The sequence below is a fragment of the Deltaproteobacteria bacterium genome, from assembly GCA_005879535.1.
Taxonomy (GTDB): Bacteria; Myxococcota; Myxococcia; order Myxococcales; family 40CM-4-68-19; genus 40CM-4-68-19.
Genome location: VBKI01000066.1, coordinates 93483 through 151153, shown reverse-complemented (window position 1 = coordinate 151153; position 57671 = coordinate 93483). Strand labels below are relative to the sequence as shown.

General features: G+C 69.0%; 51 protein-coding genes, 1 tRNA gene and 2 pseudogenes (3 of these 54 running past the window's edge). 36 read left to right on the top strand and 18 right to left on the bottom strand.

What is annotated here, in order from left to right; all coding sequences use genetic code 11:
• Window positions 1-94, top strand: the end of a protein-coding gene (locus E6J58_13835; GenBank protein TMB36791.1) for a pyridoxal phosphate-dependent aminotransferase. The gene continues 1094 nt to the left of window position 1, outside the view; only the last 94 of its 1188 coding nucleotides appear in the window; its start codon lies off the left edge, out of view; it ends in the stop codon at window positions 92-94.
• On the top strand, window positions 1-551 hold the 3' portion of the coding sequence (locus tag E6J58_13830) for a transcriptional repressor (GenBank protein ID TMB36790.1). It extends 22 nt beyond the left edge of the window; 551 of the gene's 573 nt are visible here — the last part of the coding sequence; its start codon lies beyond the left edge, outside the window; it ends in the stop codon at window positions 549-551. The genes E6J58_13835 and E6J58_13830 overlap by 116 nt, the downstream gene beginning before the upstream one ends.
• Window positions 548-2083 carry a hypothetical protein gene (locus E6J58_13825; protein ID TMB36789.1) on the top strand — a complete coding sequence of 512 codons (1536 nt, stop codon included), beginning with the start codon at window positions 548-550 and terminating at the stop codon, window positions 2081-2083. The genes E6J58_13830 and E6J58_13825 overlap by 4 nt, the downstream gene beginning before the upstream one ends.
• Entirely contained in the window at window positions 2044-2385 is a 342-nt protein-coding gene (locus E6J58_13820; protein ID TMB36788.1) for a heavy-metal-associated domain-containing protein, read from the top strand. The genes E6J58_13825 and E6J58_13820 overlap by 40 nt, the downstream gene beginning before the upstream one ends.
• Here the strand turns inward: E6J58_13820 and rpiA are convergent.
• Both rpiA and chrA read right to left on the bottom strand, forming a co-directional pair.
• Window positions 2372-3031 (bottom strand): ribose-5-phosphate isomerase RpiA, encoded by a 660-nt coding sequence (rpiA, locus tag E6J58_13815; protein ID TMB36787.1) that lies wholly within the window; start codon window positions 3029-3031, stop codon window positions 2372-2374. The genes E6J58_13820 and rpiA overlap by 14 nt on opposite strands.
• A gap of 9 nt (window positions 3032-3040) precedes the next feature.
• Entirely contained in the window at window positions 3041-4333 is a 1293-nt protein-coding gene (chrA, locus tag E6J58_13810; GenBank protein TMB36786.1) for a chromate efflux transporter, read from the bottom strand.
• Between chrA and E6J58_13805 the strand changes: the two genes are divergently transcribed.
• A complete protein-coding gene (locus E6J58_13805; GenBank protein TMB36785.1) occupies window positions 4332-7385 on the top strand; it encodes a helicase in 3054 nt (1017 codons plus the stop codon). The two genes, chrA and E6J58_13805, sit on opposite strands and share 2 nt — an antisense overlap.
• A gap of 2 nt (window positions 7386-7387) precedes the next feature.
• Here the strand turns inward: E6J58_13805 and E6J58_13800 are convergent, their stop codons facing one another.
• On the bottom strand, window positions 7388-8071 hold the full coding sequence (locus E6J58_13800) for a hypothetical protein (GenBank protein TMB36784.1): 684 nt from the start codon (window positions 8069-8071) through the stop codon (window positions 7388-7390).
• 135 nt (window positions 8072-8206) lie between these two features.
• Here E6J58_13800 and glk point away from each other — a divergent pair, with 135 nt between their 5' ends.
• From glk to E6J58_13760, 8 genes are read left to right on the top strand one after another with little or no spacing between them, the layout of a single operon-like run.
• Window positions 8207-9262 carry a glucokinase gene (glk, locus tag E6J58_13795; protein ID TMB36783.1) on the top strand — a complete coding sequence of 352 codons (1056 nt, stop codon included), beginning with the start codon at window positions 8207-8209 and terminating at the stop codon, window positions 9260-9262.
• Window positions 9259-11274, top strand: coding sequence for a transketolase (gene tkt / locus E6J58_13790; GenBank protein TMB36782.1), 2016 nt, complete (start codon window positions 9259-9261; stop codon window positions 11272-11274). Before glk ends, tkt begins: the two co-directional genes overlap by 4 nt.
• Window positions 11275-11283: 9 nt before the next feature.
• The gene (locus E6J58_13785) at window positions 11284-14076 is read left to right on the top strand and encodes a bifunctional transaldolase/phosoglucose isomerase (protein TMB36781.1); all 2793 of its coding nucleotides are present in this window, start codon (window positions 11284-11286) and stop codon (window positions 14074-14076) included.
• Between the two features lie 5 nt (window positions 14077-14081).
• Window positions 14082-14981 (top strand): decarboxylating 6-phosphogluconate dehydrogenase, encoded by a 900-nt coding sequence (gene gnd / locus E6J58_13780; protein ID TMB36780.1) that lies wholly within the window; start codon window positions 14082-14084, stop codon window positions 14979-14981.
• Window positions 14982-14984: 3 nt separating this feature from the next.
• Complete coding sequence (zwf, locus tag E6J58_13775) at window positions 14985-16535, top strand: glucose-6-phosphate dehydrogenase (GenBank protein TMB36779.1); 1551 nt, start codon at window positions 14985-14987, stop codon at window positions 16533-16535.
• Window positions 16532-17614, top strand: a complete 1083-nt coding sequence (locus E6J58_13770; protein TMB36778.1) for a hypothetical protein — start codon at window positions 16532-16534, stop codon at window positions 17612-17614. Before zwf ends, E6J58_13770 begins: the two co-directional genes overlap by 4 nt.
• Window positions 17254-18321, top strand: coding sequence for a 6-phosphogluconolactonase (gene pgl, locus E6J58_13765; protein TMB36777.1), 1068 nt, complete (start codon window positions 17254-17256; stop codon window positions 18319-18321). Before E6J58_13770 ends, pgl begins: the two co-directional genes overlap by 361 nt.
• A gap of 38 nt (window positions 18322-18359) precedes the next feature.
• Complete coding sequence (locus E6J58_13760) at window positions 18360-18869, top strand: hypothetical protein (GenBank protein TMB36776.1); 510 nt, start codon at window positions 18360-18362, stop codon at window positions 18867-18869.
• On the opposite strand, the gene E6J58_13755 is transcribed toward E6J58_13760, so the two are convergent.
• Together E6J58_13755 and E6J58_13750 are read right to left on the bottom strand one after the other, a co-directional pair.
• Window positions 18790-19320 (bottom strand): stringent starvation protein B, encoded by a 531-nt coding sequence (locus tag E6J58_13755; GenBank protein ID TMB36775.1) that lies wholly within the window; start codon window positions 19318-19320, stop codon window positions 18790-18792. The genes E6J58_13760 and E6J58_13755 overlap by 80 nt on opposite strands.
• 148 nt (window positions 19321-19468) lie before the next feature.
• Window positions 19469-21270, bottom strand: a pseudogene (locus E6J58_13750) (ATP-binding cassette domain-containing protein).
• Between the two features lie 30 nt (window positions 21271-21300).
• Here E6J58_13750 and E6J58_13745 point away from each other — a divergent pair.
• Window positions 21301-22017: a hypothetical protein gene (locus E6J58_13745; protein TMB36774.1), complete on the top strand. Its 717-nt coding sequence runs from the start codon at window positions 21301-21303 to the stop codon at window positions 22015-22017.
• A 2-nt stretch (window positions 22018-22019) separates the two neighbouring features.
• Here E6J58_13745 and E6J58_13740 read toward each other — a convergent pair whose 3' ends face one another.
• The gene (locus E6J58_13740; GenBank protein TMB36773.1) at window positions 22020-23063 is read right to left on the bottom strand and encodes a serine/threonine protein kinase; all 1044 of its coding nucleotides are present in this window, start codon (window positions 23061-23063) and stop codon (window positions 22020-22022) included.
• A gap of 61 nt (window positions 23064-23124) precedes the next feature.
• Between E6J58_13740 and uppS the strand changes: the two genes are divergently transcribed.
• The 6 genes from uppS (at window position 23125) to E6J58_13710 (ending at window position 29708) form a co-directional block, all read left to right on the top strand.
• On the top strand, window positions 23125-23886 hold the full coding sequence (gene uppS, locus E6J58_13735; protein ID TMB36772.1) for a di-trans,poly-cis-decaprenylcistransferase: 762 nt from the start codon (window positions 23125-23127) through the stop codon (window positions 23884-23886).
• A complete protein-coding gene (locus tag E6J58_13730; GenBank protein TMB36771.1) occupies window positions 23883-24695 on the top strand; it encodes a phosphatidate cytidylyltransferase in 813 nt (270 codons plus the stop codon). The genes uppS and E6J58_13730 overlap by 4 nt, the downstream gene beginning before the upstream one ends.
• Before the next feature lie 44 nt (window positions 24696-24739).
• Entirely contained in the window at window positions 24740-26386 is a 1647-nt protein-coding gene (rseP, locus tag E6J58_13725; protein TMB36770.1) for an RIP metalloprotease RseP, read from the top strand.
• Window positions 26383-26940: a tRNA (adenosine(37)-N6)-threonylcarbamoyltransferase complex dimerization subunit type 1 TsaB gene (tsaB, locus tag E6J58_13720; GenBank protein ID TMB36769.1), complete on the top strand. Its 558-nt coding sequence runs from the start codon at window positions 26383-26385 to the stop codon at window positions 26938-26940. Before rseP ends, tsaB begins: the two co-directional genes overlap by 4 nt.
• Complete coding sequence (locus E6J58_13715) at window positions 26937-27983, top strand: aspartate-semialdehyde dehydrogenase (protein TMB36768.1); 1047 nt, start codon at window positions 26937-26939, stop codon at window positions 27981-27983. Before tsaB ends, E6J58_13715 begins: the two co-directional genes overlap by 4 nt.
• Before the next feature lie 111 nt (window positions 27984-28094).
• Window positions 28095-29708 carry a fibronectin type III domain-containing protein gene (locus E6J58_13710; GenBank protein TMB36767.1) on the top strand — a complete coding sequence of 538 codons (1614 nt, stop codon included), beginning with the start codon at window positions 28095-28097 and terminating at the stop codon, window positions 29706-29708.
• Here the strand turns inward: E6J58_13710 and E6J58_13705 are convergent.
• The gene (locus E6J58_13705) at window positions 29705-30277 is read right to left on the bottom strand and encodes an ArsR family transcriptional regulator (GenBank protein ID TMB36766.1); all 573 of its coding nucleotides are present in this window, start codon (window positions 30275-30277) and stop codon (window positions 29705-29707) included. The two genes, E6J58_13710 and E6J58_13705, sit on opposite strands and share 4 nt — an antisense overlap.
• A 5-nt stretch (window positions 30278-30282) precedes the next feature.
• Entirely contained in the window at window positions 30283-31347 is a 1065-nt protein-coding gene (locus E6J58_13700) for a polyprenyl synthetase family protein (protein TMB36765.1), read from the bottom strand.
• A gap of 126 nt (window positions 31348-31473) precedes the next feature.
• Here E6J58_13700 and E6J58_13695 point away from each other — a divergent pair, with 126 nt between their 5' ends.
• From E6J58_13695 to E6J58_13670, 6 genes are all read left to right on the top strand, one after another.
• A complete protein-coding gene (locus E6J58_13695) occupies window positions 31474-33381 on the top strand; it encodes a hypothetical protein (protein ID TMB36764.1) in 1908 nt (635 codons plus the stop codon).
• Window positions 33382-33429: 48 nt separating this feature from the next.
• Entirely contained in the window at window positions 33430-34245 is an 816-nt protein-coding gene (locus tag E6J58_13690; protein ID TMB36763.1) for a uracil phosphoribosyltransferase, read from the top strand.
• Window positions 34246-34303: 58 nt separating this feature from the next.
• Window positions 34304-34834 carry a hypoxanthine phosphoribosyltransferase gene (gene hpt / locus E6J58_13685; GenBank protein ID TMB36762.1) on the top strand — a complete coding sequence of 177 codons (531 nt, stop codon included), beginning with the start codon at window positions 34304-34306 and terminating at the stop codon, window positions 34832-34834.
• Window positions 34827-35441 carry a hypothetical protein gene (locus tag E6J58_13680; GenBank protein TMB36761.1) on the top strand — a complete coding sequence of 205 codons (615 nt, stop codon included), beginning with the start codon at window positions 34827-34829 and terminating at the stop codon, window positions 35439-35441. Before hpt ends, E6J58_13680 begins: the two co-directional genes overlap by 8 nt.
• Before the next feature lie 56 nt (window positions 35442-35497).
• Window positions 35498-37210, top strand: coding sequence for a serine/threonine protein kinase (locus E6J58_13675; protein TMB36760.1), 1713 nt, complete (start codon window positions 35498-35500; stop codon window positions 37208-37210).
• Between the two features lie 76 nt (window positions 37211-37286).
• Complete coding sequence (locus E6J58_13670; protein ID TMB36759.1) at window positions 37287-38531, top strand: hypothetical protein; 1245 nt, start codon at window positions 37287-37289, stop codon at window positions 38529-38531.
• A 10-nt stretch (window positions 38532-38541) separates the two neighbouring features.
• Here E6J58_13670 and dapF read toward each other — a convergent pair whose 3' ends face one another.
• Window positions 38542-39306, bottom strand: coding sequence for a diaminopimelate epimerase (gene dapF / locus E6J58_13665; GenBank protein ID TMB36758.1), 765 nt, complete (start codon window positions 39304-39306; stop codon window positions 38542-38544).
• 82 nt (window positions 39307-39388) lie between these two features.
• On the opposite strand from dapF, the gene E6J58_13660 reads away from it, so the two are divergent.
• The 5 genes from E6J58_13660 to E6J58_13640 all read left to right on the top strand — a co-directional run bounded on the left by E6J58_13660 (window position 39389) and on the right by E6J58_13640 (window position 47207).
• Complete coding sequence (locus E6J58_13660; protein TMB36757.1) at window positions 39389-41074, top strand: serine/threonine protein kinase; 1686 nt, start codon at window positions 39389-39391, stop codon at window positions 41072-41074.
• A gap of 99 nt (window positions 41075-41173) precedes the next feature.
• A complete protein-coding gene (locus E6J58_13655) occupies window positions 41174-42835 on the top strand; it encodes a serine/threonine protein kinase (GenBank protein ID TMB36756.1) in 1662 nt (553 codons plus the stop codon).
• Window positions 42836-42845: 10 nt separating this feature from the next.
• Window positions 42846-43793 carry a hypothetical protein gene (locus E6J58_13650; protein TMB36755.1) on the top strand — a complete coding sequence of 316 codons (948 nt, stop codon included), beginning with the start codon at window positions 42846-42848 and terminating at the stop codon, window positions 43791-43793.
• A gap of 32 nt (window positions 43794-43825) precedes the next feature.
• Window positions 43826-46117, top strand: coding sequence for a hypothetical protein (locus E6J58_13645; GenBank protein ID TMB36754.1), 2292 nt, complete (start codon window positions 43826-43828; stop codon window positions 46115-46117).
• Window positions 46118-46139: 22 nt separating this feature from the next.
• Window positions 46140-47207 carry a radical SAM protein gene (locus E6J58_13640; GenBank protein ID TMB36753.1) on the top strand — a complete coding sequence of 356 codons (1068 nt, stop codon included), beginning with the start codon at window positions 46140-46142 and terminating at the stop codon, window positions 47205-47207.
• Between the two features lie 320 nt (window positions 47208-47527).
• Here E6J58_13640 and E6J58_13635 read toward each other — a convergent pair whose 3' ends face one another.
• From E6J58_13635 to E6J58_13610, 6 genes are all read right to left on the bottom strand, one after another.
• Window positions 47528-47749, bottom strand: a complete 222-nt coding sequence (locus E6J58_13635) for a hypothetical protein (GenBank protein ID TMB36752.1) — start codon at window positions 47747-47749, stop codon at window positions 47528-47530.
• Between the two features lie 245 nt (window positions 47750-47994).
• Complete coding sequence (locus tag E6J58_13630) at window positions 47995-48198, bottom strand: cold-shock protein (GenBank protein TMB36751.1); 204 nt, start codon at window positions 48196-48198, stop codon at window positions 47995-47997.
• Between the two features lie 167 nt (window positions 48199-48365).
• The gene (locus E6J58_13625; GenBank protein TMB36750.1) at window positions 48366-48731 is read right to left on the bottom strand and encodes a hypothetical protein; all 366 of its coding nucleotides are present in this window, start codon (window positions 48729-48731) and stop codon (window positions 48366-48368) included.
• 44 nt (window positions 48732-48775) lie between these two features.
• On the bottom strand, window positions 48776-49939 hold the full coding sequence (locus E6J58_13620) for a rhomboid family intramembrane serine protease (protein ID TMB36749.1): 1164 nt from the start codon (window positions 49937-49939) through the stop codon (window positions 48776-48778).
• Window positions 49873-51156: an insulinase family protein gene (locus E6J58_13615; protein TMB36748.1), complete on the bottom strand. Its 1284-nt coding sequence runs from the start codon at window positions 51154-51156 to the stop codon at window positions 49873-49875. The genes E6J58_13620 and E6J58_13615 overlap by 67 nt, the downstream gene beginning before the upstream one ends.
• 27 nt (window positions 51157-51183) lie before the next feature.
• Window positions 51184-52731: a HAMP domain-containing protein gene (locus E6J58_13610; protein ID TMB36747.1), complete on the bottom strand. Its 1548-nt coding sequence runs from the start codon at window positions 52729-52731 to the stop codon at window positions 51184-51186.
• A 20-nt stretch (window positions 52732-52751) separates the two neighbouring features.
• Between E6J58_13610 and E6J58_13605 the strand changes: the two genes are divergently transcribed.
• From E6J58_13605 to E6J58_13595, 3 genes are all read left to right on the top strand, one after another.
• Window positions 52752-53642: a hypothetical protein gene (locus E6J58_13605; protein ID TMB36746.1), complete on the top strand. Its 891-nt coding sequence runs from the start codon at window positions 52752-52754 to the stop codon at window positions 53640-53642.
• A gap of 14 nt (window positions 53643-53656) precedes the next feature.
• On the top strand, window positions 53657-54115 hold the full coding sequence (locus E6J58_13600; GenBank protein TMB36745.1) for a hypothetical protein: 459 nt from the start codon (window positions 53657-53659) through the stop codon (window positions 54113-54115).
• 75 nt (window positions 54116-54190) lie between these two features.
• Complete coding sequence (locus E6J58_13595) at window positions 54191-55171, top strand: hypothetical protein (protein TMB36744.1); 981 nt, start codon at window positions 54191-54193, stop codon at window positions 55169-55171.
• On the opposite strand, the gene E6J58_13590 is transcribed toward E6J58_13595, so the two are convergent.
• Complete coding sequence (locus E6J58_13590; GenBank protein TMB36743.1) at window positions 55172-55579, bottom strand: response regulator; 408 nt, start codon at window positions 55577-55579, stop codon at window positions 55172-55174.
• A gap of 105 nt (window positions 55580-55684) precedes the next feature.
• Between E6J58_13590 and E6J58_13585 the strand changes: the two genes are divergently transcribed.
• Window positions 55685-55771: transfer RNA gene (locus tag E6J58_13585), tRNA-Leu, on the top strand.
• Window positions 55772-55842: 71 nt separating this feature from the next.
• On the top strand, window positions 55843-57081 hold the full coding sequence (locus E6J58_13580) for a molybdopterin molybdotransferase MoeA (protein TMB36742.1): 1239 nt from the start codon (window positions 55843-55845) through the stop codon (window positions 57079-57081).
• A 136-nt stretch (window positions 57082-57217) separates the two neighbouring features.
• Here the strand turns inward: E6J58_13580 and E6J58_13575 are convergent, their stop codons facing one another.
• Both E6J58_13575 and E6J58_13570 read right to left on the bottom strand, forming a co-directional pair.
• Window positions 57218-57640 carry an MmcQ/YjbR family DNA-binding protein gene (locus E6J58_13575; GenBank protein ID TMB36741.1) on the bottom strand — a complete coding sequence of 141 codons (423 nt, stop codon included), beginning with the start codon at window positions 57638-57640 and terminating at the stop codon, window positions 57218-57220.
• Window positions 57619-57671 (bottom strand): annotated as a pseudogene (locus tag E6J58_13570) (Fe-S assembly protein IscX) (it continues 133 nt past the right edge of the window). Before E6J58_13570 ends, E6J58_13575 begins: the two are co-directional and overlap by 22 nt.

The window sequence follows — 57671 nt, the reverse complement described above, 5'->3', positions numbered from 1 at the left end:
CCCTTCCGGCGCCCACCTGGTGCTTTCGCTGCTCCCGGAGCCGGCGATCTTCAGCCAGGGCATCGTCATCCTCTCGCGAATCCTCTCCGCTTGATGCAACAAGGTTGCATCTGTGCTACGACCCCGGCGTGCGCTTTTCCACTCGCGCCGAGGCGGCGCTGCGGAGCCGCGGCGGCCGCATCACCCGCGCCCGGCACGCGCTCCACGAGCTGATCGAGGCGTCATCGCGTCCGCTCGGACCGCGCGAGCTGCAGAAGCTTCTCGCCAGGGCCGGCTTCCGGATGGACCGCGTCTCCGTCTACCGGAATCTCACCGCGCTGCTGGAGCTCGGCCTGCTCCACCGCGTCGTCGGGTCCTCCGCGGTGCGTCCCTGCTCGGAGAAGGAGCGGCGCTGCCATCACGCCATCGTCTGCACCGAGTGCGGCAGCGCGCGAGAATTCCATTCCGACGTCCTCGAGCGCGCGCTGGGCGAGGTCCGCCGCGCCACGCGGTATCGCGTGCAGGAGCACGTCCTCGAGCTGCGCGGCATCTGCGAGAGGTGCCGGCGATGATCCACGCCGCCATGCTCGCGGGGTTTTCCGCGATCCTCGGAGGCGCCATCGCGCTGGTCGCCCGGCGGCGCCCCGGTATCCTCGAGCGCATCCGGACGTTCGCATTCGCGGCCGCGGCAGGCGTCGTCGCGTTCCATCTCCTGCCGGAAGTGCTTCCCTCGCAGGGACTGGTCGCCCTGTTGTGGATGGCGGCGGGCTTCGCGCTGCCCTGGCTCCTCGAGTGGCTGGCGCGAACGTTCGGCCCCGGGCTCTTGCGCGGCCGCGGGCTCTCCGGCCTGCGCGTCTCCGCCGAGGTCGGCTTTGCGGCGCTCATCTTCCACTCGGTCGTGGAAGGGTTGGCCCTCGTCGCCGCGCTGGCGCAGCCGCGCGGGAACCTCGATCTGGAGGCGGCCATCGTCGCGCACCATGCGCCGCTCACCGCCGCGGTCGTGCTGCCGTTCCTCGATCTGGGCGGGCCGCGTGCCGCGACTCTGCGCGCCGCCCTGGTCGGCGCTGCGGGCATCGCAGGGGCGCTGCTCAGTTTCGCGCTGCCCGGGTTCGAGGAGGGCGCTTTTCTCAAGACGGCCACTGCGGTGACCGCCGGCGCGCTCTTGCACGTGGTCTCCGACGAGATCCGGGCGCAGCGCTTCGGTTCGCGCCTGGAACGCGCCCTCGATCTCGTTGCCTGTGCCGCTGGGCTCGCGGTTGCCGGCTTCGGGGCGGTCATGCACCTGCGCGAAGAGGCGCCTCCCTTGATCGAGCTGCTGCGCGTCATCGGCGGGATCTCGCTCGCTTGTGCTCCGGCGATCCTCGTCGGCTGCGCCGCCGGGGCGCTGCTGGCCGTGCGCACGCGCTTCTTCCGCTGGGACGCCTTCCTTCTCCTGCTGGTCCTGCTCGGCCCTGCCGCCGCGATGGGATGGGCGGCTCTGACCGTCCTGCTTGCGCTGCCCGCGGCGCACTCCTTCCGCTCGGAAGCGCCGGCCCGCCCCGTCGGCGCCGAGATGCTGGCCGCGGTGCGCGCGCGGGCCCCGGCGCTGCTCACGCTCTTGATGGCCGCGTCGGGCCTCGAGGTGAGCATGCGGGCATTCCCCGGCAACCTCGTGCCCGCTGCTGCGCTCGTTGCCATCGTCGCCCTCGCGGCGCGGCTCGACGAGGCCGGCGCGGCCGCCGTCGCGGCCGTGCTCGTTCGCAAGGGGTTGGACCCAGGAATCGCGATCGCGCTGCTCGCGATCGGCCCGCTGACCCGGACCGGCTTCATACGCGCGGTCGTGGAGGGCCGCCGTGTCGCGGGGCCTGCGATCCTGGCGGGCGAAAGCGGGGCAGCGCTGATCGCGGGTTGGCTGCTGTCATTCTCCGGCGCGCTGGCGGCTGCTCCGGCCGCGGCGGATCAGGCGATGCGCGGCCTCCGCGATTCCCTGGGGATGCAGGTCGCATCGTCGCCGTTCGGGGCCGCCGCCGGCTTGATCCTCCTGGGCCTCGCGATCGCGACCCTCTGGTCGCAGGGCGTGCGCGGATGGTTCGCCCCTTTGCGCCACGGACCGCGCGCCGTCTGATCGATCGCGCGACCGCCACCGGGGCAGTTACAATGGGCGCCATGAAGCCCCTCTGGTCCGCGCTCGCGCTTGCGTTCGCCGCCCAGGCCGCCGAGCAGTCGCTCAGCCTGAAAGTGGAGGGCTGGCACAGCAAGGGCGACGTGTACAAGACGGAGTCGGCGGTGCAGCAGGTCAGGGGGGTCATCCGGGTCTCGTCCGATCTGGGCAGCAAGACGCTGACCGTCGTCTTCGACGACGCTTCCGCAAATGCCGCCGTGATCCAGAAAGCGATCTCCGGCGCCGGCTACGTCAGCCACCGCTGATCACGCGCACGCCGGACGGGCCGCCCACGACGACGGTGGGCGAGAGATCGAGAAACAATCCGTGATCGACGACGCCGGCGATTCCCTTGAGGGCGCGATCGATCCGCTCGAGATTTGCGCCGGCCGGCAAGGGCGCATCGACGACGACGCCGCCGTTGTCGGTCGGAGGACCTTCCCGGTGGGTCGCTCCAGGCAGGACCGCGGCAATCCGCTCGAGGGTTCCGCGCCATCCGAAGGCGACCACCTCGATGGGCACCCCGCGCGTGGCGCCGAGATGGGGAACCAGCTTCGCTTCCTCGACGACGACGATCCGCCGCGCGGACGCCAGGGCCACCAGCTTCTCCCGCACGTGCGCGCCGCCGCCACCCTTCAGGAGCTGGCCGCGCGGATCCACCTCGTCGGCGCCGTCGATGACCAGGTCGAGGCGCGGGTGATGGTCGAAGTCGACCATCTCGAGGCCCAGGCGCTTGCAGATCGCGACCGTCTTTTCCGACGTGGGCACGCCGCGCACGCGGACCTTGCGCTTCACCAGCGCCTCGAGCGCCGCCGTCGCTCCCCGTCCGGTCCCGTACCCGATGACCATCCCGTCCTGGACGAACTGGGCCGCGCGCTCTCCGGCTGCCCTGCGCTGCGCATCGAGGTCCATGCGGCTCCTTTATAGTCCCGCGAAGCGGAAGGCGAACCGCGCCACGCCGCCCAGCGCGAGCATGATCGCGGGGTTGATCTCGAAGCGGCTGAGCGTCAGCGCCACCGCCACCGCAATCGCGATCTCGCCCTCTCCGTTGATGGTGTCGCCGAGCGAGATCACCGCCGCCGCCATCAGGCCGAGGACGGCCGGCGTGAGCCCGCGCAGCGCCGCCCGCACCGGACGCCGGGAGCGGATCCGGTCCAGCCAGGTGCCGGCGAACGCCACCAGGATGAAGGGAGCGCTGAAGATGCCGAGCGTCGCCACCACGGCGCCGAGCCAGCCATGGCGCAGATAGCCGATGAACGTCGCCAGCAGCAGCACCGGTCCGGGTGTGAGCTTGCCGATGGCCACGGCGTCGGCGAACTGTCGCTCGGTGATCCAGTGCTCGCGTTCGACCACCTGCTTGAGGTGCGGCACGATGGCGAAACCGCCGCCGTACGCGCCGAGACCGGTGCGAAAGAACGAGAACGCGATCCGCAACAGCTCCGCGTCCACGCCCGGGGCGTGCAGCGCGATCCCGAGCATCACCACGAAGACCGTCCAGCTGGCGACGTTCATTTCCGTCGGCGGCTTCCGAGGCTCCGATTTCTGGGTGGAGAGCGTAGCGCCTTCCTCGGGCAGGACGACCGGAGCTTCGCGCCGCTCGCGCATCTTGCGACGTTCCATCGCGAACAGGCGGGCGCGCTTGGTGCCGAGATCGACCGCGAGCCCGACGCCGATCGCGACCAATGCCACTTCGCCGGGAGGCGCGTCGCCGAGGACGGAGAAGAGGAGCGCGCCCGCGGCCACGCCCATCTGCCAGAGGCGCGAGACGGCGCTCTTGGCCATCTTCAGGGTGATGGCGCCGATGATCCCGATCACCGCGGCGTTGAAACCGCCGAGCAAGGTCGCCACGTTGGGCGCCGTGCCGAAATGCACGTACAGGAACGCGAGCGCCATCACGGCGATCCACCCGGGCAACACGAAGCCGAGGTAGCCGAGGAATGCGCCCTTGAGTCCGCCGAATCGCAGGCCCGCGTAGGCCATTGCATTCGCAGCGGCGCCGCCGGGAAGCATCTGTGCGACGGTGATGGTGTTGGTGAACTCGCGCTCCGTGAGCCAGCGCCTTTTCTTCACCGCCAGCGCATGGATGTTGGCGAGCACCGAGAGCCCGCCGCCGAATCCCACCAGGCCGAGGAACAGGGAGGCGCGAAAGAAGTCCGGCAGCGGCGGTCGCAGGCGCGCTGCCGCGGCCGGGGACTCGATGGCGTGGCCGTCCATGTCCTTCCAGTATAGAAGGTCCGCGGTGCCCCGGTTCCTCAAAGGGATGAAGGTCATCCACCGCGCACAAGGGGGATGGGGCGTCGGGCACATCCTCGCGGTGAGCGACGACCCGCCGCGCCTCTCCGCCGAGTTTCCCGGCCGGCCCGGCGGCCCGGTGATGCTGTCGTCGCGCGACATCGCGCTGGCGCGTTACCGATTCGCGCCGGAATCGCCGGTCCTGTTCGCCGACGGCTCCGCCGCGCGCGTGCTTCGCACGCTGCCCGGGCCTGCCGACGACCTCTACCGGTATACGGTCGACATTCCCGGCAAGAAGCCGCAGATCCGGAGCGAGGCCGACCTGCGCGCGCCGGTTCCCCGCGAAGGGCCGGCGGAACAACTCGCTTCCGGCCGCTGGGGGGCTCCGGAAGACTTCCACCTTCGCTCGGAGACGGTGCGCCTCGATCTCGAGCGCCGTGCCGACGCGCTCGGCGCGCTCTTCGCCTCGCGCGTCTACGTCAAGCCGCACCAGGTGAGCGTAGCGCACCAGGTGCTGTCGGCGCCGCAGCCGCGATTCGTTCTCGCCGACGAGGTCGGGCTGGGAAAGACCATCGAGGCCGGCCTCGTCCTTTCGGGATTGCTGCACGCCGGACTCGTCAAGCGCTGCCTGGTGGTCGCGCCGAGCCACCTCACGGTGCAGTGGCTGGCGGAGCTGTTCCACAAATTCAACCTGCTGTTCACGCTGATGGATCCCGACCGGGCGAAGGACGACCGCGAGGCGGCGGAAGCGGAAGCCCCGGACGACGATGATTCCCCTTGGGGGCGTCATCCGCTGGTGATCACCTCGCTGGAATGGCTCTCGCGCAGCCGCGAGGAGACGAAAGCCGCGGCAGGCGCCGGGTGGGACCTGGTGATCGTCGACGAAGCGCACCACCTCCGCGGCGCCAAGGCGTACGAGGTGGCGCAGGCTCTGGCGCGCAGCACCTGGGGCCTGCTGCTGTTGACCGCCACGCCTCTGCAGCTCGACCCGGCGGAATACCACGCGCTGTTGCGCCTCGTGGATCCCGCTCCAGCAGCAACCGAGCAGGAGCTGCGCGCACGGCTGGCGCGGCAGGGCGATCTCTCCGCGGAAGTACGCGCGCTGCTTGGCGGCGATGCCGCCGCGGCGGAGCGCATCGCCGCGCTGTTTCCGGACGATCCCGCGCTGCGGGAGCTGCGCGGCAAGCCACTGCTCGCGCATCTCGCCGAGAGCTACGGCCTCTCGGCGCGCCTGTTGCGCAACCGGCGGGCGGTCGTGGGCGGGTTCACCCCACGGCGCCTGACCCGGATCCCCGTCCACCTGACGGAGGAAGAGCGCAAGCTGGAGCATGACGTCCGCCGCGCCCTGTCGCACGCGAAGCTCCCTTCGGGCGCCGTGCTCGCCTCGCTGTTGCGGCGGATGGGCAGCTCGCCTCCGGCGCTCGCTGCGGGTCTCTCGGCGGCGGGGGAGAAGAAGCTGGCGCAGCGCGCGCTCGCTCTGGCGAAGGACTCGAAGCTGGAGGCGTTCCAGGACCTCCTCGCGGAGCTGGGCCCTTCCGAGAAGGTGCTGGTGTTCGCCGAGCCGCGCGAGACCATCGAGTACCTGCGAGCGGCGCTCGCGCGCCGGCACATCGAGGCTTTGGGCTACGTCGGCGACCTCTCGCCGGCGGACCGCGACAAGATGGTTGCGCGCTTCCGCGATCCGGACGGCCCGCGCGTGCTCCTCTCCACCGAGCTGGGCGGGGAAGGGCGCAACTTCCAGCACTGCCACGTGCTGGTGAACTACGATCTCGCCTGGAGCCCCGCGGCCATCGAGCAGCGCATCGGGCGCATCGATCGCATCGGCCAGTCGCGGGAGGTGCGCATCCACGCCTTCCACCCCGAGGGAACGCTTGCGGCGCGCGTGCTCGACGTGCTCGACGCGGGCGTCGGCGTGTTCACCGAGCCGGTCGGCGGCCTCGACCCCGTCCTCGAAGGCGTCGAGCCGTCGCTGCTTGCGCTCGCTTCCACCGACGACGCCGAACGCTGGGAGGAGATGACGCGGAAGCTCGCCGCGCGGGTGTCGGCGGCGCGCGCGGAAGTGGCGCGGGCTTACGATCCGCTGCTCGATCTGCGCAGTTGCGACTTCGCCTCTGTCCGCGCGCTGGCAGAGCGCGGCGGCCAGCGGATCGGCGCCCGGCTTTCCCCGACCGCAGACGCGGAAGCCGGGCTGCGGACGGTTGCGACGCTGCTCGAGTCGCGCCTGGAAGCCGTGACCATCGAGGCGGCGAAGCGGGTAGGCCTGGCGGTCGACGTGGAGGTCGACGTGCTGCCGGGGCAGGTCTCGTTCCACGTCGGTCCGGAGCTGAAGGTCGACGCATTGGCCGGCTTCGATCTCTCGGACGACCGGACCGTGTTGGGCTCGTTCCGGCGCGACGTCGCGGTGACGCACGAAGAATACGACTCGTTCGCCACGGGACACCCCCTGGTCGAGGCGCTTTTCTCCTGGGTCCGTGATGGCGAGCTCGGCCGGGCCACCGTGGCGCGCGCACACCTGCGCGGATTGTCCGGCGCTGCCCTCGACGCGCGGTTTCTCGTCGCTTTGCCGGAGCCCGCCGATCTCGCGCAGGGAGCGCGCGTACCGTCGCGGCGCGCGGCGCGACACATCGACGAGCCCTTGCTGCGCGTGCCCGTGCGGCTGGATGGCCATGGCGGAGCCCGGGTCGACGATGCGCTCGGCGCGCAGCTCGATTCTTCCAGGGTCGAGCCGGTGCCGGCGCCCGAAGGAGGGCCTCCGGGCGCTTTCACGCAGGCGGTGGAAGGCGCCCTTCGCGTGGCGCAGGAAGAGGCGCAGCGGCGTCTGCGGACAACGGTCGAGGAGGCGAAAAGAGGAATCCAGGCGGAGAAGGAAGCCGCGTCGCGAAGGCTGCTGCGCTGGCTCGCCCAGAGCAAGGTCGGCGAAGCGGAGGCACGCCGCGTCCTCGAGGCGGAAACGAAACTCTACGAAGAAGCGGCGGCCGCGCTCGACGGCGCCCGGCTGGAGCTGGATCAGGCGGCGCTCATCCAGCTCGCTTGATCTCAGCGCGCGTTATAGGCGAGGCCGATGATCGTCACGAAACCGGTCTGCGACGTCGTATCCCCCGAGGTGAGAGCGAACCGCGGGCCGACGCGCAGGCGCGCGGTCACCGCGAGGTTCCGGTCGATCAGGTACTCCCCGCCGCCGCCAAACTGCGGTCCGAAGAGGAAACCGGCCGGGTTGGAGAAAGAGACGAGGACCGGCACGTCGGCGGCGATGTCCAGCGTCAAAGGCGGGCTCACGTGGAAACCCGCGACGACGCCGATGGGCCCACCGATGCCGACCATCGCGCCGTTGTTGCTGTAGATGGAAAGGCCGGGCTGCATCTCGAAGGCGATCGCCGTGTCGCCGCTGTCAGCGAGAGTCCGCCGATAGGGGATGGCGAGGTTGACGCCGGTGGCGCTCGAAGACGTTCCCTCGAGCCCGTAATTCAAAGCGATGTGAAAGCCGATGTCGCTGCGCTCATCGAGGCCCTTCAGATAGGTGAACCCGATGCCCGGCCATCCCGCTTCTGCCTGGAGGACGGCATTCCCCGCTCCAGCCGTCCGGCCGGCCGTCGCGCTCCAGTTCGCGTCTCCGACCGGCGAGAGGGTGGTCTCGATCTGCGCGCGCGCGACCGCGGGCCAGAACAACGCCGCCGCTGCAACCATCCCCGCCCAGCCTGCCCATGCTCCGTCCGCTCTCATCGCATTCCTCCACTGTGCGCGCACGCGCCTCCAGTCGAAACTTGGGGTTCATCGTGCAGCGGGCAAGGGCGGGCAAGACGTGGCATCTCCCTTCGTCGCTTGATCTTCTTCGTTCGTCGGGTAGGTTGCCGCGGCATGCAGGTGCTCGCAGGCGACATCGGGGGGACCAAGACCCTCCTGGCGATCTGCGACGTCTCGCCGCCCGACGTGCGGACTGGCGCACCGTCGATCGAGGTGCTGGCGAGCAGCCGCTATGAAAGCCGGAGCTATTCCGGCGTCGGAGCCATCTGCCGCGCCTTCGCCAGCGAGGTGCGGCGGCCAATGCCCCGCCGCGCGGGATTCGGGGTGGCGGGGCCGGTCACAAACGGCCGCAGCCACACCACGAACCTGCCCTGGATCCTCGACGAGGAGGAACTCGCGCAGGCGCTCGGCATCGATTCGGTCAGGCTCGTCAACGACTTCCACGCGCTGGCGCTGGGAATTCCGGCGGTAAAGGCTGCAGATCTGGTGACGCTGAATGAGGGAGTGCGCGATCCGAGGGGGGCCTGGGCAGTGATCGGCGCCGGCACCGGGCTCGGCGAAGCCATCGCGACGCTCGGCGCCAGCGGTCAGCGCGAAGTGCTGGCGAGCGAAGGTGGGCACTGCAGTTTTGCGCCTCGCACCGGGCTCGAGATCGGCGTCCTGCGATTCCTGATGCGGCGTTACGACCACGTGAGCTGGGAGCGGGTCCTGTCCGGGGATGGCCTTGTCAATCTGGCCGACGCCATCTCGCACGTGACCGGCATGGGGCCCGGCGAGGCGCTGGCAGAGAGTATTGCCGGCGACCGCGACAACGCTCCCGCCGCCATCACCGCAGGAGCCGCTACCGGCGACCCGTTCTGCCGGCGCACCGTCGAGCTGTTCTGCGAGCTCTACGGCGCCGAGGCCGGAAACCTCGCGCTGAAGACGCTGGCTACGGGCGGCGTGTACGTCGCGGGCGGGATCGCCCCGAAGATGCTCGACTTCATGAAGGACGGACGCTTTCGCGAGGCGTTCGTCAGCAAGGGACGGATGCGGCCGGTGCTCGAACAGATGCCGGTCCAGATCGTGCTCGACGCCCGCGCGGGCGTGCTGGGAGCCGCAGCTCTCGCCGCACGCGAGTCCCAGCTCGCGCCGCAAACCCGAAACACTCCATCGACGAGCCCGGAATGAACCCTGAACTGCAGAAGAAGTGCATCGATACGATCCGTTTTCTCGCCGTGGACGCGGTGGAGAAGGCAAACAGCGGCCACCCGGGCATGCCGATGGGTGCGGCGCCGATGGCGTTCGTTCTCTGGAGCCGGCACCTGCGCTTCAACCCCAATGAGCCGCGCTGGGCCAACCGCGATCGGTTCGTGCTTTCGGCAGGCCACGGCTCGATGCTGATCTACGCCATGCTTCATCTCGCGGGCTTCGACGTGACGATGGACGACCTCAAGTCGTTCCGCCAGTACGGATCGAAGACGCCCGGCCATCCCGAATTCCACGACACGCCCGGCGTCGAGGCCACTACCGGTCCGTTGGGCCAGGGGATCTCCAATGCGGTGGGAATGGCGCTCTCCCAGCGCATGCTCGCGGCGAGGATGAACGGCGGCGGTGCGTTCCCCGTCGACAACTTCGTCTACGGGATCTGCAGCGACGGCGACCTGATGGAAGGCGTCGCCTCCGAGGCGTGCTCCCTCGCCGGGCATCTCAAGCTCGGCAATTTGATCTTCCTCTACGACGACAACCGCGTTTCGCTCGCAGGTCCCACGGAGGTCACCTTCACCGAGGACCGGGGCAAGCGGTTCGAGGCATATGGGTGGCACGTCCAGCGCATCGACGACGGCAACGACGTGGAGGCGATCGATCGCGCCATCCGGGCAGCCAAGGCCGATTCCCGGCCTTCCCTGATCAGCGTGCGGACGGTGATCGGGTTCGGGGCGCCACATAAGTCCAATACCTACGAGGTGCACGGCTCGCCGCTCGGAAAAGACGAGGCGAAAGCCGCGAAGCAGAACCTGGGCTGGCCGCTCGAGCCCGCCTTCCTGGTCCCCGACGAGGTCCGGCGATTCTGGGCCGGACGGATCGAGGAGCTGAAGAAGGGCTACGAGGACTGGCAGCGCCGGTTCAGCGAGTGGCAACGCGCAAGTCCGCAGAAGGCGAAGCTGTGGAGCGCGCTGGCCGACCAGAAGGTCCCGGAAGATCTGCCCGAGCAACTGGCGGCGGCGGTCGCGAACGCGACCGCGCCGGAATCCACGCGCAAGCACGGGCAGGCCATCATCCAGAAGGCGGCGCAGCTCCTGCCCGGCCTGGTGGGCGGTTCCGCCGATCTCGACCCCTCCACGTTCACCTACGTGAAGGACGGCGGCGACGTGCAAGCCGAGAATTACGCCGGCCGCAACATCCATTTCGGCGTTCGCGAGCATGGGATGGGCGCGGTCGTGAACGGGTTCGCCTACGACGGCTTCTTCCTGCCGTACAGCGCGACGTTCCTGCTCTTCGCCGACTACATGCGCCCGCCCATCCGCCTCGCTGCGCTGTCGAAGCTGCACAGCATCTTCGTCTTTACCCACGACTCGATCTTCCTCGGCGAGGACGGCCCCACCCACCAGCCCATCGAGCAGCTGGCCGCGTTGCGCTGCATCCCCAATCTCGATGTCTGGCGGCCCGCCGATGCCACCGAGACCGCCGCGTCCTGGGCGGCCGCGGTCGAGCGCAAGGAAGGGCCCACGGCGCTCGCGTTCACGCGGCAAAAGTTGCCGGTCCTGCAGCGGAGCAGGCCGGCGAACGTCCGCGAGGCGCTGCGCGGCGCGTACGCCCTGGTCGACGTCGAGGATCCGGATCTGGTCATCGTGGCCACCGGCAGCGAAGTGTCGACCTCGCAGCAGGCGCTCCAGTTCTTCGACAAGTCGCTCAAGGTCCGCCTGGTCTCGATGCCCTGCGTGGAGCGTTTCCTCCGCTGGCCGGGCGAAGAGCAGCGCCGGCTCATTCCCCACGGGCGGGCGAAGATGGTGGCGGTGGAGGCGGCCGGTGGGCTCGACTGGTACCGGATCATCGGCGACGGCCTGATGGTGGGCATCGACCGCTTCGGGGCCAGCGCCCCGGAGAAGGCGCTCGCCGACGCCTACGATCTGACGCCGCAGAAGGTAGCGGGTCGCATCTCGAAATGGCTCGAGGGCGGCGGACGCACGAACACGAAGTGAGGAGAGACGATGAAGCCGGCAGCGAGGCTGAACGAGTTTGGACAGAGCGCATGGCTCGATCTGATCGGGCGCAAGTTGATCCATTCTGGCCAGTTGGCGCGGATGGTCGAGGAAGACGGGATCCGCGGCGTCACCGCCAACCCGGCCATCTTCGAGAAGGCCATCGTCGAGTCCGACGAGTACGACGACCAGCTCAAGACGCTCATCGAGCAGGGCAAGACGCCTCTCGAGATCTATGAGGCCATCGCCATCGACGACGTGCGCTCCGCCTGCGACGCGTTGCGGCCGCTGTTCGACCGCCTGCAGGGACGCGACGGCTTCGTCTCGCTGGAGGTGTCGCCGTACATCGCGCGCGACACGAAGGCCACGGTCCAGGAGGCGAAGCGGTTCTGGGGCTCCGTCGACCGCCCGAACCTGTTCATCAAGATCCCCGCGAACCCCGAAGGGATTCCCGCGATCAGGCAGGCAACGGCGGCGGGCATCAGCATCAACATCACGCTGATCTTCAGCGTTCGCGTGTACGAGCAGGTGATCGACGCCTACCTGTCCGGCCTGGAGGACCGGGTCGCGAAAGGGCTCCCGATCTCGCAGATCCACAGCGTGGCGAGCTTCTTCGTCAGCCGCGTCGATACGGCCGTCGACAAGCTCCTGGAGGAGAAGGGAGCGCGGGACCTGCTCGGGAAGATCGCGGTGGCGAACGCGAAGGAGGCGTACCGGATCTATCTGAAGAGCGTTGCTTCCTCGCGCTGGAAGTCGCTGGAATCCAGGGGCGCGACCCGCCAACGGCCGCTCTGGGCGTCGACGGGCACGAAGAACAAGGCCTACAGCGACGTCCTCTACGTCGAGCCGCTGATCGGGCGCGACACGGTGAATACGCTCCCCCTCGCCACTCTCGAGGCGTTCAACGACCACGGCAAGGTCGAGCGCGAGACCGTGACGGAAGACGTCCCGCAGGCGCGGGCCCAGCTGGCGCGGCTCTCGGAGCTCGGCATCGATCTGGAGAAGGTCTGCGCGGAGCTCACCGACCAGGGCCTCGACCTCTTCTCCAAGGCGCTCGACGGTCTTCTCCACGCCATCGCGGCGCGGGCAGCGGCGCAGACGTTCGCGCGCAAGGCGCAGCTTCGCGAGAGCCTCGGCAAGCGACGCGAAGACGCGACCGCCGGGCTGGATGCCGCGCGGGAGAAGAAGGTGGCCGCGCGCATCTGGGCCAGGGATGCCTCGTTGTGGGGCCCGAAGAACGTCGCGAAGACGCGGCTCGGCTGGTTGGAGGCGACGAGCTTCGGCAAGGAGCACGCGAAGGAGATCTCCGCGTTCGCCGCCGACGCGGGACGGAAGTTCCGGCACTGCGTGCTGCTCGGCATGGGCGGATCGTCGCTCGCTCCGGAAGTGATCGCGCGCATTCTCGGCAAGCGCGAAGGCGGGCTGGACTTGCGCGTGCTCGATTCCACGGCGCCGGACGCAGTGCGTGCGGCGGCGCGCGGGTTCGACCTCGGCCGCACGCTCTTCCTCGTCAGCTCGAAGAGCGGCACCACCACCGAGGTGGACTGCTTCTACCGGCACTTCCGCGCCCAGGTGGCCGACGGGTCGAGCTTCGTCGCCATCACGGATCCGGGGACGCCGCTGCAGAAGCGGGCCCAGGACGAGCGGTTCTGGAAGACGTTCGTGAACCCGCCGGACATCGGCGGGCGCTACAGCGCGCTCAGCTACTTCGGGCTCGTTCCGGCCGCGCTTCTTGGCCTCGACGCGAAGGCGCTGGTCGAGCAGGCAGAGAAGGTCGCGCTGGCGTCCCACGCCCGCGTCCCGCTGGCCGAGAACCTCGCCGTTCGCATCGGCGGCATCGCCGCAGGTCTGGCGAAGAAGGGCGCGGACAAGCTCACCTTCCTGCTCAGCAAGAATCTCGCGCCGCTCGGCGCCTGGCTGGAGCAGCTCATCGCCGAGAGCACCGGCAAGCAGGGACGCGGGATCGTTCCCGTCGACGGCGAGCCGCCGGGAAAGGCCGAGGCGTACGGCAACGACCGCCTCTTCGTCTCCCTCTCTCTGCAGAGCGAAGCGCACGACATGAGCCATCTCGCGGAGGCGGGCCAGCCGCTCTTGCAGTGGAAGCTGTCCACTCCCATGGAGATCGCAGGCGAGTTCCTGCGCTGGGAGATCGCGACGGCGGCGATGGGAGCGGTGCTCGAGATCGACCCGTTCGACGAGCCCAACGTCGCCGAGAGCAAGGAAAAGACCCGATCGCTGCTCGCCGCGGGCACGCTGCCGGCGCAGGAGCCGGTGCTGAGATCCCAGGGGCTGGCGCTGTTCGCTTCCGCGGAGCACGCGCAGATCCTGCGCAAGGCCGCGGGCACTCTCGGAAGCGCCGTCGCCGCGTCGCCCGCCGGGTGGATCGCCGCGCACCTCGCTCTCGCCGACGCCGGAGACTACGTCGCGTTGCAGCTCTATCTTCCGCAGGACGGCGAGGTGTCGCAGAACTTCCAGAGCGTGCAGGGCGGCATCCGGAACACGACGAAGCTCGCGTGCACGGTGGGATTCGGTCCGCGTTTTCTCCATTCCACCGGTCAGCTTCACAAGGGCGGGCCGAACACCGGGCTGTTCCTGCAGATCACCACCGACGGCGGCGAAGACCTTCCCATTCCCGGGATGCCGTACTCGTTCGGGACGCTCTTTGCGGCCCAAGCCTGTGGAGACCTCGAGGTCCTTCAGGCGCACGGGCGGCGGGCGCTGCGCGTCCACGTCGAGGACGGAGATTCGAACAAGGCAGTCGCCGCGCTTCAGGAAGCGGTCAGGCTCCTCTCGCACAGGTAACGGCCATGCAGCTCGCGATGCTGGGTCTCGGACGGATGGGCGGCAACATGGTGCAGCGCTTGCTGCAAGGCGGGCACAGGGTGATCGCGTACGACGTCGATCCCCGCCGTGCGGCGGAGCTCGCTGCCGCCGGCGCCGCGCCCGCCACTACCCTCGACGAGGTGATCGCCGCCCTCAGGCCTCCCCGCGTCTGCTGGACGATGGTGCCCGCGGGGAGGATCACGGAGGAGCTCGTCACCTCGCTGGCGGCGCGGACGCAGAAAGGCGACATCATCGTCGACGGCGGAAACTCCAACTTCAGGGACTCGCAGCGGCGGGCGAAGGAGCTGGCGGAACGGGGCATCCACTTCTGTGACGCCGGGACGAGCGGCGGCATCTGGGGCCTCAAGAACGGGTACTGCCTGATGGTGGGCGGAGCGCCTTCCGCGTACGCGACCATCGAGCCGGCGCTGAAGTCGCTCGCCCCCGAGGGCGGGCTCATGCACACCGGCCCCGCCGGCAGCGGCCACTTCGTCAAGATGGTCCACAACGGCATCGAGTACGGCCTGATGGCTGCGTACGCCGAGGGGTTCGAGATCCTGAAGACCTCGCCGTTCGGTCAGCTCGACCTGCCGCAGATTGCCGGAATCTGGCGCTACGGCAGCGTGGTGCGCTCCTGGCTGCTCGAGCTCCTGCACGACGCGCTGGAGAAGGATCCCGGCCTCGACGGGCTCCGCGGGTACGTCGAGGACAGCGGCGAGGGGCGCTGGACGGTGCAAGCGGCCATCGACCAGAACGTGCCCGCTCCGGTGATCACGCTTGCGTTGCAGATGCGCATCGCCTCCCGGCAGGAGGAATCGTTCGGCGCCAAGGTCCAGGCGGCGTTGCGCAACGAGTTCGGCGGTCACGCCGTGAAGAAGGGGTGATCGGTGCCCTACGCGCCGGAGCACGACGAAGTCCCCAATCCGCTCCGGCCCGGGCTGCGCGGCGACTCCGCTCCGGAGCCGTGCGCGGTGGTGATCTTCGGGGCCAGCGGCGATCTCGCGCACCGCAAGCTCGTTCCCGCGCTCTACAACCTCGCCATCGGCGCGCATCTGCCCGCGGCGTTCGGGATCGTCGGCGTTTCGAAGACCCCGTATACGCACGAGGAGTTCGCCGGCGAGATGCGCGAGGCGGTGGGCAGGTTCTCGCGCACGAAGCCCGTCGATCCGGAGATCTGGCAGGACTTCGGGGCCGGCATGCGCTACGTGCCGGGATCGTTCGACGACCCGGACACGTTTGCGCGCCTGCGGACGCAGCTCGAAGAGCTGGATCGCGTGCGCTCCACGCGCGGCAACCGGCTCTACTACTTCGCCACGCCGCCCAGCGCGTTTCCCACGCTGCTCAAGCAGCTGAAGGCCGCGGGCCTGATCTCCGGGCCGTTCGACACGAGGTTCACGCGAGTGGTGATCGAGAAGCCGTTCGGGCGCGACCTGCCCAGCGCGCGCGCCCTCAACCGGCTGGTGCTGGAGACGTGCGACGAACGGCAGGTCTTTCGCATCGATCACTACCTCGGCAAGGAGACGGTCCAGAACCTGTTGGTGTTCCGCTTTGCGAACGCGATCTTCGAGCCGGTGTGGAACCGGCGTTACGTCGACCACGTGCAGATCACCGCGGGCGAGGACCTGGGCATCGAGGGCCGCGGCCGCTACTACGAAGAGGCCGGGATCCTGCGCGATATGATCCAGAACCACGTCCTGCAGCTCGTCTGCCTCTCGGCGATCGAGCCGCCCGTCGCATTCGACGCCGATGCGGTGCGGGACGAGAAGATCAAGGTGCTGCGGGCCGTCGAGCTGTTCGATTCGCCGGAGCAGGTGACACGCAACGTCGTCCTCGGGCAGTACGCGCCCGGGAGCGTCGCCGGCGCCGACGTGCCGGGATACCAGCAGGAGAAGGACGTTGCTTCCGGCTCGCATACGCCTACGTTCGTTGCCCTGCGCCTGAACGTGCGCTCCTGGCGGTGGGACGGCGTCCCTTTCTACGTGCGATCGGGGAAGCGGATGCCGAAGCGGGCCACGGAGATCGCGGTCCACTTCCGCCCGGTGCCGCATCCGCTCTTCGGCGAAGGCGCGACGCAGCCCAACGTGCTCATCATCCGCGTGCAGCCGGAAGAGGGAATCGCGCTCCGCTTTTCCGCAAAAGTTCCCGGGGAGCGCTTCCGCCCGCGCACCGTCAGCATGGACTTCCGGTACGGCACGACCTTCGGCGCCGCCAGCCCGGAGGCGTACGAGCGGCTCCTGCTCGACGCGATGCGCGGCGACCAGACGCTGTTCACCCGCCGCGACGAGGTGGAGGCGGCGTGGAAGATCGTCGGGAACATCCTCAAGGTGACCGAGAGCGCGGAGTTCCCTCCCCCTCACCCGTATCCTGCCGGGACCTGGGGGCCGGACGCCGCCGAAGAGCTCCTCGTACAGGACCGAAGGGCATGGAGGCGACTGTGAGCGAGGCTTATGGCGAGCCCATCTCGGCGGGCGCGTCGCCGCACGGCGGCGAGCTGACGGTCCGCTTCGACAAGGCGGTCGATGTCGGGCGGATCGAGATGCTGCTCCGGCAGGCGCGCGAGCGCGGCGGCCCGGCTCCGGAGACGGTCTCCACGCTGAACCTCGTCGCCATCCTCTTCAACGCGGCGCAGTACGAGCGCGCGCGCGAAGCGCTGGAGGTTGCCGGGACCCTGCATCCTTGCCGGCTGCTCGCGCTGGTGGCCGACGAGGTGATCGAGGAGGAGTCGCTGACCGCCAGCGTGTCGGTGGTGCGCTCGGGCGGCGCAATCACGATGGAGCGGGTGGTGCTGACTGCGACGGGGCGCGCGGTGCGGCACCTGGAGTCGGCGATGATGGGGCTGCTCCGTCCCGACCTGCCCATGGTCGTGGTCTGGGGCGGCCGTCCGCACGGGGATCTGCTCAAGCGCGTCGTGGACTCCGCAGATCGGATCATCACCGATTCTGGAGCGCGCCCGCCGAGCCACCTGGCGGAAACCGCGAAGCTGCTCTCCCGCGGAGCGCCGCTCGGGGATCTCGCCTGGGCGAGGATCTTTCCCTGGCAGTCGCTGGCGGCGGAGACCCTGGACCTGCCGAACCTGCGCGAGCACCGCGGGAACATCCGGAAGGCGCGCGTGCTCTGCGCCGGCGCAGTGGGCTCCGAAGGCCTGCTGCTGCTCGGGTGGCTGCAGTCGCGGATCAAGCGCCTGGAAGTGGAGATCGCCGCGGAAGGTCACGTCGACGAGGCGACCTCGGCGCGCTCGACCGCGGTTCCGCGCGCGGCGCCCATGGGTCTCGGACACGTGAAGCTGCTCGAGCTCACCGCGCCGCCGGCGACGTTCACGCTCCACAGGGAAAAGGATCTCCTCCTCGCGCAGGTGAAGGGCGACGACGACGGCTGGTGCGCCCATCGCATCCGGCTTCCGCCGGAAACGCCGGGAAGGCTCCTGGCGCTGGAGTTGAAGCTGCTTTCGGGGCGCGACGAGCTCTACGCGCAGGCCGCCATCGCCGCTGCGAAGCTGCTCCCGGCAGGACGGACGTGACCGAAGTCGCCGTCGTTCCCGATGTCGCCGCCGCAACGACGGAGTTGTTCGTAGAGGCTGTCGCCGGCGCGTCCGCGGCGCGGGGCAGGGCGGCGGTGGCTCTCACAGGCGGCTCGAGCGCGCCGCCTCTCTTCACCAGGCTCCTCGGCGCGAAGCTCCCCTGGGCGCAGACGGACATTTTCTTCACCGACGAGCGCGCGGTCGCACCGGATCATGCTCTCTCGAACTACCGGCTGGCGCAGGAAGGCCTGCTCCGGCACGTCACCCCGCGCGCCGTGCACCGGATGCGCGGCGAGGCGTCCGATCTCCAGGTAGAAGCGCGGCGGTATGCGGACGATCTGCGCAGCACCTTGGGAACGCCGCCGCGTCTCGACCTGGTCCTGCTCGGGCTCGGTCCGGACGGTCACATCTGCTCGCTGTTTGCGGGAGTGCCCGGCAGCGCCGAGCGCGGCGATGATGAGCTCGTCCGTCACGTGGCGGCTCCCTTCAAGGTCGAACCGAAAATCGCGCGGATCACGTTGCTCCCGTTCCTGGTGGTGACGGCGCGGATGGTGGTGCTCCAAGTGACCGGGGCGGAGAAGGCGGACGTGCTTGCCCGCGCGCTGAAAGGCCCGGAGGATCTCGCCGCCTGCCCCGCGCAGTGGCTGCGCAAAGCATCGGGCCGGGTGGTCGTCGCTTGCGACGGACGGGCGTCGTCCCGCCTCTGACGGATGCACATCGGCGCGCGCGGCCGCATGGTTGATCGGTGCTGCGCCGCTTCTTCGCGTATGGTTTTGTCGGCTGGGCCGTGGAGGTCACGTTCACGAGCTTGACCGGCTCGGTCTGGCTGCGCGATCGCCGCCTCCAAGGGCATTCCTACCTCTGGATGCTGCCGATCTACGGCAGCGGCGGCCTGCTCCTCGAGCGCCTGCACGCCCGCTTGGCCAGAGGCGGCGTTTCCCGCTGGGCGCGATCACTCGCGTACATGGCCGGGATCTATGCCGTCGAGTTCGGCAGCGCCTCGCTGCTCAACCGGATCATCGGCGACGTGCCTTGGCGCTACCTGAAGGGCCTGAACGTCCGCGGCTACGTGCGGCTGGACTACGCGCCGTTCTGGTACGGATGCGGATGGCTGTTCGAGGCGCTCGAGCGGGAGCTGCGCAAGCTCGACCGGCCCGCGCGCAAATCTTTCCGTCCTATCGGACGAGGCGAAGATGCCGCCGTGGCGCGCCTTCCCGAGATCCCGGCTGCTCCTTCTCCTCAGGCTGCCCGCTGACGTCACCGTCGACGGCGGCCAGAGACGGCTTCGCGCGCCGCGGCGCTGCCGACGCGCCGGGCTCGCGCCGCTGGCTGGTGTAGCGGTCGGCCATGGTGTGGACGACTTCCACCGGAAGATCCTCGGGCCAGACCTGGCCGTCTCCGGTTCCATGGCAGGTGATCCCGAAGACCGACCCCCAGGGGATGAGGCAGCGGAACGGGCGCCCGCCGAACGACAGCGTTGCCCGAATACGCTCGGCCGAGATGTCGAGGTCGGGGATTCCGTAGCGGTAACTCAGGTTCAGCCGCAAATGCGCGTCCATCGCGTACTGGGGAGGCACCACGACGGCGGGGCGGCGAGCATCCAGGTGCACCATGGCGATGCCCCTCGCCAGATAGGCGAGGAGCGTCTCCTTCTTGCCGGGCACCCGCTGCGCCATGCGCCGACTCCTGTACTCCTCCCGGTCCATTTTCTCAACCGCCCTTCAGTAAACAGGCGCTCGTCCTGCGGCTTGCTAGTCCCAAGGCAGCGCGCGGAACCCCGCGGCGCTGCGGGACAGCCCGCGCGACCCCGCGCCGCGCTAGTCCCCAAGGCAGCGCGCGGAACCCCGCGGCGGGCTAGGCGGGTTTGAGGAGCTCGGAAGGCGACGCGAACTGGAGCTCGTAGAGGCGGGCGTATTCGCCGCGTCGTGCCAGGAGCTCGTCGTGGGTGCCAAGCTCGACGACGCGCCCTTGGGCGAGGACGGCGATGCGGGTCGCGTGGCGGATCGTGGACAGACGGTGGGCGATGACGAGGCAGGTGCGCTTCTCCATGAGCCGATCGAGGGCCCGCTGCACCTCGCGTTCGCTCTCGGTGTCGAGCGCGCTGGTCGCCTCGTCGAGAAGCAGGATGGGCGCGTCCTTCAAGAGAGCCCGCGCGATGGCGAGCCGCTGGCGCTGTCCCCCCGAGAGCGTCACCCCGCGCTCGCCGACGTCGGTGTCGTACGCGCGCGGCAGCTCCCGGATGAAGTCGTGCGCCCGCGCCGCCTTCGCCGCGGCCTCCACGCTCTGCTGCGACACCTGCTGGAGCCCGTACGCGATGTTCGCGCGGACGGTGTCGTGACCAGCGCAATCTGCGCCCGCAGCGACCGGAACGTCGCCTCGCGGATATAGCGTCCGTCGATCGTCACCCGGCCGTCCGACGGATCGGCGAACCGCGGGAGCAGGTTCACCAGCGTCGTCTTCCCGCCGCCCGACGGTCCCACGAGCGCGATGACCTCGCCTCGGCGCAGGCTCAGGTCCACGTTGCGCAACACGAGCGGTCCCTCGGCGCGGTAGCGGAACGAGACGCGCTCGAACCGGATCTCGCGCGTGAACGGTGCCAGCTCGAGGTGGCCGGGGACGGGATCGACCGGCTCGTCCAGGACTTCCCAGAGGCGGCGCGCTCCCGCGAGCCCCTGCGTCACGCCCTGTCCGGTTCCGCCCAGCGACTTGAGCGGCGTGTACAAGAGGACGATCGTCGCCAGGAACGAGATCACCCGATCCGGCTGCAGGTTGCCCGCCGCGACCGCTCGCGCCGCGAAGACGACGGTCGTGGCGATGCCGATCGCCGCCATGATCTCCAGCGTGGGCGTGAAGATCGCGCGCACGAAGAAGCTGCGCCGCATCGTCGCGAGAAAGCGGTCCTGGCCGGCGGCAAATTTGTTCCGCTCGTACCGCTCCATCCCAAACGACTGCACGATGCGTACGCCCTGCAGGGCCTCGTGCAGGAGCGTGTAGAGGGTGCCGATCTGGGCCTGCCCCCGCGCGGCGATCTTCTTCAGCCGCCGGGCGAACCGGACGATGGGAAGGACCGTGAGCGGAACGGCGACGAACGCCAGCAGCGCCAGCCGCCAGTCGAGAGCGATGGAGACGCCGAGCAGGACCAAAACTTGAAGACCATCGCGCAGGTACGCGGCGAAGCCGTAGGTGACGGCGAACTCCACCGCCGCCACGTCGCTTGCGAAGCGCGCGAGAAGATCGCCCGATGAGCTGCGGGCGAAGAATGCCGGCGCCAGCTCGAGCAGCTTCTGGTGGAGCGCGAGGCGCATGTCGGCCACCACCCGCTGGCCCAGCATCCCCATGCAATAGAACTGGCCGAAATAGGCGATCCCGCGCACCGCGGCGATCGCGAGGATCAGCAGCGGCAACGCGCGCAGCGCTGTCTCCGCGGAGATCGTTTCCGGCGCGTGCAGGAACGGCAGGGCGCTTCGGAGAGCGCCGGCGTCGAGCGCACCTCCCTTGAACACGAACTGGAACATCGGCCCGACCAGCCAGGAGAACGCGCCGGTGGCCGCGGAGAGCACCAACATCGAGGCGATCGCCGCGGCGAGCAGGCTGAGGTGCGGCCGCACCGCCGCGAGAAGACGCCGGTATTCCCTCACGCGCGCGACTTGTAGCATGAGGCTTCTCCTGATACGCCACGCCCGGCGATGCTGGAGCGAGCGGGGCGCGTGCTGTTCCGATGGCGAAGCTTCACGCCGCTGCTGCTCGTGCTCGTCGCACTGCCGCTGCTCTGGAACCGCCGTGGACCCGCCTCACCGCTCTGGACGGTTGCGGGGCTCCTTCTTTGCGCTTGTGGGCAGGCGCTTCGCGCGTGGGTGCTCGGCCAGGTCACGGACGGTACTTCGGGACAGAACGAAAAGCTGATCGCAACGTCGCTCAACACCAAGGGCCCGTACGCGCTGACGCGGAACCCGCTTTACCTGGGGAACCTCGGAATCACACTCGGGCTCTGCGTGATCGCGCACGATCCGCTCCTCCTGGTGATCGTCGCGCTGCTGTTCGCGCTGCAGTACCGGGCGATCGTCGCCGCCGAGGAGCGCTTCCTGCTGCAGACGTTCGGCGCCGAGTACGAGGCTTGGTGCCGGCGCGTCCCCCGGTTCTGGCCGCGGTTTGCGACCCCTGCCGGGGGACCGCCGTGGGACTTCCGGCGCGCGCTGCGCAAGGAGCACAATCCCGCCGCCGCCTGGATCGCGCTCGCTCTGGTCCTGATCGCTTCCGACCGCCGGGGGCCGGTGTTTCCGTATGCCGTCGCGCTCGCCGCCGTCGCCGCCGTCTGGCTCGCGGTCAAGGCCTGGAAGCATCGCTGGCTGCGCGGCAACTTCGTCGCCGATCTGCGCAGGCGCGTGCGCGAAACCGCCAGGTGACCTCAGCCGGTCTTTTCCTCCGCCGGTCGGGGCACCATCAGCGGCTCCGAGAACCCCCACACGCCACGCCCGATGACGCGGAGGAGCAGCGCCACCTCCGCGGCGTTCTGGGGCCGCTCCTCGGAATTCTTCTGCAAGAGACGCTCCGCAAGGCGGGCCAGCGCCGCGGGCGCGCCGGGATTGATGCGCCCGATCTCCGGCGGCTCCTGGTAGATGATCGCCTCCAGGAGCTCGAACTGGTTGCGGTGCGTGAACGGCGCCCGCCCGGCGAGCAGCTCGTACAGGGTGGCACCGAGCGAATAGAGATCGCTGCGCCGATCGAGCGGCTCTCCCCGGGCCTGCTCCGGCGACATGTAACGGTAGGTCCCCACCACGTGCCCGTGGTCGGTGATCTCCGCGTCGGTCATCCTCTTCGCCAGACCGAAATCCACCAGCGTCGCGCGGCGGTCCTGCCGGACCAGGATGTTCCCCGGCTTCACGTCGCGGTGCAGCAGGCCGCGCGTGTGGATGAACGACAGCCCGTCGCACACCTGCGCCAGCGCTTCGCACAGCGCATGCAGCCGGTCGGGGTTGTTCTGCTCGATCTGCTCCTCATCGGTGAGCATCGCCTCGAGGCCGGTCTCGATCCGGAACCGGTGCGCGCGCGCAGCGGCGAGCAGCGCGCCGGAATCCGGTTCCTCGAAGAGGGCGTCGAGGTCCACGCCCTCCGGCGCATCCGCGTCGGGCTCCGGCTCGAGCAGCTTGGGCCGGCCGGCCACCACGAGCCACTCGCGCAGCGCCATTCCGTCGACGTACTCCATCGACAACCAGGGGATGCCGTCCATCTCGCCGACGTCCAACACGCGCACGATGTTGGGATGCTCGAGGTGCTTGAGCGCGTCGAACTCGCGCCGCAGCCGCCGGGTGGAAGACGGGTCGGGCGCGTGCGGTAGCATCTTCAGCGCTACGGTGACCCCGTTGCGGCAATCGACCGCGCGGTACACGGCGCCCAGGCCGCCGCGGCCGACCTGGCGTTCGATGCGGAATGGGCCGAACCAGCCGCGCACATCACTAACCTAACCCGAACGACGCGCCGCGCAGCATTCCTGCTATGGTGCCCGCGACTTCATGCCGCGTATCGAACGGGACATCGCCCAGCTCAAGGCGGAAGTCGCGCAGCGCCCGCTCCCGCGCCATGTCGGCATCATCATGGATGGAAACGGCCGTTGGGCGGAGCAGCGAGGGCTGCCCCGGCTGGAAGGACACCGCAGGGGAAGCGACTCGGTCCGGGAGGTCACGCGCGCGGCGCGGCGCCTGGGGCTGAAGGCGCTGACGCTCTACGCGTTTTCCTCGCAGAACTGGCACCGACCTCCGGCTGAGGTCGCCGGCTTGATGGACCTCTTGCGCGACTATCTGAACCGCGAACGGCCGGAGATCATGGAAAACGGCATCCGGCTGCATGCCATCGGCGAGCTGGACCGCTTGCCGCCGCGCGTGCGCGATCCCTTGGAAGAGCTGCGCCACGACAGCGCGCGACATACCGACATGACGCTCACGCTCGCGCTCAGCTACGGAGGTCGCGAGGAAATCATCGCGATGGCGCGCCGGATCGCCGCCGACCGCCTCGACCCCGGCTCCATCGACGCGAGGGCGATCGAGGACCGGCTCTGGACGGAGGGCCTGCCGCCGCTGGAGCTCGTGGTGCGTACCAGCGGAGAGTTCCGCGTCTCGAACTTCCTGCTCTGGCAGCTCGCCTACGCGGAGATCCATTTCACCGACGCGCTCTGGCCCGACTTCGGTGAGCTCGATCTGCTGCTCGCGCTGGAGGACTTCCAGAAGCGGGAACGGCGCTTCGGCAAGACCAGCGCCCAGCTCCGCACCCAGGCATGAGCGAGAAGAACCGCAACCTGATCATCCGCGTGATCACCGCGCTGGTGCTCCTGCCGGGAGTGCTCTGGTTGATCTGGCGGGGCGGTGTTCCGCTGGCCCTGTTGATTGGCGCGGCCGCCAGCGTCTGCGCCCTGGAGCTGAACCAGCTCCCACGCCGCGAGCTCACCGGCGCCGCCGTCGTCTCGATTGGCGGCGCCTTCGTCATCCCCCTGCTCCAGGAAGCGCCCGCGGCGTGGGTCACCGCTGAAACGGTCCTGTCCGCCGTGGTGATCGTCGCGTTCGCGGACGCGCTCCTCTTCGAGGTGGAGATCCCGAACGCGCCGCGTCGCGTCGCCCTTGCAGTGCTCGGTACTGCCTACGCCGGGATCCTGCTTTCGGCGTTGCTCCCGCTCCGGCGGATGCCGCGGGGAGAGTGGTGGATCGTCCTCACGCTCGTGGTCACCTGGCTGAACGACACCTTCGCCTATTTCGCCGGGCGCGCATTCGGCCGGCGCAAGCTCTACGAGCGGATCTCGCCGAGCAAGACCTGGGAGGGAGCGCTCGGCGGGGCGGCTGGCAGCATCGCCGGAGCCATCGTCGTCCGGCAGATCTGGCTGCCCTCGGTCCCGGCCTGGGGCGCGGCGCTGATCGGCGCCGGCGCCGCCATCCTCGGTCCGGTCGGCGATCTGTCGGAGTCGATGCTCAAGCGCGCCTTCGGCGCGAAGGACAGCGGGAACCTGCTGCCCGGCCATGGCGGCCTGCTCGATCGCATCGACGCGCTGCTCTTCAATGCGCCCTTTGTCCTCTTGTGTGCACGCCTCCTTACCTGACGGTGCTGGCGCGCCGCGCAATGCACATTTAGACTCGCGCTTCCATGGCTTTTGTACAGTCGGCAGGCTTCACCCTGCTCTCGTTCGCGCTGGTCATCAGCGTCGTCGTGTTCTTCCACGAGCTGGGGCACCTGCTGGTCGGCAAGGCCGTGGGGGTCAAGGCCATCCGCTTTTCCATCGGATTCGGGCCCAGGCTCTTCGGATTCACCGCCGGAGAGACCGAATATCGCGTCTCGCTCCTCCCGCTCGGCGGATACGTGAAGTTCGCCGGAGACAACCCGTACGAGGAGGTGGCGCCCCAGGATCGGGGGCGGGGCTTCCTCGAGCAGCCGCCCTGGAAGAAGGGCGTGATCGCCTTCGCGGGGCCGGCGGCGAACTTCGCGCTCGCGGTCGCCCTGTACTTCGTCGTCTTCGCGGCGCCGCACCAGGACCTCGCCGCGAAGGTGGGGTACGTCAAGCCGCAGTCTCCGGCGGCGCAGGCGGGACTGCGTTCCGGCGACCGGATCGTCCGCATCGACGGCGAGCCAGTCGAAGGCTGGAGCGCTCTGCAGGAGAAGATCCGCGCCCACGCCGGCCAGCCTCTGACCATGGAAGTGGAGCGCAATGACGCCCGCGAGACCCTGCGCATCGTTCCTGCGGTCCACGAGGAAACCAACCCGATCGAGACCGTCAAGCACGGCCGCATCGGCATTTCGGCGGTGCCGCGCGCAGCGCAGGTAACGGTAATCTCGCCGGATTTGCCTGCCGCGCGCGCCGGTCTGCACACGTTCGACAAGGTGGTGAAGCTCGACGGATCGCCGATCGCGAGCTGGGAGCAACTCCAGCAGCAGATCGCTGCGCGCGCCGACGCGGTGACGCTGGACCTGATCCGTCCGTTGCCCGTGCAGGCTCCGGGCGGAACGCTCTGGTCCGACAAGCCGATGACGGTGACTTTGCCGGCGCCGGAAAAAGCGGGTGCGTACGGCCTGGAGCCAAGCGATCTGACCCTGTTCGCCGTGCAGCCCGGAGGCGCCGCCGACGAGGCGGGACTCCGGCGCGGCGACCGCGTCCTGGCGGTCAACGGCAGGCCGGCGTTCTCCTGGGGCGACGAAGTCGACGGTGCGATCAAGGCGGCCGGCACGCAGCCCCTGCAGATCACCGTGCGACGCGACGGCAAGGAGCTCATTGCCACCGTCACTCCTCATCTGCGCAAGGATCGCGACGAGACCGGCGTGCTGCAGGACGTCCCGGACCTGGGGGCAGCCCCCGACCTGAACGCTTTTGCCGACGCGGAACGCATCTGGGTGCGGTACACGCTGCCGGATGCGGCCCGCCGCGCCGTCGGCAATACGGCGGGCTTCGTGCGCGCGCAGACGATCGGCATCGTGCGCATCGTCACCGGACACATCTCCAGCCGCGCCATCGGCGGGCCGCTGATGATCGCGGACGTCGCCCGCAAGGCCGCCGAAAACGGCTGGCGGGAGCTGATCGTGACCATGGGAGCCATCAGCGTGGTGCTCGGGCTGATGAATCTGATCCCGGTCCCGGTGCTCGACGGGTTCCACGTCCTCACCGCCTTCATCGAAGGGATCCGGCGGCGCCCGCTGTCGGTGCGCTTCCGCGAAGTCGCGAACGTGGTGGGCATCGCGCTGTTGCTCACGCTGATGCTCTACGCGTTCCGCAACGACGCGATGCGGAAGTGGTTCGAGTGAGGGTGCTCGCCCTCGATACCTCGACCCCGTTCACCTCCTGCGCGCTCCTCGAAGACGGCCGGGTCGTTCGCGAGCAGCTCATCGGTCCGCCGGCCAGGGCAGGCGACGTCCTACCAGCAGCGCTCGGAGACCTGACCCTCGTCGATGGAGTCGCCGTCGGCCTCGGACCCGGCTCTTTCACCGGCCTGCGCGTTGGCCTCGCCGCCGCGAAGACCATCGCGTACGCGCGAAGGCTGCCTATCGCCGGCGCATCGAGCCTGCAGGCCATCGCGATGGACGAGCCAGGGCTGGTCTACGCCGCAACCGAAGCGCGCAAGGGAGAGCTCTTCATCCAGCCCTACCGCGACGGGATGCCGCAGGGCGATGTGGAGGTCTGCATGGCGGCAGATGTGCGCTTGCCGGAAGGCGCCCGCCTGCTGCGGAAGCCTCCCCCGGCGGCGGCGATCGCAAGACTTTGCATACCGCGATTGCGCGCGGCGTCGTACGATGAAGGCACCTGTTTCGCCCTTGCACCGGATTACGTGCAGGGGTTTGGCGCGAGGCGGATGAAATGAGGCAGTACAAGGTGGCCATCGCGGGAGCGACCGGGGTGGTCGGCCGCGAGATGATGAAAGTGCTCGAGGAGCGCGAGTTTCCCGTGCGCGAGCTGGTCCCGCTCGCGTCCGAACGGAGCGAAGGGCAGAACCTGGAGTTCATGGGCGGTGAGGTGACCGTCCAGCGTCTCAAGCCGGACTCCTTCGCCGGGGCGGACATCGCGCTCTTCTCGCCGGGCGCCACGGTTTCGCGCGAGTTCGCTCCCCACGCCGCGCGCGCGGGAGCGGTGGTGATCGACAACTCCAGCGCGTTCCGCATGGACGCCGACTGCCCATTGGTGGTTCCCGAGGTGAACCCGCGGGACGTAGACCTGGCCCTGAAGCCGGGCGGGCGCCGGATCATCGCGAATCCCAACTGCAGCACCATCCAGCTGGTGGTGGTGCTGAAGCCCCTGCACGAAGCGGCGGGGCTGGAGAGAGTGATCGTCTCCACCTACCAGTCGGTCTCCGGCGCCGGGCAGAAGGGAATCGACGAGCTGGAGAAGCAGGCGCGCGCGCTCTTCAACCTGGAGGCGACGGCGAACGAGAAGTTTCCCCATCGCATCGCCTTCAACCTGCTGCCGGAGATCGGGAAGGACAGCGGCAACGGGTACACCGACGAGGAGATGAAGCTGGTGAACGAGAGCCGGAAGATCCTCGGCTTGCCGGGGCTTGCGGTCTCCGCCACCTGCGTGCGCGTGCCCGTCTTCTATTGTCACTCCGAGGCGGCGCATCTCTTCTTCAAGCGGCCGCTCGCCCCGGACCAGGCGCGGGAGATCCTGCGCAAGGCAGCCGGCGTGAAAGTAGTCGACGAGCTGAAGGAGCACGTGTACCCGATGCCGCTGCTCGGCGCGGGCAACGACGACACGCTGGTCGGCCGGATTCGCAGCGATCTGTCCGCTCCGAACGGCCTCGCGCTGTTCGTCGTGAGCGACAACCTGCGCAAGGGCGCGGCGACGAACGCCGTTCAGATCGCCGAGCTGCTCGCACGCGACTACGCTGACAAGCTGTCCGCTCGCGCTTAGGGCGCTACTGACAAATTGTCAGAACTCAGCAACGGTCCTGGCAAAAGCACAGCGGCTTACCGGCCTTCGGCGGGAGCCGCTGGCCCCTTCCTTGCTATGACCGGACGCCAGATGCGCCTGGCCCCCGCTTTCGCACTCGCGCTCGCGCCGTTCGCGGCAGGCGCCGTGTCGCTGCTGGTCAACAACTCGACCGCCGGCGTACTCGTGGGCTCGAGCAACTGCAAGACGCTGCAACTGGTCGCGAACTGGGACCTCGGCACCACGCCCTCCACGGGAGAGTCGGTCCTGCTGTTGGGCGCGCGCGATCCGGCCAGTTGCACCACCAATCCTCCTTCCCCGTCCGCGCAGCTCACGCGCTCGGAAACATTGGCGCAGACCGGGGCCGACACGGTCAGTGCGAACCAGATGGCCTTCACCGATGCAGGGACCGTCGGATGCGACGATCCGGCGATCGCCGACGCCGGCTCCGCAAACCCGGTGACCAACGTCCTCTGCGTGCAGTATCGCGCGCTGGGCGGGCTCTCCAGTGCCTCGGTGAACGTGAGCTACGCGCTGGCGAAGCCCACGCCGCCGCAGGATCTCTCGTTCACGCCCGGCGACCGGCACTTCCGGGTGTACTGGTCTGCGGGCAACGCCGCGGAGGCGATCGCCACCTACGACGTTCACGTCGTGCCCGCGGGTACGACCAGCAGTGGCGGAAGCGCCAATACCGTCTCCGCGAAGACCAACGCCGACATCGAACATACCGACGACGGCACCGCCCTGCAGAACGACGCGGGCTACACGGTCACGGTCGTCGCGCACGACACGTACGGAAACGTCTCCGACCCGTCCGGCTCCATCACCGCAACCCCGGTTCCCTCCTCGGACTTCTACGAGCATTACCGCGAGGAAGGCGGCAGCGCGCTCGGCGGACACGGATGCACGACCGGCGGCGCCTCGGCCTGGATCGCAGGCGGCGCTTTGGTGATGGCCTTGCTGCTGCGGCGCCGCCGCAAGGCCCGCAACGGTGCTGCGGTGATCGCTCTCTTCGCGCTGATCGCTCCTTCGGCGCGCGCGGAGGATCCGCCGTCGCGGCGTTTCCTCATCGGCTTCAAGATGGATCGCTACGATCCCAAGGTGGATTCCGAGCCGGGGCTCACGGGAACCCCGTACCACGACGTGTTCGGCCCGCGCGCCCCGCCCAGATACCAGCTCGAGTTCGATTGGGAGATCGCGCATCCGTTCGGTTCGCTGTTGATCGGCGCTACCGCCGGCTTCTGGCAGAACTACGGCAAGGCCATCCTCGTCAGCTCCACGCCGGGAGCGGCCCAGCAGTCACAGGACACGGCGACGCTGAACGTGTTTCCGTTTGGTCTCATCGCGACCTACCGCTTCGACTGGCTGGCGGATCGATGGGAGCGCTTTCCCTTCATTCCTTATGCGCAGCTCGGGCTGATGCGGGCGCTCTGGGTCTCGTACGACGGCAGGGGCGACGTCTCGAAGCCGCCTCAGGGCGGGCATGGCTCGGGTTGGAGCTACGGCTACACGACCGCTCTCGGAGTGGCGGTGAACCTGAACGCCCTGGATCTCGATCTGGCGCGCGAGGCGTATCTCGATACGGGGATCCAGCGGACGGCCTTGTTCGCCGAGTACGGCTGGACGCATCTGAACAACTTCAACAGACGCGGCGGGCTGATCCTCAGCGACCACGCCTGGCGGTTCGGGGTATCGGTCGAGTTCTAACGCCGCGGCCGCGGAAACCGCATCAGCGGGCCGAGATCGACGCGCCCTTGTTGCACAATGGCGACCAGCAGCGCCCGCCCCACGCGCGCGAGGTCGACCAGCTTTCCCAGCCGCTCCGCGATGTCCTCGAGGCGTGAACGCTCGCCCGGCACCGCCAGCGACCGCAGCTTCTCGCGGACGCGCTCGAAGACCTCCAGCGCGCGCTCGATCTGCACCAGCTCGCGCTCGCGCAGCACCCGCGAGATCATCTTCCAGATGTCGGTCTCCGCCTCGAAGTACTCGCGCCGGTCGCCCGCCTTGCGGATCCTGCGGATCACCGCCCAGTGCTCCAGCTCCGAGAGCGCCATCGAGGCCGCCCCCGAGGAAATGGAGAGCTGCTCGCACAGGTCGGAGGCGGAGAGCGCGTCTCCGCGCAGGTAGAGCAGGGCCCACACCCGTCCCATCACCCGCTTGAAGCCCCAGAACTCCATCAGTGCGCCGACCGCGTCCGCCACTTCGTGCAGCAAGCGGCGCTCCTGCTCCTTGGGCCCCATCTCGGCGTCCAGGGACGATGTCGGGGCGGGCGTCATCGGCGTCAGTGACTTCTCGAGAGAAGGGCCCGGGCGACCTGGGCGAGGAGCTCCCGGGTCGGGCTGTGGGGGACGCGCTCCAGCGCGGCGAGCGCGGCGTCGCGCTCCTTCTCGGCGATCCGGCGCGCAGCGCCCAGCGCTCCCGTTCGGGACAGACGGCCGGCGAAGGCGCGGACGCGGGCCCGGACCTCGTCTTCGGTGGTCTCCGGCGGGCCCTTCAGGAGCTCTGCCAGCTCCTCGCGAAGCGGAGGGAGCCGCTTGAGCGCGATGGCCAGCGGTAGCGAAGGCTTTCCCTCGGTCACGTCGGCGAGCACGGCCTTGCCGAGGGTTGCCGCGTCGGATTCGAAGTCGAGCAGGTCGTCGGCGATCTGGAAGGCAGAACCGGACCGCATTCCGAAATCGCGCAGCGCCGCGACGACGGCCACTGGCGCGCGGGCCGCCAGGGCGCCTGCCTCGCCGCAGAAGGCGAACAGCGAGCCGGTCTTGAGGTGCGCGATCTGCAGCGCATCGTCGGAAGTGAAGTCCGTCTTCCCCCGCAGGGCGATCTGCCGCGCTTCCCCCTCGACCAGCTGGCGCAGCGTGCGCACCAGCGCCTCGAGCGCGCCCGGGGAGTCGGCCCGCAGCGCGAGCTCCAGCGACGCGGCCAGCAGCCAGTCTCCCGCGATCACCGAGACGCCGTTTCCGTACGCCACGCGCGGCGCAGGCAGTCCGCGCCGCGTCAGCCCGTCGTCGATCACGTCGTCGTGCAGCAGCGTCGCCGAGTGGACCATCTCCGCGACGAGGGCGAGCGGGACGCGCCCGCGCGCGCGCCGTCCTGGCATCGCGGCCCGCGCCGACAGCAGCACGAGCAGCGGCCTCACCCGCTTTCCTCCGGCGCGGACCAGGTCGGCGGCGGCGCCGGCGAGCTCGCGAGGCGCACGCCGCGCGGCGGTGAGCAGCAGGCGCTCGAGCCGGGGAATCCCCTCTGCGGACTGGGCGAGGGGCAGGAGCTGTGCAGCGGACGGGCGCGCCAGCGGGCTTGCCGCCGCCTCGTGAAGCTCCGCCAGACCTCCTGACGACACCGCCGTCATTGTCCGACCTTCTGTCGATGAACTTTCAAAACTTTCTGAAAGCTCTAACGGTCCGCCAGCCCCCTGTCAACCGCGACGACGGTCGTCCGCGTCCGCAGCAAGGGCGGTGTGATACACCCGCCGCGCATGCGGACTCGCCTGCTCCTCTGCCTGCTCATCCTGCTGTCCTGCGTGAAGCGGATCTCTCCCGATCCCGGAGATGCCCGGACGACGTACACCGGCGTTCCGCTCCGCTTCGGCGAGTCGCAACAGGTGCCGGAAGGAACCGAGATCCTCTGGGACTTCGGCGACGGGACCGCGCAGGGGCAGGGCGCGTCCGTCGTCCACGCATTCCCGCGCGCAGGCGTCTACACCGTCGTCGAGACCATTCGCGACAAGGACGGCCAGATGCGCACGGCGCGGACGCACGTCACCGCGCTGGAGCGAACCGTGGCCATGGCGGTGCCGGGGGACGCGCGCGCCGCGCTGCTGATCCCCGCGCCGTGGGCGCGATTGGTCATCCACCGCGAGGTCGCCGCCAAGCTGTCGTTGGGAGCGTCGCTCGACGAGCTCGCGCGGTCGCTCGGCGCTGGCGCGGGATTCGACGTGCTCGACCCGCGCGCCGCGGAAGCAAACGGATTCGACCCGCAGAAAGGCATCGCGTTCTTCACCGTTCCGCAGGACCCCGAGGCGCTGGTGTTCGCGATCGGCAGCTCCGACGAGAAGAAGTCGCTGGCTGCAGCGCGGCAGCTTCTCGGTTCCGCCCGGACCCTGGGACGCTACGGGGGCGGCCCCTTCCAGCTGGGGGACGCGACGCTGCCGGATGGGACTCCCATTCTGGTGGGTCGCAATGCCACCGGCGAGACGGTCGCGCTCCTGCAACGCCAAGGATATCTCTACCTGCGCCTTGCTGGCGCGACCGATCCGGCCCGCGCGCTGGCCAGCGCCGCGGCGATTCCTCCGGGCAAGGGCCTCGCCGCCGATCCCGGATTTCTCACCGCGGTCCGGCACGTCGGGTCGGGCGATGCCGTGTTCTATTCGCGGGAAGGCGATCGCGGCGCGGCCGGCAGCGGCCGCCTTTCTGGCGAGCTGGGCGCGTCCGCGTTCACCATCCTGGAAAAACCGGAGAACCGCGAGCTGGTCCAGGTGAGGATGTTCGCGCAGCTCAAGAACCTCGCCGGCGACCAGCTCGTCGCCGCTTTCAAACCGCTGGTCCGGCCTCCGGACCTCGCCTCCCGGCTGCCGGGCGACGCGGCTGCGTATCTGCGCATCTCGGCGGCGCCGGAGGCAGTCTGGCGGGAGCTGACGCGCACTGCCGGAGCGGACGCGGCGCGTCTCCGCGACCGCGTGCAGGAGACGACCGGACTGGATCTGGAGAAGGACCTCATTCCGTCGTTCGCGGGAAACATCGGCATCGGCGTCTATCTCGACGCCAGCTCGCTCATCGAAGCCGTGCTGGGCGAGCAGGTGGGGTCGTTCGATCGTTCGGCGTTCGTCGTCACCGCGCAGCTCTCCAATCCCCAGACGGTCCGCGCCGCGCTGGACCGGGCGATGCGCGCGCGTCCCGCCGTCGACCGCGCGCAGCTCAACGGCGCCTCCTGGTTCCGCCTCGGCGACGGAGCCCAGGCAGCCGTCCGCGAAGACGTGCTCTTTCTCGCGATTGGCGGCACCCCTCCGCCTGCGAGCGAAGCGCCCGGGGCGCGGCGGCGGAACAAGCAGCAGGTGAAACCGGCGAGCGCGGCGGACCTCGGCGTGCTGGGACGCGTCCTGCAGCTGCAGGGTCAGTCGCTCGCACAGCACCTCAAGCGGATCGGCATCGCCGGGTTCGACGTTCCCGGACAGCAGAACGTCTGGGTGGACGTGGCGGGAATCGTCCGCTCCGTCGAGCGCGCCGCGGGCGCCCATGGCGGCGTCGCAGGCCAGGCAGCACGGCTGTTCGCGGACCGGGCTGCCGATCTCCGCGACGCGCTGTTCGAAGCGCGGCCGGGCAAGGAAGGCGTTGACGCCGACCTCTGGATCCGCTTCCTTCCCGCCCGGAAAAGCGCCGGAAAGTGAGCGGGCGTCCGCCGCCGTCCGAAGCGGGTCCGGCTGCGAGGTAACCGCATGCGCGACCACGCCTACGATCACATCCCCTACCGGGCCCCGCAGCTGGAGCATCGCTACGGCGCCAACGTGCACATCCTCGCGGACCCGCTCGCCCTCACGCAGCTGGCGAAGCTGTGTGCGAAGGGCACGTACCAGCCGGAGATCAACACGCTCGTGGCCGTGCTCTACCGCGATCTGTTGCGGGTGATCGTCAACGCCGAATTTCCCCGGCGCCCGACCGCGACGGCGACGCGGATGATCGACTCCACGCCGAACGCCGTCTTCCACGGGGAGACCGTCGATCCCGAGGTCCGCGCGGTGACGGTGAACATCGCCCGCGCGGGCACGCTGCCTTCGCAGATCACGTACGATTTCCTCAACACGCTGCTGGATCCGCGCGTGGTACGCCAGGACCACTTCGTGATGGCCCGGGTCCTCGACGACGCGTCGCACGTAACCGGCGCGCGCATCTTCGGCAGCAAGATCGGCGGAGACGTCGACGACGCCATCCTGCTCTTTCCCGACCCGATGGGCGCGACCGGCGGCAGCATGTGCACCGCCATCGACGCCTACAAGCGCGACGTGATCGGCAAGCCGCGCAAGATCATCGCCGCGAACCTGATCGTCACGCCCGAGTACTTGAAGAACGTCATCACGAGGCACGCCGAGGCCATCGTCTACGCGCTCAGGCTCGACCGCGGCCTCTCGCCGGAGGACGTGTTCGATACGGTTCCGGGAACGCACTGGGACCGCGAGCGGGGGCTCGACGACAAGCAGTACATCGTTCCGGGCGGGGGCGGCTTCGGCGAGATCATGAACAACGCCTGGGTGTAATGGCTTCAGATCGACCGCCAGGCACCCCAAGGTTTTGTTTGTCGGGAAGGAGAATCGCTTGAGACTTTCTGCAGACCTCGAACCGCTCTTTTCGGCGGAGAAGATCGCGAAACGCGTCAAGGAGCTAGGGGAGCAGATCGAGCGGGACTACCAGGAAAAGGACCTGGTCCTCCTGGGCGTTTTGAAGGGGTCGTACATCTTCATGTCGGATCTCGGCCGCGCCGTCGATCTGCCGGTCAGTATCGACTTCATCGGCCTCTCCAGTTATGGGGAAGCGACCGAGTCCTCCGGCGTGGTGAAGATCACGAGCGATCTGACCAGGCCCATCGAACGCAAGCATGTGCTGATCGTCGAGGACATCGTCGACACCGGCTTGACCATGCGCTACCTGCTCGACAACCTCGCCACCCGCCGCCCCGCCTCGGTGAAGCTCTGCACGCTCCTGCACAAGCCGTCCCGGGCCCGGACCCGGATCCCCATCGACTATCTCGGTTTCGAGATCGAGGACCGCTTCGTGGTCGGCTACGGTCTGGATGCAGCGGACAAGTACCGCAACGTCCCCTTCATCGGCGTGCTCCGTCATGGCTGAGCAGGTGGCGGCCCGCAGAGGAAGCACGCTGCAGCGCCTCGTCCTCTGGCTCATCATCCTGGCCCTGCTCGTCGCCGTGGGATGGCTCGCGTCCGAACGCAACCAGCACCACTTCCGCGTCGCCGCGCAGGGAAGCTTGCTGGTGATCGAGCGCGGCAGGTTCTTCCCCATCGGGACCTCGCCGATTCCGCCGACGGACAAGGCCTACGGCCCCATTCCCATCCCCGCGGGGGAGAAGCCTCCGATGGAAACCGAGTTCGACGATCAGAACGCGCTCGATCGGTGGTTGTTCGACCTCCTCGGCAACTGGGCCAAGAACGCGGGCAAGAAGGGCGATGGGCGCAATGCGGCAGCGCTCGTCGACCGTGCAAGCGCGCTTCCGGGGCTGACCGGCGCGCAGGTCGCGGAGCTCGGCGTGCTGCGGGCGGACCTCGCCTGGGACGACGCGCAGACCGACATCGCGACGGCGGCGCAGCTCGTCGAAGGCGCGCGCCGGAAGCTCGAAGCGGTGAAGCAGGGAAATGGCGCACATGCCCCCGACGCGTCCACCTTGTCCGGCAAGCTGGAGGGCGTGCAGAACACGCTCCGCGACCTCAGTAAAAGGTGATTGTACAGGTGAATTCTGGGAGCACTCCGGGGCGTGCTGTAGCATCGCCCTGCGGGATGACGGCGCCCATCGGCAAGTACAAGCTCGTCCGGCTGATCGCCTCCGGCGGAATGGCCGAGGTGTACCTCGCGCGGCAAGCCGGCGCGGCGGGCTTCGAGAAGCTGGTATGCCTGAAGCGGATCCTGCCGCACCTGGCGCGCGACCGCCAGTTCGTCGAGATGTTCCTCAACGAAGCCCGGCTGGCGGCCCGGCTCGATCACCCGAACATCGTCAGCATCTTCGATCTCGGCGAGGCGAACGGAAACTACTTCATCGCCATGGAGTTCATCGACGGGCCCTCGCTGCGCGCGGTGGCGAAGCGTGCCCACGAGCGCGGCGAGCGGCTGCCCATCGCCGAGGTGGTGAAGATCGTCTCCATGGCCGCAGGCGGCCTGCACTACGCGCACGATCTCGCGGGGCCCGACGGCAAGCCGCTCGGTCTCGTCCACCGCGACATCTCTCCGGACAACATCCTCGTCCATCGCAACGGCATGGCGAAGGTGGTCGACTTCGGCATCGCCAAGGCGGCGAACTCGAGCGGGATGACGCGCACGGGGACCCTGAAAGGCAAGGTCGCGTACATGCCGCCCGAGCAGCTCCGCGGCGATGCCCTGGATCGCCGCGCCGACGTCTTCGCGCTCGGCGTCGTGCTCTACGAGATGCTCGGCGGGAAGCGTCCCTGGGAAGGCGACAGCGAGGTGTCGCTCATCGGTCGCATGATGACGGAAGATCCACAGCCACTCTCCGTCCCGCGGCCGGAGGCGCCCGCGGGTCTCGTGGCCGTGCTCGAGCGGGCGCTGGCCAAGGATCGCGATGCGCGATACGCGAGCTGCCACGATCTGCAGGCCGATCTCGACGCGCTGCTCGTCTCTCTCGGGCAGGCGATCACGCCGGCGCGCATCTCGGATTTTGCCAAGGCGTATGCCGAGCCGGTGCAGCCGCCCGACGAGAGCACCGGCGCGGCGATGCAGGCGCTGGAAGCGGAGATGAACGGCACTGGCGCGGTCCGCGCCGTCCCCGCGCGCCGTCCGCAGCTGCGGGAAGCGCGAACCGTGGTGCTTCCGAGGCCGCCGCCGCCGCCGCCGCGGGACCGGCGGGGTATGGCGTACGGGATCGCCGCATTTCTCTGCATCGCCGCCCTGGGGGGCGCCGCGGGGTATGCATTTCTGCAGCGCCGCGGGGCGTTTGCCGCGGATATCGTGCCAATCGAGCGCGCGTCGGTAGCACCGCGGCCGGCGGAGCCGGTCGCGGAACCAGCGACTCCGCAGCTCCAGGCGACGGAGCCTCCTCCGAGCCCGACACCGCCTGTCACGGACGCCGGTGCGGCGCCAGACGCGCCGCCAGTGATGGCGCAGGCTACGCCCTCCGTGGCGCGCGCTGCGGTCCCTGCTGCGCCGGTTCCACCTGCGGTCCCGGTACCTCCTGCCCCGGAATCGCGGCAGGCTGTAGCCGCGAAACCCAAGCGCTCCATTCCGCAAGCTACTTCGCAGCCCCCGGTGCAACCGATCATTACCGCCAAGGGCGAATTGGTGCTCCTGATCCGCCCTTGGGCAAGGGTCGAGGTGGATGGCCAGGAGATCGGCGTCACCCCCCTGAACGAACCGCTGATGCTGGCGGCCGGCGAGCACACGGTCCGGCTGGTCAATCCGGATCTGGGGAAGGACATCACGCGCACCGTCCGGATCACCGCGTCAGGCCGCGAAGTGCTCAAGGAACTCCTCGACGAATAGCGGCCGGGGAGTTGACAAGAGCATACAAAAAAGTCTTACCTCTCCTCCGAAGCGCTCACCCGACAGAGGGGGATGGATGCGTAAGAGCCTGAGCCTGCTTCCCGGAGTGCTGCTGTTTCTCGTGTCTGCGGCGTCCTGGGCGGTGGCGGTTCCGCTACCCACCAAGGATGTGACGCTGAACATCCAGGCGTTCATCCAGCCGCAATTCCAGCTCAACGAGAACGGAGCGCCAAGCGGAACCGACAACGCCTACGACTTCTACGTCCGCCGGACACGAATCCAGGCGAACGGGGACGTGGGCACAAACTGGTCGTATTACTTCCAGGTCGACAACGCGAACTTCGGCAAGTTCGCTAACTTCACCAGCCGCATGATCGTGCAGGACGCGTGGGTCTCCTGGGGACCTGGTGGAACCAAGGGCGACAACGTCCTGCTGGTCGAGGGCGGACTGATCTTCTACCCGAACTCCCGCTTCACCATCACCACCAGCGCCAACCAGGCCAACGTCGACGGGCATCCTGACATGCTCCGCGGATTCACGGCAGCGAACTTCCCCGGAACGCGCAGCACGGGACTCCAAGTTCGTGGGTGGGGACTGGACAAGAAGCTCGGCTTCCGCGGCGGCATCTACGAGGGCGTTCAGCCGACCGCCGCAGCCACCGGACCCAACTCGAAGCACTACCCGGCGTTCGGCGGTTTCGTGAATTTCGACATCATCGGAAGCGAAGAGGGCAGCTACCTGTACCAGAGCATATACTTCGCCAAGGACCCGATCCTCAGCATCTCGCTCGCCGGCACGTACCAGGCGGACGCGTTGCGAACGCTCAAGGGCCTCACCAACCAGAGGTCGGTCACCAGCACGCTATTCTTCGACTTCCCCTTGTCTGAGCAGCTGGAGTTCGTCGCAATTCTCGGCGGGTACCTGTACGGCAACGGCACCGGTTCGCGCGATACCGGCAAGGGCTTGTCGCTCGACGTCGGGTATCGTGTCTCGTTCGTGCGCCCGTACGTGTCCTTCGAGTATTTCCAGGGAGACGATTGCACGCCGGGCGCCGATGTCACGGCGGCGCAATGCGCTCAGGCGCACACGGGCGATAGCCGCAACACGCGGTTCGGCCTCGACTTCTATATCAACAAGAGCCAGAACCACGTCCTGGCGGAGTTCGCGCTGAACCGTGGCCAGTCGTCTTTCGGAGCGCAGAGCATCAACGCGGGGAACGCCGGTTATGCGCCGTTCGTGCCCGCCGGCCAGCAGCCGTTGACCAGCCTTGGGCGCTCGGCGAGCAAGTCGCTGACGCTGAGCTGGAACTGTTACTTCTAGAATCGTCGCTTCAGGGGAGCTCGCCGAGGAACGCCAGCTCGGCGGGCCCCCGCATCGTGACGCGGTCCTGAGTATCGACGCGGATTGTCAACGCGCCTCCAGGCAATTCCACCACGACGTCGCGGTCGCGCCGCGCTTCTCCGCGCGCGACGGCCGCCGCTGCGACCGCGCACGCTCCGGTGCCGCACGCCTGGGTCAGCCCGGCACCGCGCTCCCAGACGAACGCCGCGTACCGGTCAGGGCCGATCCGCTCGACGAACTCGATGTTGGCGTTTTCCACGCCGCAGAGCCCGGGTCCGGCTTCCGCCGCGAGTCGAGAGGCGCCGCCGTCGACGAAGATCACGCGGTGCGGATTGCCCATCGAGACGGGCACCGCTTCCCAGCGTGCCACGGGTCGCGGCGGTTCGAGCTGCGCGGTTCCCATGTCGACCTCGACCAGACCGCGCCTGGGCTCGGTGGCGTCGACCTTGCACGGCCTCGGCCCCGCGTCGGTGAGCAGCTCCACGCGCGCCGACGCCGGCTGCGTGCACCCGTCGGTGGCGATCCAGAGTGCGGCACAGCGTGCGCCGTTTCCACACATTTCGGGGACGGAGCCGTCCGCGTTCTGCACCAGCATCCGCGCGCCAGGCAGCAGCGTGAGCACTCCGTCTCCGCCGACGCCGCGATGACGGTCGCACAGCTCGAGGGCGCGCCGGGCGGGAAGAGGATCGCCTCCCGCGCGCAGGTCGAGCAGCAGGAAGTCGTTGCCGAGGCCGTGGAGCTTGGCGAACCGCATCGGAAACAAGTCTAACCGGAAGGCCGCGCGCACGGCGCGAAGCTTGACACTACCGTCCCGGAAAGATTCAACTCGCGATGCCGTGTCGCGGACTTGCCCCGACTGTCAAAACACCTACGACGACGACGTTCTCCACTGCCCCGAGGATGGCCGCGGGCTCTCGGACATCCCCACCGTCGACGATCTGCTCGGTCGCAGCATCGGCAGCTACCGCGTGGAGAGGTTGCTCGGCAAGGGCGGGATGGGATCCGTCTACATGGGCGTCCACCCGGGCATCGGCTCGCGGGTAGCGATCAAGTTCCTGCATCCCCAGTTCTCGCACGACGACAAGATCGTCGACCGCTTCTTCAACGAGGCGCGGGCGGTCAACGTCATCGGCCACGACAACATCCTCAAGATCCTCGACCTGAACGTCACCGAGGACCACCGGCACTACTTCGTGATGGAGTTCCTGCACGGTCGCCCGCTGCAGGCGCTCCTCAAGCACAACGTCGCGGTTCCGCTCGACGTGTCCGGGCCCATCCTGCTTCAGATGTGCGACGCGCTGGAGGCGGCGCACAAGCGCGGCATCGTCCACCGCGACCTGAAACCGGACAACGTCTACCTGATCACGATGAAGGGGAAGAAGAACTTCGTGAAGGTGGTGGACTTCGGCATCGCGCGCATGACCGACGACGCGGGCATCTCCACCGGCAAGACCCAGACCGGCATGGTGATGGGCACGCCGGCGTACATGAGCCCCGAGCAGGGCTCCGGCGCGAGCAACAAGATCGACGGGCGGAGCGACATCTACTCGCTCGGCGTGATGATGTTCCAGCTCGCCACCGGCCGCCTGCCGTTTCCGGGCTCGAACTTCGGCGAAGTGCTGATCGGGCACATTCAAGTTCCGCCTCCGCACCCGCGATCGCTCAACGCGCAGATTCCGGAGCCCTACGAAGCGATCGTCCTCAAGTGCCTCCAGAAGAAGCAGGAGGATCGCTACGCCTCGATGAAGGAGCTGAAGCACGCCATCGAGACGTGCATGGACCAGCTCAAGATCTCCAAAGACCTGCCGCACGCCGACGACACGGACCAGGAGCTTCATCCAGTCGATGCCCGGCCACCTTCGTTCCCCGGCGCACGCACTCCCGGCCGCCCGACGGGTCCAATTTCGAAGAACCGCATCTCGAACCCCAACGCGCGCGCAGCCACCTCGCGCCCCACGGGACGGCCCGCGGGCGGCGCGATGTCCCGCGCGTCGCAGCCGCCCACCAGGATCACGCCGCCGCCGACGCGGGAGCGCGGGCGCACGGCGCTGTACGCAGGCATCGGCGCTCTGGCGTTGGCGGCCGTCGCGGTCGCCGCCTTCGTGGTGCTCCGGCCCGCGCCCGATCCCCGGCCGGCGCCAACCGTGCGCGCCACCGAGATCGTCCGCCAGCCGGAGACGCCGGTCTTCCTCTCCGTCGTTTCGGAGCCGCTCGACGCCGACGTGGTGGCGACCTGGAAAGGCGGCGGCGAGAAGCGCGGCGCCGCGCCGCTCAGCCTGGAGGTTCCGCGCAACGCGAAGATCCATTTCGAGTTCCGCAAGGCCGGCTACTTCGATTACGCGATGGACGTGATCGCCGACCAGCCGCAGACCGTGCAGGCGGTTCTGAAGGCGGTGCCGAAGGCGCCGATCGCCGCGGAGACGCCCGAAAGGGAAAGGAAGACCCCGGAAAAGAAGCACCGCAAGGAGCGCACGCCCAAGGCCCCGGACGGGGTCGTGGACGTCCTCGGCGACCTCAAGTGATCGCCCGTACGCCCTCATTCCGGCTGGGCTTTTGAGCGCTTGACAGCACCCTTGGCGCGAGCGTCAACTGTAGGCGCGAGCCTCCGTGCGGAGAACGCCTTGTCCCGGACCTGTCCCGAGTGCCAGACCCAGTACGAGGACGAGATCCTCCACTGCCCCGAGGACGGCCTCGATCTCTCCGTCGTCGAGCCCGACGACGAGTTGCTGGGACGGAACGTCGGCAGCTACCGGGTTTCGAGGCTCCTCGGCAAGGGCGGGATGGGCGCCGTGTACATGGCCGAGCACCCGGTGATCGGGTCGCGCGTCGCCATCAAGTTCCTGCACCAGCAGTACGCCACCGACAAGAAGATCGTCGACCGCTTCTTCAACGAAGCGCGCGCCGTCAACGTCATCGGCCACGACAACATCCTCAAGATCCTCGACCTCAACGTCACCGACGACAACCGCCACTACTTCATCATGGAGTTCCTGCACGGGAAGCCGCTTCAGGATCTGGTGCTTCCCGACGGACCCATGCTGCTGGAGGTCGCGGGCCCCATCCTCATCCAGATCTGCGAGGCCCTGCAGGCGGCGCACGACAGCAAGATCATCCACCGCGACCTCAAGCCGGACAACGTCTACCTGACGGTCCACAAGGGGAAGAAGAACTTCGTCAAGGTCGTGGACTTCGGCATCGCCCGCGTCACCGACGACGCAGGCGTATCCACCGGCAAGACGCAGACGGGCATGGTCATGGGCACGCCCGCGTACATGTCGCCTGAGCAGGCCGGCGGCATGACGGCGCGCATCGACGCCCGCAGCGACATCTACAGCCTGGGCTGCATGATGTACCAGATGGCCACCGGCCGGTTGCCGTTTCCGGGCACGAGCTTCGGCGAGGTGCTGATCGGTCACCTGCAGCTGACGCCGCCGGCGCCGCGGACGCTGGCCCCGGAGATCCCCCAGGCGTACGAGGCCGTGATCGTCAAGTGCCTGCAGAAGAAGCAGGAGGACCGCTACCAGAGCATGCGCGAGGCGCATGACGCCATCGCGCAGGTGATGGACCAGCTGGGGATCTCGCGCGACCTGCCGATCGCCAGCGCCGACGAGCTGGCCGCGGCCGCCACGGGCACCCGCACCCGGACCAACCCCGAAGGCATCTCGAAGACACCCGTTCGAACGGCATTGCCGCGCAAGAGTCCCGCGACGCCGGCGCGGCCCGGGATGACGGTCGCGACGCCGCCGCCTCCTCCGCCAGCGAAGTCCAAGGCGGGGCAGTACGTCGTCGTCAGCGCCGTCGCGCTCGTCCTCGTCGGCGGAATCGTCGCGCTCGTGCTTCAACAGGCCCGCGAGAACCGCGAGGCAGCGGTGCGTGCGGCGCAGCTCGCGGCGCAGCGGATCGCGGAGCAGGCGCGCGAGGCAGCCGTGCGCGCGGAGGACGAGCAGCGCCGGCTCGAGAGCGAGAAGGTGCAGCTCTCGGTCGTCTCCGAGCCGGTCGGCGCGATCGTCGAGGCGACGTGGAAGGACGGCGTCAAGGCGGCGGTGACGCCATTCGATCTCGCGGTGCCGAAGAACGCGAGCGTGCATTTCGCATTTTCGAAGAAGGACTTCGTGGCCTGGGCCACCGACGTGGTCGCCGACGCGCCCAAAGTGGTGCGCGCGTCGCTCCTGGCGGAACCGAAGCCGGTGCCGCCGGTGCCTGCGATCAGGGCTGCGGACCGGTCGAACAAGAAGGCGCGGGCGTCATCGGAGAAAGACGACACCATCCCGGTGGAGTTTTGAGGGGGACAATGTGAGACATGGCACTCTGCTCGCGGCGCTCGGGTGCGCCGCGATGGTCCTTGCAGGCGCTGCGCATGCGGCGGAGGATTCTTCCAGCCGCAAGGATCCCACCCTCGAGGAGGCGCGCCAGCACGCCGCCAACGCCAAGGTGCACTACGATCTCGGCGAGTTCGAGAAGGCGGCCGAGGAGTACATCCTCGTCTACCGGCTGCGGCCGCTGCCAGCGCTGCTCTTCAACATCGCCCAGTCGTACCGGCAGGCTGCGCAGTACGACAAGGCGAAGCAGTTCTACCGCGCGTACCTGCGCGAGAACCCGGATGCTCAGACCACCGCCGCGGTGAAGAAGGCGCTCAAGGAAATCGACGAGCTCCTCGCGAAGGAAAAGAAGACGCGGGAGGCGCCTCCTTCCGGCGTGCGCGATGCGCCTCCTTCGGAAGTGGCCGGTCGCGGCCAGCCACCGGCTCCTCCGGCAACGACTCCCGCGCAACCTTCGGGCGGCTCGCGCCCGTCCACGACGACGCAGACGCCGCCGGCCGTGGTGACGAACATCCCGCCGGCGCAGACTCCTTCCAACCATCCGGTCGCGAGTCCCGCCGTGTCGCAGCTCACGCCCGGCGCGGCTCCCGCGTCGGCGTTGCCGGCGCCGACGGTGACGACAATGGAAGTGCGCGCGGAGCCTTCATCCTCGCGGCGCACATGGACCTACGCACTCGCCGGCGCGTCGGTCGCCATGCTCGGCGGCGGAGCGATCTTCGCGATCAAGGCCAAGAACGTCGACAACGAGCTGACCTCGGGCCGGCACACGACCGCGACGGCGGATGACCTGATGTCCCAGTCGAAGTCCGCCCACACCGTCTCCGCCGTGCTGCTCGGCGCCGGCCTCGCTGCCGGCATCGGCGCCGGCGTCCTCTACTTCCTTCCCACACCGTCCGGTGCGGCGGTGGCGGGAAAATTCTGATGGATACGACCTCTTCCGGGGGGAACCTACCGATGCAGAAGACCGCCGTGCTCTCGTTCGCCGCTGCCCTGCTGCTCGTCGCCGGGTGCCAGGTCGATCCGACCAAGTTCAGCTGCAGCAACTCGGCGGAATGCCCGACCGGGTACCATTGCGATCTGGGGACCACCGGCTCCGCGGCCACGTTCAAATGCCTGAACGGGACGGCCCCGCAGAAGACGCTCACGGCGGACGCGAGCAAGTTCCTACTGGTCAGAGCTCCCAGCCCTGACGGCACGGTCCGCACCACGATTACTGCGGCAGCGGGGGCGGTGACGTCCGCGCCCGACTTCATCGGCGTGCGGTTGATCGCAAGCCAGGGCGGCGCGGACCTCGCCGACTCGCAGGTCGCCACCAACGGTTCCGTTCTCGCGTTCCAGCTCCCGACGGCCACGGCCCAGGTCTCGCTGCGCGTCCAGGACGACAGCGGCCACTCTGTTCCGGTGACCGGCTACAAGCAGCAGGTCGAGCTCGGTTTCGAGGGCAAGGAAGTCGCGGGCAACACCAATCCGAACGCCGCCTATGACGTGACGACGAGCAGCGACTCGCTGTATCCCCCCGCGTCCTGGATCTCGAGCGGTCCGGGGCTCGACGGCGGCGTCGCGCCCGAATTGGGGGCGAACGATACGTTGCTCGCCGACGGCGGCGTCCAGTCGGCGACTTCCTACGCCTCGGCCGCGTACCTCGACTTCCACCAGGCAACGACTGCTTCGCCTCCCCTCACGTCGGATTCCAGCTCGATCGGGTGGCAGGAGTTCGCGCCGATCCCGACGACCCTGAGCGCGAACGTCACGCCGCCCGCCAGGGTCGGCGGAACGCTCGCGATCGGCGGCACCCTCCTGCTTTACGGAGGCACGACGGCGGCCGGCGGCGCGGTCGATACCTTGGGAACGTTCTATACCGTCGATACGGTCAACGGATGGACCAAGGTCGTTCCGCCTGCCGGAGTGAATGCGGTTCCGCTTGGCGGCGCGTTCGCCGGCGTCGGTCTTGGGACAGGCGGTTCATTCAGCTGCACGACACCGTGCACCCAGTTCAGCCTGCAGTTCTCGATGGCTGGCGGGTTTACGAACGCCGCTGGTGCCATGACGAGCAAAGTCGTCGCCTACGGGACGCGAACCGACAGTACCGTCACTCCGACGCTCGTCACGACCGGATGGTTCGACGCCGGTAATCTGCCGCTCGCAAATGCGGCGATGGCGAGCGCGCCCGCGAGCGTGCCGGTCTCGAACAGCGCGACCGCCAACACGTTCGATCAATATGCCGGCCTCCTGATGGTTGGCGGCCAAGCGATCACCGCCGCGAACAACGACACGAACGGCTGCGTCGTCTACGCCGGTTTTGCGAGCTCGCCGAACACCAATGGGCCGAAGAATACGGCCTTTCCGTGCACCGGGGTCGGCGGCGACCCGAGCGGTGCGTTGGTGACCGCCAGTGGCGGAATCGGATTCAGGACCGGAGTGACGCTCGTGCCGGTGGATTCCACGACGTTTCTCCTCTTCGGAGGGTCGAAGAGCGGTGGAATATCGGGCAACGGGCTCAAGAACGACCTGTGGCAGGGCAAGTTGGCGTGCAATGGGCCGGCCACGGGCGCGTGCACGACGCAGGTGACCTGGACGCAGCTGTTCCCGACGGGCACTCCGCCCACATTCCGGACGAATGCGGGCGGCGCCATCTGGCAGACGACCTTCTCGTTCACGTTCCCCTTGTTCAGCATCAACAGAAGGATGGTGATCTACGGGGGCACGGATGCGAGTGGAGCGGTCAACGACATCTGGGATTACGACCTTCCGAACAACGCCTGGAGGCAGCCTCGTCAGGACGGCGGCTTTGCGTTGTCTCCTGCCACGCGAACGCGCCCGATGATGGCCGGGGACGGCTCGCGGGCGTACGTATTCGGTGGTCTGATCTCGGGAACGCCGACGGATCAGCTGTGGACCACGAGCCGCCAAAGCACCGCGCGCCTCCTGATGAAGGCCCCGCTGGGTTTGCCATCGATCGATACGGCCACCGGCATGACGATCACCGTGGACGGCAACGGGCTCACCTCCTCGACCCTCACCCAGGGGTATCTCTGGGACGGTAGCAAGTGGAGATTCGTCGGGACGGGGTTGCAGGATGCGTTCGGGACGCGGCTCGTCGTATCCCCGACGGCACCGGGCACGGCGTTCGTACAGCCCGACGGCAACATCTACCTGCTCCTGCAGCAGGCGCAGCGCGCCACCACGCAATTCAGCGGGTCGCCGGTCGGAGTCGACCGGCTGAAGATGACCGTGGACTTCAAATGACGGAGGGGAGAAGCTCCCGCCCATGCACCGGGCCGGACTTCTCCCTGCCGACTACGCACTGCTCGGCGCCTCCGAGGAAGTCGGGCGCAAGGTGCTCGCTGCCGCCGTGCAGCGAGGCGAGTCCGATCTGCGCTCGGTGCGCGGCGTCCGGCGCGAGCTGATCGAGCGCATCGAGGCCGGGAGCACCGCCGAGGTCCTCCAGATTTCCGCGCGAGAGACGGCGCCCGACGGCTTCGTGAAGTATCTCTTCGAGCTGGACGGCGCCACACGCGTCGAAGCCGTCCGCATTCCGGTTCCCTGCGAGGCCCCGGGCGCCGACGTGAGCGCCTATGAAGGCAAGGAGAAGAAGTACATCGTCTGCGTCTCCTCGCAGGCGGGCTGCGCCCTGGCCTGCGCTTTTTGCGCCACCGGTGAGCTCGGGTTTCGCCGCAACCTGGATGCAGCCGAGATCGTCGGGCAGGTCCTCGCCGTCCGGGCCGAGGCCGATCGGCCGGTGCGCGGCGTCGTGTTCATGGGCATGGGCGAGCCGTTCCTGAACTACGACGAGGTGATCCGCGCCGCCCGTATCCTCAGCCATCCTTCGGGCGCCTCCATCGACGCGAAGTCGATCACCATCTCCACGGCCGGCGTCGTCCCGCAAATCCGCCGGTTCACCGCCGAGGGCCACAAGTTCCGTCTGGCGGTCTCGCTCACGCATGCGGTCCCGCGCAAACGGCTGTCGCTGATGCCGATCGAGGAGGCGCACCCGACGCCGGAGCTGGTCAACGCCCTGCACGCGCACGCCCGAGCGCGCCGGACCCGGGTGCTGGTCGAGTACGTGCTGCTCGGCGGCGTCAACGACGCGCCCGACGATGCCCGCGCCCTCGCGGCGCTCCTCGATCCGGCGCTGGTGAAGATCGACCTCATCGACGTCAACGGCGAGATCGGCGGTTTTCGGCGCTCGACGCGCGAGGCGCGGTCGGCGTTCCTGGACGTTCTGTCCGAGGCACGCCTGCCATTCGCTGTGCGGTATTCCGGCGGCCAGGAGATCAGCGCGGGGTGCGGGCAGCTGGCGGCCGGGGGAGGAAGATGGGGCGCCCGGGTGTTATGAGCGTGGCCGCCAAGGGCAGCCCGAGGTCAGGTAGCGATGAAGCCGGCCATCCTAGCGCTTGCACTTCTGCTCGCCATCCCGTCCGTTCTCCGGGCCGAGGAGTCCGGCACGCGCAGCAGCGCGTCTCATTCGGGATCCGCGTCGGTGGGTGTCGTTTTCGGGATGCAGGTCGCTGCGCTCGAGTCGGCGACGGGGACTCCTCCTCCGGCACAGCCCGCCTACCTACAGCGCTACCGCGACGACGACTCGTACTGGCATCGGCGACAGATGCAGGCGCGGGAAGGGCTGTTGCTCTCGTTCGGTCTGGGCGGCAGCTCGGCCTATCTCTCCACCCAGGGACCGGGCCGGACCGGCGCCTTCGACCTCGACTTCCGCCTCGGGTACGGGTTCTCCGACCGCTTCCAGCTCTTCATGGACTTCGCCGTCGACGCCGGCAGGTATCCGCAGAGCGCCGACTTCGCATCCTGGACGTTCACCATCCGGGGGCAGACCGTGCTGATCGGCGATCGCGCCGGGAACGGGCTCAACCTGAACGTCGGCATCGGCGTCGGCGGGGTCGATTACAACAGCAATTCCTGCTGCAGCTCGTACTCGTCCGCGAGCGGCCTCGCGCTGGCCGGGGGCCTCTCGTACGACGCGCGCGTGACGCCGTGGTTCTCCCTCAGCCCGGAACTCTTCGTGACCTGGCACGAGATCCCCAACGGGGCGCCTGTGCCGCACGACGTCGCCAGCGCCGCCCGGGCGATTGGACGCCGGGCGGCTCGTGTCTTGCGCCTGCGGAATCCGTTCAGACCTTCCGGACGTTCGCCGCCTGCGGACCCTTGGGCCCCTCCGTCACTTCGTATTCGACCTTCTGACCTTCCGCGAGGCTGCGGAACCCCTCCATCTGGATGGCGGTGTGGTGCACGAACACGTCCTTGCCGCCGCCGTCGGGAGTGATGAAGCCGTAGCCTTTCGCGTCATTGAACCACTTCACGGTACCTGTCGCCATTCCGGTTCTGCCTTTCGCAAGCGGCTCCCCCAGGGGTGCCTGAATTCCGACTGCACTGCTCTCCCCCGAAACAGGGGGTAGCGTTGAGGATAGGGACACGCCGCGGCGCGATTCAAGGGGGCGACCTCCTACCCCGTCTCACCCTTGCCTACGGACCCGTCCGGCGGTTAACCGCGTTCCAGCGCCGGTTTCACCACAGCGCCGTGCGTTTGCTCAGCACCGAGCGCCCAGGCGCCCGCGGGGGTGCGGAGGAGGAGCTGGACTTCTTCCGCCGACAGCGTGGCGGTCCGGACGACGGTCAGCGTCGGGTGCTGGAGAACGAGCTGGATGGCGCCTCCAGGCAGCGCCCGGACCCGCGGGCGCTCGTCCCGGCTGCGGAGCAACTCCAGATGCCGCGCGAGATCGCGCAGATGGCGGTCGATCCGGAGCGCGCGAGCCGTCTCTCCCGCGAACGTGTGGAAGTGCTTGTTGCGCGAGAGCGGGCGCGCCTCCTCCTGGAGGCGCTGGACGAGCCGGTAGAGGAACTCGCGCATGCTGAAAAGCTACCACCGCAGGCGCGCGAAAACAGGCTTGACTTTCAGGGGAGAGGGCGGGCGGTGCGGGCGATCCGGGCGACCATCTCCTCCCCCGCCGCACCCCGGCAGACGTCGTCGCCGCAAGCGAATTCGATCACGAGAGTCCTGTTTCCGTCGGCTGCCTCGTAGACGGCGGACTCCGTCCCCTCCTCCGACGAACGACGCCGCAGCCACGTCCGCTCGCCGATGTGGACGGCGTCCTCGCCAGGAGCGATCCGCAGCGGGCGGTCCTCGCGTCGCAGATGTGCTTCGACGATGCCCGGCAGGTATGCAATGCCCGGTTGCATCGGCACCAGGAGCGACGGGACCTGCGCCTCGACTCCGGGGCCCCGCAACGTTCGCGGATGGGGCTTCACGGCGCGGGAGACCGCCGCTCCTTCCATCGCAGCGAATGCGAGCGCCGATGCGAGCAGGAGCGCGCGCGCGAGCCCGTGCCACGGCCGCGGCTCGCCGCGGAGGAGCGGCGCAACCAGGCCGAAGAGAACTCCGGAGAGGAGGCCGCCGAGGTGCGCCGCGTTGTCCACGGGAGCCTTGAGGGCGATCGCGAGGTTGATGAGCAGGTTCAGAGCGATCGCGCGGATGATGCCGCGACGAACGGGCTCGGGGAGACCCTTTCGCACGCGAAAGTACAGCGCGACCGTGGCGCCGAAGAGGCCGAAGATGCCGCCCGATGCTCCGGCGGCAAGGCGCGCGCTTCCCGAATACGCGCTCCACAACGCGCTGGCTCCGCCACCGGCGATTGCCGTGGCGCAGAAGAGCCCGAGGGTCTGGTTCGAGCCGAAGGTGATCTCGAGCTGCGGCGCGAGGATCCACAGCGCGTACGCGTTGACCAGCAGATGGACCCAGCCGATGTGCAGCAGGGCGTACGACCCGATCCGCCAGATGTCGCCGTCGCGCACAGCGGGCGCGTACAGCGCGCCCAGCCGGAACAGGGCCACGCTGTTTTCCACGGCGGGATCCCGTCCGACCAACGCCTCCGCCAGGAAAGCGACGCCGAGCACGATCAGCAACGCCCAGGTCGTGGGGCGCAGCGGACGCTGGATGCGCTGCGGCTCGGGCTCGGGCGCGGGTTCGTCGGGGATGCCGCCGAGAGGGTCGATCACAGCCCGCTTTCCGCCGCGGCACGCAGCTTCGGCTCCACTCCGGACAAGGGGCCCACGGCGCAGGCGACGAGGTTCTCGCGGCGGAACAGCGCGGAGGCGACGCGCCGGACGTCAGCGGCGGTCACGTTCTCGATGCGCTCGAGCCATTGCTGGAACGGCTCGGCGGGGGGATGCAGGAGCTCGCCTGCGCCGAACCAGCCGATCATGTCCGCCGGCGAGTCGAGCGAAAACTCGAGGGAGATCCGCGACTTCTTCTTCGCTCGCAAGAGCTCGTCGTCGGGCACGTCGGTGTCGCGCAGCTCGGCGAGGAGGCGCAGCATCTCCGAGAGCGCCGCCGTCGCCTTTCGCGGGGCGCAGGCGCATCCGACTTCGAAGACCGAGCAGTCGCTGAAGCCGTCCATTCCCGCGCCGACCGAGTATGCGAGCGCCTTTCGCTCCACGAGCTGCATCTGCAACCGCGAGGCGAGACCGTCGTCGAGGACGCGCTTGATCACGCGCAGGACGGGGAAGTCGGCATGCTCCTCCGGAGGGCCACGGAAGGAGACCTGCAGCTCCATCTGCGCATCGGTGTGATCGACGGCGACGAGCTGGGGGCCGCGCGGAGCGCCGTTCAGGGATTCGTCGTCGAGCACCTCTCCGGAGCGGAGGGATCCGAAGTGCCGTTCCGCGAGCGCCAGCAGGCGGTCGTGGCGCAGCGGTCCCGCTGCCGCAAGCACGATGTTCCGAGCCCCGTAGGCCCTCGCGTGATGGGCGCGCAGGTGCTCCTCGGTGAGGGCACTGACGCTGGCCGGCGTGCCCGCGATCTTCAGGCCCAGCGGATGGCCGGGGAAGAGCGCCCCCTTCGCCAAATTGTCGATGTCGATGTCGCGGCCCTTCTCGTCGACCTCGTCGAGGATCTCCTCGAGGATCACTTCCCGCTCGAGCTCGATCTCCTTGAAGAGCGGACGCGCGAGCATGTCGCCGAGAACGGCCAGCGGGACCTCCAGCCGCTCCGGATGCACGGGCGAGAAGTAGTACCCGTGGTCGCGCGTGGTCACGCCGTTGAGCGAGCCGCCGCAGTCCTCGACCAGGGCGTTCAACGTTCGGCCGTCGGGGTAGCCTTCGCTGCCGCGGAAGAACAGATGCTCGAGAAAGTGCGAGACGCCGTTGCGGGATGGCTCTTCGTGGCGCGATCCCGCCCGCACGTACGCGGCGATCATCCCGGTGTGCAGGTGGGGCAGCTCCACCGTGACCACCCGCAGGCCGTTGGCCAGAACGCTCTTGTGGACGGGGTCGTTCATCGAGGGCGGCGGAGGATATGTGGCGGCCTATGCCGACGCAATCGCGGGAGCGGCGGCGGGCTCGGGAAGCGCAGGGACGGGCAGGCGCAGCGTGAATGCGGTCCCCCGTCCTGGAGCGCTGTCGCAAAAGAGCTGCCCGCCGTGCTCCTGCGCGATCTCCTGGGCCATCGCCAGGCCCAATCCGGTGCCGCGCTCCTTGGTGGTGAAGAACGGATCGAAGATCCGGGCCAGCCGATCGGGAGGAATGCCCGGGCCGGTATCGCGGACCTCGATCTCCACGGCTCCGCGAGTGACACGCGTGGTGACGCGTAGCGAGCCGCCCGCCGGCATCGCCTCGCGCGCGTTCCGGAGCAGGTTCAAGAGCAGTTGCCGGACCTGTGCCACGTCCGCCGGCACGCGCGGCAACGAGGGCGAGAGCGACAGCGCCACCTCGACGCCATTGGCGTCGAGCTCGGGCCGGACGAAGTCCACGAGGTCGCGCACGGTCTCGTTCAGGTCAGCGCGCTGGAGCTGCGGTTTGGGAAGGCGCGCGAACCGCAGGTAGTCCTCGGTGATCGCAGTCAGACGATCGACTTCGCGCACGATCGCCTCGCACAGCTCGCGCGCTTGCGGCGCGCGCTCCCCCAGCTCCTCGGCGTTCAAGGAGATCGACGACAGCGGGTTGCGGATCTCGTGCGTGATCTGCGCTGCGATGCGGCCGATGGCGGCGAGACGTTCCGAGCGGAGCAGCGCCTCGCCTTGGGCGCGCAGCTCCCGCTCGCGCGCCGCCAGCCGCTGGGCCATGGCGTTGAACTCGCGGGCCAGCGCCGCGAGCTCGTCGCCTCCCTGTTCCGGAACGGCCACCGAGTCCGGGCTCCCGCGCCCCAGCCGCTGCGCCGCTTCGGTGAGCGTGCGGATGGGACGCAGAGCACGATGCGACAGCCAGGTGACCAGCAGGCCGACGAGCAGGGCGATGCCGGAGAGGGCCAGTATGGCCCAGCGCGCGGCCCGCTCCTGCTTCTCGGCCTCGTCGACGCCTTGGTTCATCTGGTCCTGGAGGATGCGTCCGAGATCCCGCACCTCGTAGTCGACGCGGCGCTGTGCGGTCTTCAGCCGGGTGACCGAGTCCTCCAGGGACGGATCCGCGGAGCCGCCCTTCTCCAGGCGCGCCGTGAGGGTCGCGGCCGCCTTCTCCTCCTCCGCGACGCGCGCGGACACCGCGGAGAGGCGCGCGGAGATCCGATCCAGTGCGTCGCGATCGCTTGCGGTCTGCTGCGCGCTGCCGACGAGCTGCTGCGCGTAGGTGAGCCGCTCGCCGACGACGCGGGCGAAATAGGTGCGGTCGAGCGCGATGAATGCGGCGCGGGCCCGGGCGTCCGCCTCGTCCAGGAGCCGATCCGTGTTTCGCACCCGCTCCTTGTGGAAGGCCTCGAGGGTCGAGACGGCCCGCGTCAACGGCATGTAGGGTCGTGAAAGAAGCGACAGTCCCTGTCCGATGCGCCGCAGGCGCGCGACGCCGTACGCCGACACCGCGGCGCTACAAGCCAACACCGCCACGAATCCGAGAAAGACTTTAGTAGCGATGGAGAGCCGCATCGATCTACATTCTAGCGCTCATGCGAAGGGTTCTGCCCGTCCTCCTGCTCGCGACCGCCTGCGGCGGCACCGTTTTGCCGGACCGCGTCGCCGTGCTCGGCGTCGACCGGCTCTCGGGGGAGCTGACCGGGCAGGAGGTGGAGCTTCCGGGGGCGGATCTCGCCGCCGTGCGCGGGCCGGCTGGAATGATGACGCTCGGCGGACCGGGGGATTCCGCCCGCATTCCCGATTGCGCGATGCGCCGGCGCGTTTCCGGCGCGCTGGTAGCGAGGACCGTCTCCTGTGTGTCGCTCCTCGGACACTACGCGGCGATGGAGCGGGCGCGGCAGTTCCTGCTCAACGCCGGGGCGGAGGCTCTGATGCCGGCGCCGATCCTGGTCAGCGCGGCGGCTGAACCGGGGCTCCGCTATGACCGGGCCACCGACACGTTCACGCTGGGCGAAGGACCGAACGGCGCCCGCGTCCCGCTGGCTCTCAACCCCGGAGCGGTGACACGGGAGATGAGTCGCCGTCAGCTCCGCGCGGTCGCCGCCCTCCACCCGGAGGAGGCGGAGGGGATCGCGCTCTTTCTCGGCGCGGCCGCTGCCGCGGGGGATCCGGGATATCTGGCAATCTCCGATCCCGGCGGCGATCCGACCGGACAGCTCGACGTGTCTCGTCCGCTCCCTGCGGGTGCCTCTGCGTCGGCGGTTCTCGCCGGAGCGCTCTGGGCCTGGGCGGACGCCAGCGGCGATCTGACCGCGGCTTCCCGCGCTGCGCTGGCCGCCGCGCGCGCTCTCGGGACGGCGCCGGCGGATCCGGCCGCGGTGCTCTCGCTCGTCGCCGCCCAGCTCGAGGGAGCGGAGCGGGACCAGGCGTGCGCGGTGTTCCGGGCAAGGTTGCACGCCGCGGGAATCTCCGCCTGCCCCTGAGCGCCCAGGAGATCATGGCAGCGAACGTTCCCGAGATGCCTCCGCCTTTGGTGCAGTTTCTTCTCGGCGGACAGGCGCTGGTGGTGGCCACCGTGGACGAGCAGGGCGCGCCGCTGACGACGCTCATGACCTGGGCCGTGGCGCGCAATCCGCGGACGCTCACCCTCGCCGTCGACACGCGAGGCCGCGCGATGCGGAACCTCCGCTCCAACGGCAAAGTGGCGATCGAGGTGCTCGGAGACGACCTCTGCTACGGCCTGCGGGGGACAGCGGTGGTCGAGAAGGAGCTGATGCAATCGACACCGTTCCCCTGCGCGCTGGTTGCCGTCCGCATCGACGACGTCCGCGACCATGCGGCCGCCGGCGTCCAGTTCAGGGGGCCGAGGTACTCGTTCCACGCCGACAAGGAACACCGCAAAGGCGTGGAAGAGGCGATCTTCGACGAGCTGAAGGGTCCGACGCCCACCATTTGAGCGAGCGCCTGGCGCGATTCGGTAGATCCCGGTCTGGTTCTTGGCTACTCTCGCGCCCCTTTCCCGGAGCGGAGAATGGTCGGCCTCGCGTTCGTCATCGCCGTCGTCGCGGTCGTGCTCGCCGTGGTGTTCTTCCTGCAGGGCCAGTCCGCTGCCGCCGCGGTGAAGGCCCTGCGCGAGGACGCCGGGCAGGCGCACAAGGAGACCGAGGCGGCGCGCGCCGAGTTGCGGCGCGCCCAGGAAGAGTCGAAGACGCGCTCCGGGCAACTTGCGGAGACGCGGGAGAAGCTGGCGGAGACGCGCCGCAAGGCGCAGGAAGGCCGCTCCGGCAAGTCGCAGCCGCGGGGCGCCCGCGAGGCGGAGCTCGAGGAGGATCTGGCGCACGCCCGAAGGCTGACCGAGGACGCGCACGCTGCCGAGGCGCAGGCGCGGCGTGAGCTCGAGAGGGTCAAGGCCGCCGAGTCGCAGCTGCGGGGCGAGCTCGATCGAGCGCAGGGTCGGATTCGCGAGCTGACCGATCACGCGCCGACGGTGGCGGCGCCCACGCCCCCTGCTGCCGACGTGCAGCCGCTGCACGAGCAGCTCGAGGCGGCGAAGAGCGAGCTCGACCGGCAGGTTATTGCGGCCGAGAAGCACGCACGCGAGGCGAAGAAACGCGAGCAGGAGCTGCGCGACGAGGTCCGCAAGCACAAGGGCCGCGCCGAGACGAACAACCGCGTCTACCTCGTGACGAAAGGCGAGCTCGAGCTGGTGAAGGAGCGGCTCGCGCAGGCCGAGCGCAAGCTCTGGCAGTCGGGGATCCCGCTGCCCCCGCCCATGCAGAAGGAACGGCCCAAGGCGACGGGCCCGGCTTCGGCCGACCGCGCGCGCGAGGAGGCCGGCGCGCAGGCGGCGCAAACGTCTCTGCCGCTCGAGGGCGCGTCGCCGGAGGCAATCGAAGCGGGAGAGCCCATCGGCGGCGAAGAGGCGGAAGGCGTTGCCACGCCGGCATCCGGCACTCCGGTGCCTGCGATGCACCGCCGGACCGAGAACGGAATCGAGAAGAAGCCCGTCTGATCAGGAGAGGACTTTTTCCAGCAGCGAGAGAAGCTGGGGCGCCTCGAAGGGCTTGCTCAGGTATCCCGCCGCGCCGGTGCGGAGCGCAATCTGCTGCAGATCCTCCTTCGCGGAGATCAGCACGACCGGAACGCGCTTGCTCGCGGGCAGTCCACCCATGCCGCGGAGGAAACCCTCGCCGTCGAGATGAGGCATGCGCAGGTCGAGCAGGATCACTTCCGGCCGGAACTCGGGCAACACGCGAACGGCTTCCACGGCATCGCGAGCGACGGAGACCTCGTAGCCCTCCATGCCGAGCAGATCGGCAACGCCGTCTCGGAAGCCCTCTTCGTCATCCACGATGAGGACGCGATGCCCAGTCCTTCGACCCTGCCTTTTCACGCTCCTCCTTGCATACAGGTACGACATGCGACCACAGGTCGGGGGCAGTTGTCCATGCGTGCGCTGACCGAGGGCTGCGCCTTGACTTGAATCTTGCAGTTCGTTAGATCGCCACGGCTTTTCTGGCGTCGAGCCGAAGTGGTGGAATTGGCAGACACGCCAGATTCAGGGTCTGGTGGGGGCAACCCCGTGGAGGTTCGAGTCCTCTCTTCGGCACCACCGACGCCCCGGCGGCGGACCCCTGAGCGCGACGGTCTGCGCCCGCCACTGGACGGTAGAGCCTCGGGCAAGTGGCCGGGGCTCTTCTGTTTTTCGCGGGTGTCCAGAGGATGATCACACCGCTCTCCGATGCGCTCGCCGCCGTGCGCGCCCGCGCACGCCCGCTGCCTCCCGAAGAGGTTCCACTTACGGAGGCCTACGGACGCGTCCTGGCGGCCGGCGTCCAGGCGCTCCGTGACCAGCCGTCGACCGACATCTCGATGATGGACGGCTACGCGCTCCGCGCGGCGGATTCCGGCAGCCCGCTGTGCGTCGCAGGCGAAATCGCCGCGGGCGATCGGCCCTGGGACCGTCCGCTGAAGCCACGCGAGGCGGCGCGTATCTTCACCGGCGCTCCGCTTCCGCCGGGCGCCGATTGCGTCGTCATGCAGGAGCACTGCGTCCGCGAAGGTCTCGACGTCCGCGTCCAGCAGGCGCCGAAGGCGGGCCAGCACATCCGCCGACGCGGCGAAGAGCTCACCGCGGGCATCGAAGCGCTTGCTGCTGGGCGCGTTCTGGATGCGGCGGATCTCGCGCTCGCCGCCGCTTGCGGCGTCGCCTCCGTCCGCGCACATCGCCGGCCGCGCGTTGCCGTGTTGTGCACCGGCAGCGAGTTGGTGCCGCTCGGCCAGCAGCCCGGACCCGGGCAGATCGTCGAAACCAACAGCCTGACCCTGGCGGCGCTCTGCCGCGAGGCCGGCGCGGACGTGCTTCGCCTAGGCATCGCGCCCGATTCCGTGGAGAGCATCGCGCAAAGATTGCGCGACGCGCCGGCGGACATCCTCCTGACCACCGGCGGGGCGTCGGTGGGCGATCACGATCACGCGCAGGATGCGCTGGAGCAGCTCGGCGGCGAGCTGATCTTCCACACCGTCGCCATCCGCCCCGGAAAGCCGGTGCTGTTCGGCACCGCTTCTCAGGGACGCCTGGTGTTCGGAGTGCCGGGGAATCCCGCGGCGGCGACGCTGGGGTTCGAGCTGTTCGCGCGCCTCGCGATCCGTCTCCTCGCCGGCGATCGGAATCCGGAGCGCCCGCGCGCGAAGGCGCTCCTGCGCGGCACGCTCTCCCGCGTCAAGGGACTCACCTTCTTTCCCCGCGGTCGGGTCACGGCGGATGGATCGCAGCTCGTATTCGAACCAGGTGGGCAGCAGAGCAGCATGCAGATCGCCTCCTGGTCGGGCGCCAATGCGGTCGCGGTGATCGCGGCCGGCGAGGGGCGCGTCGAGGACGGAATCGAGATCGACGTCCTGCTGGTCGGGCCACTAGCCTGAGCGGCAGCCGCGGCGCTTCCACGAGACCCGCCGCTGACGTCGCCACCGGAGACGTGGTTGCTGACGACGCGGTGGCGCCGCGCAAAACGGATGCAGCCCGCAGCGTGATCCAGCCACGTCGAGAGCAGTGGCGGCGTTACTTCGCTTCGCGCCGAGCCGGCCGACGCGAACGGGATTGCTTCTTCGCTCGCGCTTCGGCGGGCGTTCCACGCTTCGGCGCCACCGCCGCGTAGCTCTCGTCGATCCACTGCTCGAGCAGATCGACGGGCACGTCCTCGCTGTTCTCGAAGTGCGCGCTCACCCAGCCGGACTTGCCGAGTCCGTAGCCCGTGGGCTCCGCCCACGAGAACATCGTGGTCGCCGCCTCACCCGACTGCGGCAACTTGCAGGACAGTCCGTACCCGCCGTCGGCATGCCCGAGGAACACGAACACCTTCTTCGCCACCTTGTAGACCGTCTCGCCCCAGGGATGATCCTCCCAGGCGCCAGGCTTTCCCGCCGCGTACTTCTTCAGCCTCTTCCACGCCGCCAACGGTTTCACTCCCGTTCGTCGAGCCAAGCCATCTGGATCGCCTCCAGGATCTTCTCGT

Coding starts and splice junctions, on each gene's coding strand:
- E6J58_13640 (TMB36753.1), top strand. CDS start 46,140: ATGCACCGGGCCGGACTTCTCCCTGCCGACTACGCACTGCTCGGCGCC.
- uppS (TMB36772.1), top strand. CDS start 23,125: ATGCCGCGTATCGAACGGGACATCGCCCAGCTCAAGGCGGAAGTCGCG.
- E6J58_13805 (TMB36785.1), top strand. CDS start 4,332: ATGTCCTTCCAGTATAGAAGGTCCGCGGTGCCCCGGTTCCTCAAAGGG.
- E6J58_13630 (TMB36751.1), bottom strand. CDS start 48,198: ATGGCGACAGGTACCGTGAAGTGGTTCAATGACGCGAAAGGCTACGGC.
- E6J58_13635 (TMB36752.1), bottom strand. CDS start 47,749: ATGCCGACGTTCAGGTTGAGCCCGTTCCCGGCGCGATCGCCGATCAGC.
- E6J58_13715 (TMB36768.1), top strand. CDS start 26,937: ATGAGGCAGTACAAGGTGGCCATCGCGGGAGCGACCGGGGTGGTCGGC.
- E6J58_13820 (TMB36788.1), top strand. CDS start 2,044: ATGGTTCGCCCCTTTGCGCCACGGACCGCGCGCCGTCTGATCGATCGC.
- E6J58_13595 (TMB36744.1), top strand. CDS start 54,191: ATGGTCGGCCTCGCGTTCGTCATCGCCGTCGTCGCGGTCGTGCTCGCC.
- E6J58_13600 (TMB36745.1), top strand. CDS start 53,657: ATGGCAGCGAACGTTCCCGAGATGCCTCCGCCTTTGGTGCAGTTTCTT.
- E6J58_13590 (TMB36743.1), bottom strand. CDS start 55,579: ATGTCGTACCTGTATGCAAGGAGGAGCGTGAAAAGGCAGGGTCGAAGG.
- E6J58_13625 (TMB36750.1), bottom strand. CDS start 48,731: ATGCGCGAGTTCCTCTACCGGCTCGTCCAGCGCCTCCAGGAGGAGGCG.
- E6J58_13675 (TMB36760.1), top strand. CDS start 35,498: ATGACGGCGCCCATCGGCAAGTACAAGCTCGTCCGGCTGATCGCCTCC.
- tkt (TMB36782.1), top strand. CDS start 9,259: ATGAACCCTGAACTGCAGAAGAAGTGCATCGATACGATCCGTTTTCTC.
- E6J58_13745 (TMB36774.1), top strand. CDS start 21,301: ATGCTGGAGCGAGCGGGGCGCGTGCTGTTCCGATGGCGAAGCTTCACG.
- E6J58_13800 (TMB36784.1), bottom strand. CDS start 8,071: ATGAGAGCGGACGGAGCATGGGCAGGCTGGGCGGGGATGGTTGCAGCG.
- E6J58_13705 (TMB36766.1), bottom strand. CDS start 30,277: ATGACGCCCGCCCCGACATCGTCCCTGGACGCCGAGATGGGGCCCAAG.
- gnd (TMB36780.1), top strand. CDS start 14,082: ATGCAGCTCGCGATGCTGGGTCTCGGACGGATGGGCGGCAACATGGTG.
- E6J58_13785 (TMB36781.1), top strand. CDS start 11,284: ATGAAGCCGGCAGCGAGGCTGAACGAGTTTGGACAGAGCGCATGGCTC.
- E6J58_13645 (TMB36754.1), top strand. CDS start 43,826: ATGCAGAAGACCGCCGTGCTCTCGTTCGCCGCTGCCCTGCTGCTCGTC.
- E6J58_13670 (TMB36759.1), top strand. CDS start 37,287: ATGCGTAAGAGCCTGAGCCTGCTTCCCGGAGTGCTGCTGTTTCTCGTG.
- E6J58_13695 (TMB36764.1), top strand. CDS start 31,474: ATGCGGACTCGCCTGCTCCTCTGCCTGCTCATCCTGCTGTCCTGCGTG.
- E6J58_13700 (TMB36765.1), bottom strand. CDS start 31,347: ATGACGGCGGTGTCGTCAGGAGGTCTGGCGGAGCTTCACGAGGCGGCG.
- E6J58_13825 (TMB36789.1), top strand. CDS start 548: ATGATCCACGCCGCCATGCTCGCGGGGTTTTCCGCGATCCTCGGAGGC.
- E6J58_13755 (TMB36775.1), bottom strand. CDS start 19,320: ATGGACCGGGAGGAGTACAGGAGTCGGCGCATGGCGCAGCGGGTGCCC.
- E6J58_13730 (TMB36771.1), top strand. CDS start 23,883: ATGAGCGAGAAGAACCGCAACCTGATCATCCGCGTGATCACCGCGCTG.
- E6J58_13710 (TMB36767.1), top strand. CDS start 28,095: ATGCGCCTGGCCCCCGCTTTCGCACTCGCGCTCGCGCCGTTCGCGGCA.
- glk (TMB36783.1), top strand. CDS start 8,207: ATGCAGGTGCTCGCAGGCGACATCGGGGGGACCAAGACCCTCCTGGCG.
- E6J58_13605 (TMB36746.1), top strand. CDS start 52,752: ATGCGAAGGGTTCTGCCCGTCCTCCTGCTCGCGACCGCCTGCGGCGGC.
- rseP (TMB36770.1), top strand. CDS start 24,740: ATGGCTTTTGTACAGTCGGCAGGCTTCACCCTGCTCTCGTTCGCGCTG.
- E6J58_13680 (TMB36761.1), top strand. CDS start 34,827: ATGGCTGAGCAGGTGGCGGCCCGCAGAGGAAGCACGCTGCAGCGCCTC.
- chrA (TMB36786.1), bottom strand. CDS start 4,333: ATGGACGGCCACGCCATCGAGTCCCCGGCCGCGGCAGCGCGCCTGCGA.
- E6J58_13690 (TMB36763.1), top strand. CDS start 33,430: ATGCGCGACCACGCCTACGATCACATCCCCTACCGGGCCCCGCAGCTG.
- E6J58_13610 (TMB36747.1), bottom strand. CDS start 52,731: ATGCGGCTCTCCATCGCTACTAAAGTCTTTCTCGGATTCGTGGCGGTG.
- rpiA (TMB36787.1), bottom strand. CDS start 3,031: ATGGACCTCGATGCGCAGCGCAGGGCAGCCGGAGAGCGCGCGGCCCAG.
- dapF (TMB36758.1), bottom strand. CDS start 39,306: ATGCGGTTCGCCAAGCTCCACGGCCTCGGCAACGACTTCCTGCTGCTC.
- E6J58_13615 (TMB36748.1), bottom strand. CDS start 51,156: ATGAACGACCCCGTCCACAAGAGCGTTCTGGCCAACGGCCTGCGGGTG.